Annotated in this window: 49 protein-coding genes, 1 tRNA gene and 1 rRNA gene; 35 read left to right on the top strand and 16 right to left on the bottom strand. The window is 38.9% G+C overall.

Annotated elements, in window-relative coordinates; all coding sequences use genetic code 11:
- Window positions 1–71 precede the first annotated feature (71 nt).
- Window positions 72–2,261: an LTA synthase family protein gene (locus ORH16_RS00255; RefSeq protein ID WP_265455189.1), complete on the bottom strand. Its 2,190-nt coding sequence runs from the start codon at window positions 2,259–2,261 to the stop codon at window positions 72–74.
- Window positions 2,262–2,445: 184 nt separating this feature from the next.
- Here ORH16_RS00255 and ORH16_RS00250 point away from each other — a divergent pair, with 184 nt between their 5' ends.
- Window positions 2,446–3,609 carry a class I SAM-dependent rRNA methyltransferase gene (locus ORH16_RS00250; protein ID WP_265455187.1) on the top strand — a complete coding sequence of 388 codons (1,164 nt, stop codon included), beginning with the start codon at window positions 2,446–2,448 and terminating at the stop codon, window positions 3,607–3,609.
- Between the two features lie 183 nt (window positions 3,610–3,792).
- Here the strand turns inward: ORH16_RS00250 and ORH16_RS00245 are convergent, their stop codons facing one another.
- Complete coding sequence (locus ORH16_RS00245; protein ID WP_265455186.1) at window positions 3,793–4,686, bottom strand: LysR family transcriptional regulator; 894 nt, start codon at window positions 4,684–4,686, stop codon at window positions 3,793–3,795.
- 310 nt (window positions 4,687–4,996) lie between these two features.
- Here ORH16_RS00245 and ORH16_RS00240 point away from each other — a divergent pair, with 310 nt between their 5' ends.
- The 6 genes from ORH16_RS00240 to ORH16_RS00215 all read left to right on the top strand — a co-directional run bounded on the left by ORH16_RS00240 (window position 4,997) and on the right by ORH16_RS00215 (window position 10,610).
- Complete coding sequence (locus ORH16_RS00240) at window positions 4,997–7,045, top strand: NADH:flavin oxidoreductase (RefSeq protein WP_265455184.1); 2,049 nt, start codon at window positions 4,997–4,999, stop codon at window positions 7,043–7,045.
- Window positions 7,046–7,183: 138 nt separating this feature from the next.
- A complete protein-coding gene (gene aroD / locus ORH16_RS00235) occupies window positions 7,184–7,936 on the top strand; it encodes a type I 3-dehydroquinate dehydratase (RefSeq protein ID WP_265455182.1) in 753 nt (250 codons plus the stop codon).
- A 206-nt stretch (window positions 7,937–8,142) separates the two neighbouring features.
- A complete protein-coding gene (locus ORH16_RS00230) occupies window positions 8,143–8,748 on the top strand; it encodes a putative ABC transporter permease (protein ID WP_265455180.1) in 606 nt (201 codons plus the stop codon).
- A gap of 109 nt (window positions 8,749–8,857) precedes the next feature.
- Window positions 8,858–9,628: a type I 3-dehydroquinate dehydratase gene (locus tag ORH16_RS00225; RefSeq protein WP_265455178.1), complete on the top strand. Its 771-nt coding sequence runs from the start codon at window positions 8,858–8,860 to the stop codon at window positions 9,626–9,628.
- Between the two features lie 28 nt (window positions 9,629–9,656).
- The gene (ybaK, locus tag ORH16_RS00220; protein WP_265455176.1) at window positions 9,657–10,148 is read left to right on the top strand and encodes a Cys-tRNA(Pro) deacylase; all 492 of its coding nucleotides are present in this window, start codon (window positions 9,657–9,659) and stop codon (window positions 10,146–10,148) included.
- Between the two features lie 102 nt (window positions 10,149–10,250).
- Window positions 10,251–10,610, top strand: coding sequence for a hypothetical protein (locus tag ORH16_RS00215; protein WP_265455174.1), 360 nt, complete (start codon window positions 10,251–10,253; stop codon window positions 10,608–10,610).
- A gap of 53 nt (window positions 10,611–10,663) precedes the next feature.
- Here ORH16_RS00215 and ORH16_RS00210 read toward each other — a convergent pair whose 3' ends face one another.
- Window positions 10,664–11,929, bottom strand: a complete 1,266-nt coding sequence (locus tag ORH16_RS00210; protein ID WP_265455172.1) for an NAD(P)/FAD-dependent oxidoreductase — start codon at window positions 11,927–11,929, stop codon at window positions 10,664–10,666.
- Between the two features lie 258 nt (window positions 11,930–12,187).
- On the opposite strand from ORH16_RS00210, the gene ORH16_RS00205 reads away from it, so the two are divergent.
- The gene (locus ORH16_RS00205; protein WP_265455170.1) at window positions 12,188–13,534 is read left to right on the top strand and encodes a glucose-6-phosphate isomerase; all 1,347 of its coding nucleotides are present in this window, start codon (window positions 12,188–12,190) and stop codon (window positions 13,532–13,534) included.
- 408 nt (window positions 13,535–13,942) lie between these two features.
- Here ORH16_RS00205 and ORH16_RS00200 read toward each other — a convergent pair whose 3' ends face one another.
- Window positions 13,943–14,545: a TetR/AcrR family transcriptional regulator gene (locus tag ORH16_RS00200; protein ID WP_265455168.1), complete on the bottom strand. Its 603-nt coding sequence runs from the start codon at window positions 14,543–14,545 to the stop codon at window positions 13,943–13,945.
- Between the two features lie 485 nt (window positions 14,546–15,030).
- Here ORH16_RS00200 and ORH16_RS00195 point away from each other — a divergent pair, with 485 nt between their 5' ends.
- Both ORH16_RS00195 and ORH16_RS00190 read left to right on the top strand, forming a co-directional pair.
- Complete coding sequence (locus ORH16_RS00195) at window positions 15,031–15,696, top strand: winged helix-turn-helix domain-containing protein (protein WP_265455167.1); 666 nt, start codon at window positions 15,031–15,033, stop codon at window positions 15,694–15,696.
- Window positions 15,697–15,979: 283 nt separating this feature from the next.
- Window positions 15,980–16,414, top strand: coding sequence for a universal stress protein (locus ORH16_RS00190; RefSeq protein WP_265455165.1), 435 nt, complete (start codon window positions 15,980–15,982; stop codon window positions 16,412–16,414).
- A gap of 782 nt (window positions 16,415–17,196) precedes the next feature.
- Here the strand turns inward: ORH16_RS00190 and ORH16_RS00185 are convergent.
- Both ORH16_RS00185 and ORH16_RS00180 read right to left on the bottom strand, forming a co-directional pair.
- Window positions 17,197–17,598 carry a hypothetical protein gene (locus ORH16_RS00185; RefSeq protein ID WP_265455163.1) on the bottom strand — a complete coding sequence of 134 codons (402 nt, stop codon included), beginning with the start codon at window positions 17,596–17,598 and terminating at the stop codon, window positions 17,197–17,199.
- 108 nt (window positions 17,599–17,706) lie between these two features.
- Entirely contained in the window at window positions 17,707–18,471 is a 765-nt protein-coding gene (locus ORH16_RS00180) for a hypothetical protein (RefSeq protein WP_265455161.1), read from the bottom strand.
- A 383-nt stretch (window positions 18,472–18,854) separates the two neighbouring features.
- Between ORH16_RS00180 and ORH16_RS00175 the strand changes: the two genes are divergently transcribed.
- Complete coding sequence (locus ORH16_RS00175; RefSeq protein WP_265455160.1) at window positions 18,855–19,865, top strand: cobalamin biosynthesis protein; 1,011 nt, start codon at window positions 18,855–18,857, stop codon at window positions 19,863–19,865.
- 209 nt (window positions 19,866–20,074) lie between these two features.
- On the top strand, window positions 20,075–20,305 hold the full coding sequence (locus tag ORH16_RS00170) for a hypothetical protein (protein ID WP_265455158.1): 231 nt from the start codon (window positions 20,075–20,077) through the stop codon (window positions 20,303–20,305).
- Between the two features lie 72 nt (window positions 20,306–20,377).
- Here the strand turns inward: ORH16_RS00170 and ORH16_RS00165 are convergent, their stop codons facing one another.
- Window positions 20,378–22,090 carry a glycerophosphodiester phosphodiesterase gene (locus tag ORH16_RS00165; RefSeq protein WP_265455156.1) on the bottom strand — a complete coding sequence of 571 codons (1,713 nt, stop codon included), beginning with the start codon at window positions 22,088–22,090 and terminating at the stop codon, window positions 20,378–20,380.
- A 76-nt stretch (window positions 22,091–22,166) separates the two neighbouring features.
- Window positions 22,167–22,763: a TVP38/TMEM64 family protein gene (locus ORH16_RS00160; protein ID WP_265455154.1), complete on the bottom strand. Its 597-nt coding sequence runs from the start codon at window positions 22,761–22,763 to the stop codon at window positions 22,167–22,169.
- Window positions 22,764–23,104: 341 nt separating this feature from the next.
- Between ORH16_RS00160 and ORH16_RS00155 the strand changes: the two genes are divergently transcribed.
- The gene (locus ORH16_RS00155) at window positions 23,105–24,454 is read left to right on the top strand and encodes an Nramp family divalent metal transporter (protein WP_265455152.1); all 1,350 of its coding nucleotides are present in this window, start codon (window positions 23,105–23,107) and stop codon (window positions 24,452–24,454) included.
- A gap of 312 nt (window positions 24,455–24,766) precedes the next feature.
- Here the strand turns inward: ORH16_RS00155 and ORH16_RS00150 are convergent, their stop codons facing one another.
- Window positions 24,767–25,228: a threonine/serine exporter family protein gene (locus ORH16_RS00150; RefSeq protein ID WP_265455150.1), complete on the bottom strand. Its 462-nt coding sequence runs from the start codon at window positions 25,226–25,228 to the stop codon at window positions 24,767–24,769.
- Window positions 25,229–25,255: 27 nt separating this feature from the next.
- Entirely contained in the window at window positions 25,256–26,011 is a 756-nt protein-coding gene (locus tag ORH16_RS00145; RefSeq protein WP_265455149.1) for a threonine/serine exporter family protein, read from the bottom strand.
- A 408-nt stretch (window positions 26,012–26,419) separates the two neighbouring features.
- Here ORH16_RS00145 and ORH16_RS00140 point away from each other — a divergent pair.
- The 7 genes from ORH16_RS00140 (at window position 26,420) to ORH16_RS00110 (ending at window position 31,645) form a co-directional block, all read left to right on the top strand.
- Window positions 26,420–26,507 (top strand) — tRNA-Ser (locus ORH16_RS00140).
- 100 nt (window positions 26,508–26,607) lie between these two features.
- A complete protein-coding gene (locus ORH16_RS00135) occupies window positions 26,608–27,453 on the top strand; it encodes a helix-turn-helix transcriptional regulator (RefSeq protein ID WP_265455147.1) in 846 nt (281 codons plus the stop codon).
- 335 nt (window positions 27,454–27,788) lie between these two features.
- The gene (locus tag ORH16_RS00130) at window positions 27,789–28,082 is read left to right on the top strand and encodes a hypothetical protein (protein WP_265455145.1); all 294 of its coding nucleotides are present in this window, start codon (window positions 27,789–27,791) and stop codon (window positions 28,080–28,082) included.
- Between the two features lie 211 nt (window positions 28,083–28,293).
- On the top strand, window positions 28,294–29,166 hold the full coding sequence (locus ORH16_RS00125; RefSeq protein ID WP_265455143.1) for a hypothetical protein: 873 nt from the start codon (window positions 28,294–28,296) through the stop codon (window positions 29,164–29,166).
- Window positions 29,167–29,479: 313 nt separating this feature from the next.
- Window positions 29,480–29,632: a hypothetical protein gene (locus tag ORH16_RS00120; protein WP_265455141.1), complete on the top strand. Its 153-nt coding sequence runs from the start codon at window positions 29,480–29,482 to the stop codon at window positions 29,630–29,632.
- A 60-nt stretch (window positions 29,633–29,692) separates the two neighbouring features.
- Window positions 29,693–29,986 carry a hypothetical protein gene (locus tag ORH16_RS00115; protein ID WP_265455139.1) on the top strand — a complete coding sequence of 98 codons (294 nt, stop codon included), beginning with the start codon at window positions 29,693–29,695 and terminating at the stop codon, window positions 29,984–29,986.
- A 960-nt stretch (window positions 29,987–30,946) separates the two neighbouring features.
- Window positions 30,947–31,645 carry an RraA family protein gene (locus tag ORH16_RS00110; RefSeq protein ID WP_265455137.1) on the top strand — a complete coding sequence of 233 codons (699 nt, stop codon included), beginning with the start codon at window positions 30,947–30,949 and terminating at the stop codon, window positions 31,643–31,645.
- Between the two features lie 63 nt (window positions 31,646–31,708).
- On the opposite strand, the gene ORH16_RS00105 is transcribed toward ORH16_RS00110, so the two are convergent.
- Window positions 31,709–32,518 (bottom strand): Cof-type HAD-IIB family hydrolase, encoded by an 810-nt coding sequence (locus ORH16_RS00105; protein ID WP_265455135.1) that lies wholly within the window; start codon window positions 32,516–32,518, stop codon window positions 31,709–31,711.
- Window positions 32,519–32,743: 225 nt separating this feature from the next.
- On the opposite strand from ORH16_RS00105, the gene ORH16_RS00100 reads away from it, so the two are divergent.
- On the top strand, window positions 32,744–34,180 hold the full coding sequence (locus ORH16_RS00100) for an NCS2 family permease (protein ID WP_265455133.1): 1,437 nt from the start codon (window positions 32,744–32,746) through the stop codon (window positions 34,178–34,180).
- Between the two features lie 60 nt (window positions 34,181–34,240).
- Here ORH16_RS00100 and ORH16_RS00095 read toward each other — a convergent pair whose 3' ends face one another.
- The 3 genes from ORH16_RS00095 to ORH16_RS00085 are packed head-to-tail and all read right to left on the bottom strand — an operon-like array spanning window position 34,241 to window position 38,333.
- Window positions 34,241–35,806 carry a response regulator gene (locus tag ORH16_RS00095; RefSeq protein ID WP_265455131.1) on the bottom strand — a complete coding sequence of 522 codons (1,566 nt, stop codon included), beginning with the start codon at window positions 35,804–35,806 and terminating at the stop codon, window positions 34,241–34,243.
- On the bottom strand, window positions 35,799–37,274 hold the full coding sequence (locus ORH16_RS00090) for a sensor histidine kinase (protein WP_265455130.1): 1,476 nt from the start codon (window positions 37,272–37,274) through the stop codon (window positions 35,799–35,801). The genes ORH16_RS00095 and ORH16_RS00090 overlap by 8 nt, the downstream gene beginning before the upstream one ends.
- Window positions 37,275–37,283: 9 nt before the next feature.
- Complete coding sequence (locus ORH16_RS00085) at window positions 37,284–38,333, bottom strand: ABC transporter substrate-binding protein (protein ID WP_265455129.1); 1,050 nt, start codon at window positions 38,331–38,333, stop codon at window positions 37,284–37,286.
- 230 nt (window positions 38,334–38,563) lie between these two features.
- Between ORH16_RS00085 and chvE the strand changes: the two genes are divergently transcribed.
- The 5 genes from chvE to ORH16_RS00060 all read left to right on the top strand — a co-directional run bounded on the left by chvE (window position 38,564) and on the right by ORH16_RS00060 (window position 44,367).
- A complete protein-coding gene (gene chvE / locus ORH16_RS00080; protein ID WP_416207826.1) occupies window positions 38,564–39,664 on the top strand; it encodes a multiple monosaccharide ABC transporter substrate-binding protein in 1,101 nt (366 codons plus the stop codon).
- 163 nt (window positions 39,665–39,827) lie between these two features.
- Window positions 39,828–41,357 (top strand): multiple monosaccharide ABC transporter ATP-binding protein, encoded by a 1,530-nt coding sequence (gene mmsA / locus ORH16_RS00075; protein ID WP_265455128.1) that lies wholly within the window; start codon window positions 39,828–39,830, stop codon window positions 41,355–41,357.
- On the top strand, window positions 41,358–42,557 hold the full coding sequence (mmsB, locus tag ORH16_RS00070; protein WP_265455127.1) for a multiple monosaccharide ABC transporter permease: 1,200 nt from the start codon (window positions 41,358–41,360) through the stop codon (window positions 42,555–42,557).
- Window positions 42,558–42,569: 12 nt separating this feature from the next.
- Window positions 42,570–42,896 (top strand): PTS sugar transporter subunit IIB, encoded by a 327-nt coding sequence (locus tag ORH16_RS00065; protein ID WP_265455125.1) that lies wholly within the window; start codon window positions 42,570–42,572, stop codon window positions 42,894–42,896.
- A gap of 271 nt (window positions 42,897–43,167) precedes the next feature.
- Entirely contained in the window at window positions 43,168–44,367 is a 1,200-nt protein-coding gene (locus ORH16_RS00060) for a multidrug efflux MFS transporter (protein ID WP_265455123.1), read from the top strand.
- 133 nt (window positions 44,368–44,500) lie between these two features.
- Here ORH16_RS00060 and ORH16_RS00055 read toward each other — a convergent pair whose 3' ends face one another.
- Complete coding sequence (locus ORH16_RS00055; RefSeq protein ID WP_265455122.1) at window positions 44,501–44,686, bottom strand: YjzD family protein; 186 nt, start codon at window positions 44,684–44,686, stop codon at window positions 44,501–44,503.
- A gap of 103 nt (window positions 44,687–44,789) precedes the next feature.
- Between ORH16_RS00055 and dnaE the strand changes: the two genes are divergently transcribed.
- The 3 genes from dnaE (at window position 44,790) to pyk (ending at window position 51,091) form a co-directional block, all read left to right on the top strand.
- Entirely contained in the window at window positions 44,790–48,125 is a 3,336-nt protein-coding gene (gene dnaE, locus ORH16_RS00050) for a DNA polymerase III subunit alpha (RefSeq protein ID WP_265455120.1), read from the top strand.
- Window positions 48,126–48,280: 155 nt separating this feature from the next.
- Window positions 48,281–49,243 carry a 6-phosphofructokinase gene (gene pfkA / locus ORH16_RS00045; protein WP_265455118.1) on the top strand — a complete coding sequence of 321 codons (963 nt, stop codon included), beginning with the start codon at window positions 48,281–48,283 and terminating at the stop codon, window positions 49,241–49,243.
- 63 nt (window positions 49,244–49,306) lie between these two features.
- Window positions 49,307–51,091: a pyruvate kinase gene (gene pyk / locus ORH16_RS00040; protein WP_265455116.1), complete on the top strand. Its 1,785-nt coding sequence runs from the start codon at window positions 49,307–49,309 to the stop codon at window positions 51,089–51,091.
- Window positions 51,092–51,407: 316 nt separating this feature from the next.
- Here the strand turns inward: pyk and ORH16_RS00035 are convergent, their stop codons facing one another.
- Complete coding sequence (locus ORH16_RS00035; RefSeq protein ID WP_265455114.1) at window positions 51,408–52,187, bottom strand: ABC transporter ATP-binding protein; 780 nt, start codon at window positions 52,185–52,187, stop codon at window positions 51,408–51,410.
- A gap of 168 nt (window positions 52,188–52,355) precedes the next feature.
- Here ORH16_RS00035 and ORH16_RS00030 point away from each other — a divergent pair, with 168 nt between their 5' ends.
- From ORH16_RS00030 to ORH16_RS00005, 6 genes are all read left to right on the top strand, one after another.
- Window positions 52,356–52,910, top strand: a complete 555-nt coding sequence (locus ORH16_RS00030) for a YceD family protein (protein WP_265455112.1) — start codon at window positions 52,356–52,358, stop codon at window positions 52,908–52,910.
- Between the two features lie 63 nt (window positions 52,911–52,973).
- Window positions 52,974–53,156: a 50S ribosomal protein L32 gene (gene rpmF / locus ORH16_RS00025; RefSeq protein WP_265455110.1), complete on the top strand. Its 183-nt coding sequence runs from the start codon at window positions 52,974–52,976 to the stop codon at window positions 53,154–53,156.
- A gap of 176 nt (window positions 53,157–53,332) precedes the next feature.
- A complete protein-coding gene (gndA, locus tag ORH16_RS00020) occupies window positions 53,333–54,754 on the top strand; it encodes an NADP-dependent phosphogluconate dehydrogenase (RefSeq protein ID WP_265455108.1) in 1,422 nt (473 codons plus the stop codon).
- Between the two features lie 38 nt (window positions 54,755–54,792).
- Window positions 54,793–55,479: a response regulator transcription factor gene (locus tag ORH16_RS00015; protein WP_265455106.1), complete on the top strand. Its 687-nt coding sequence runs from the start codon at window positions 54,793–54,795 to the stop codon at window positions 55,477–55,479.
- Window positions 55,476–56,948, top strand: a complete 1,473-nt coding sequence (locus ORH16_RS00010) for a sensor histidine kinase (RefSeq protein ID WP_265455104.1) — start codon at window positions 55,476–55,478, stop codon at window positions 56,946–56,948. The genes ORH16_RS00015 and ORH16_RS00010 overlap by 4 nt, the downstream gene beginning before the upstream one ends.
- Before the next feature lie 610 nt (window positions 56,949–57,558).
- Window positions 57,559–57,671 (top strand): 16S ribosomal RNA (locus ORH16_RS00005); the annotation flags it as partial.

The raw sequence follows: 57,671 nt of genomic DNA, 5'->3' as shown, positions 1-57,671 counted from the left end.
AAGGAGAGAAGATATAGCTAACGCCACATTATACAAAAAAACTGCTAAATTTAATTAGCAGTTTTTTATATTTATTCTGTTACTGGCTCTTCGGCTTCATCAACCTGCGAGCTGTCTGTTGTTTCTTCAGCGACTTCAACTGGGTGATAATCTTGATAGGTTTTTGAGTCGTATAAATCACTGGTGGATTCTCCGCCGTTCAAAGAGAGCAGGCTAGTGGAGGCATCGCCTAATTCAGCAGTGATATCTTGCATTTGCTGAACTTGTCTCAAATAACTATAGTCATCAGTATCAATTGGTGTTAAACCGCTGTCTGAATAAAAACGCAACAAATCGCCATTGTTAATTTGATCGGAGATACTCAGCTGCAAATTAACTTTGTTTTGCAAAATTTCCAGCTGGTCTTGAATTGCTGTTTGGGCACTGGTGACAATTCGGCCGTTTTCATTATAATAAGTCAGCCCGTTATAAGACGTGTATTCTGGTGTGATAAAGCTGCCGTTTCTAAAGGCTACTAATTCTTCCCGCTCACGCGAAAATAAATCTTGCCCCAGCATTAAATAATTGCTGGTATCAATCCCCAATAGATGCATTAGGGTTGGCAAGGCGTCAACTTGGCCACTATATGTGTGATTCACATAGCCGCCAGTTTCACCTGGAATATGAATCATGTAAGGTACCCGCTGCATTTGTGCATTGTCAAAATTATTCCAAGAAGAAGATGTCTCCCCAACTAATTCAGCTAAATCTTGATTTCGTGAATTGGAGATACCATAGTGATCCCCATACAAAATAATAATCGAGTTGTCATAGAGTCCGCTGGCTTTCAAATAGTTGAAAAATTCCTCAACAGCTGTGTCTAAGTAATTGGCAGTTGCGAAATAGCCATTAATTGTTTCATCGTCCGTTGTCGCTCGTGGGAAGCCACTTTCCTCTGAACTAATATCAGAATAAGGATAGTGGTTGCTGACGGCTAAAAACTTCGTATAAAAAGGCTGTTGCAATTGTTCTAGATATTGAGCAGATTGTTCAAAAAATGGTTTGTCGTGCAAGCCATACTGGAAGCTATTGTCATCAGTTACATCATAATAATTTTCATCGAAGAAATAATCATAGCCAAAACTCTTATAGGTTTCATTACGGTTCCAGAAGTTGCCGGAGTTGCCATGAAAAACGGCGCTCGTGTAACCAGCTGTCTGGCCTAAAATATCTGGAGCAGCTTGGAAAGTATTGGTGCTGCCAGATTGAGTGAACAAGGAACCTTGGCTTAAGCCGAATAAAGAATTTTCCATTAAAGTTTCCGCATCACTCGTTTTACCAGCGTTGACTTGATGGAAGAAATTATCAAAGCTGTAAGTGCTCTGGTCAGTATACAAGCTATTTAGAAACGGTGTAACCTCGTGGGCAACGCCTTCTTCATCAACTAGACTGTAGTCAATCAAAAACTGCTGAAAGCTTTCTAAATGGACGTAGATAACATTGCGACCTTCAGCGATGCCGAACATACTCTCATCGGGTGCAGCATAGTGTTCATCGACATAATTTTCAACAGCCAGCAAATCATTTTCAGAGGCTTCTGCCTTGATTTGGTTCGTTTGATACGTTTGGACGCCATCATAGACGGTAAAAGCATTAATTCCTAAAAACTTAACAAGGTATTCTCTTGAAAAAGTTCTCGTCAATAAGCCTGGACGTTCCGACTCAGCCAAGTTCAAGTTGCCGGTAAAAACTAAAACAGCAATCGCACTGAAGGCTAAAGAATAACGAGCTTTGACTGGCTTTTCCTGCATTTTTATTTTTTTCGTGGCAAGTGCCAAAATAAAGAATGGAATGTCTAAAATGTAAATCAGGTCATAGGGTCTAAACAAGCGCAGGGCACTTTCGCCTAATCCGCTGGCAACCTTGCCGGCGCCAAGCATCGTGTTAATCGTAATAAAATCGGTGAATTCCCGATAATAAACGGCGTTAGAAAAGAGCAACAGCACCAAAAGGCTGTAAATAGTCATCATAGTGATATAAGAAAGTTTCTTACTGCGGATATAAAGGGCCAGCCCCAGTATTAAAAGTGAAGAAGCAATTGGATTGATGAACAAGATGACATATTGCATCAGGTTTTCAACGCCTAAATTAAATTCCACAAAATAAGCGAAAATTGTCTTGGCCCACAGCAAAATTAGCAGTGTAAAGAACAGGCCTAAACGAGTATTTAAGAATGTTGGTAACCTAAGTTTGCCAAAGATATTCTTGATTTTTTGTGTCATGAGAATCCCCTTTGTAAAATAACTGTAAATTGTCAAATTTGCATATTAATCTTATTCTACTAGCCTTAAAAATCGCTGTCAAATAAATTTGAAAAATTCAAGAAGGAGTTAAGCTTTTTTTACGAAAGACAGGCGAAAATTATTCTGCTATACTGAAAAGCGACAAAGAACGAGGAGTTTTAAAATGAAAATCAAAGTGACACAACAGGCGGCTAAAAAAATTCGCCGCGGCTACCCCTTATTGCGCAATGAAGACTTGGCTACAGCAGCTGAGACAAAAGAATGGGTCAGCTTTGTTGACGACAAGAACAATTTTTTAGGGCAAGGCTATTTAGGACAGCAAAATAAAGGAGCTGGTTGGGTTATTAGTCGTCAGCCAGAACCATTGGATCAGCAATTTTTCAAAAAGGTCTTTTCAAAGGCCAAGGAACTGCGCCACAGTTTTTTTATAAATCCTGAGACCACTGCTTTTCGCCTGTTTAATGGCGAAGGCGATGGTTTAGGTGGGCTGACAGTTGATTGGTATCGAGGCTACGGTGTTTTTTCTTGGTACAATCAAAGTATCTATCAGCATAGCCAAGAGCTGATTGCAGCCTTTCAAGCCGTTTATCCAGAAATGCTCGGGGCTAGCGAGAAAATTCGTTTCCAAAGTGAGCTACCAGAAAGCCGCTGGTTATTTGGTGAAGAACCTGAGGAACCTTTGTTGATCAAAGAAAATGGCATTCAATTTGCTACTTATTTAAATGAAGGCTTAATGACGGGAATCTTTTTGGATCAACGGGAAGTCCGCAATCAATTAGTTGAGGGCTTTGTCAGTGGTCAAACTGTCTTGAACATGTTCAGTTATACGGGTGCTTTTTCAGTTGCCGCGGCTATGGGCGGTGCTTTAGAAACCACCAGCGTTGATTTAGCTAAACGTAGTCGGGAGAAAACCGCTGAACAATTTATGGTAAATCAAATACCACCAGAATCACAAAAAATTATCGTGATGGACACCTTCGAATTTTTTAAATATGCCTTGAGAAAAAAACTGACCTATGATGTGATTATTTTGGACCCGCCAAGTTTTGCCCGTAATAAGAAAAAAACTTTTTCTGTTGCCAAAAACTACGGTGACTTAATTAGCCAGTCGTTAGCAATTTTAAATCCTGGCGGAAAAATTATTGCCTCGACAAATGCAGCCAATGTCAATGCTGTTAAGTTTCAAGGGATGATTGAGGACGCCTTCAGAGAAGAGCAGCGAAGCTTTCAGTTAAAAGATAAGTTCAGTCTGCCCTTTGATTTTCATGTAGCTACTGAGTTTCCAGAAGGGGACTATTTAAAGGTATTATTTTATCAAGTAGATTAATTGCCGTGTTTTGGAAAATTCCTACTATAAAATAGTAGGTTGCTTAAATTTTTTTCCACTGGTTAGAAATTTAATCCATCAATAAAATTATTTATAAATAGAAAAACGAACTAACTTGAAAGCTGGCCTAGTAATTTTTTACTAAGCAAGCCTCCAAGTTAGTTCGTTTTATTTTTCAAGTCGTTAAATTGTATGCAGCTGATTTTGCTGTAGACAAAAATCGTAAAATCGCTGGGCGACTGGCGATAGCGGCGCTCCTTTTCTAGTGGCTAAGTAAATCAGACGGGGTTCCCGTTGATCTAATATTTCGATTTTTTTGACAGGATAGGCGCTAATGGAAGGGATGTCCGGCATTAAACCGATGCCGAAATCGTACCCGATAAAGCCTAGCATACTGTGGTCTTCCTCGACTTCGCAGACAATCTCCGGCTGTAAATGTTGCAAAGCCATCAATTCATCAATGTATGGCCGCAGACCGCTTTCCTGATTGAAATAAATGTAGGGAAAATCGCTGGTTTCTTTAAGATGAATCTGCTTTTTGTCCGCCAAAGGATGATCTTGATTTACCACTAAGACAATTTTCTGTTCAGCAATTGCTTGGTACTGGATGTCCTCAGTCTCATTGATTTTAGAAGCGAGGGCAATATCAATATCAGCCGCCCGGAGTTTTTTGATAATCGTTTGCGAGTTTCCCTGACTAAAATGGAACGTAATTTTTTCATTGCCGGGAATCGATAAAAATTTGCGGGTTAACGAGGGACTTAGTTCAGCCCCCATTGTATAAATGTAACCAAAATCAATTTGGCCGGTATCAGGACTGATTAAGTTGCGCAATTCCTGCTGGCCTTTGTTGATTTCATTCAAAGCTGTGGCAACATAGCTGTAGTAAAATCTGCCATACTTCGTCAAACGAATATTACGACCGACCTTTTCAAAAAGGGCCGCTCCTAATTCCTTTTCCAATTCTGACATCGCATGACTCAAATTGGGTTGCGATGTATTTAATAAGGTTGCCGCTTTAGTCATATGCTCTGTATCGGCTAAGGTGACAAAATACTCCAGTTGCCGTAAATTCATGTAAAGCGCCTCCAATATTCCTTTAAATAATAAGGAATTCTTTCCTGCAGAATATTTTTCCCAAAGATTCAGGAATCTACTTCTTAAAAATAACACATGTTTAGTAAAAAGTCTTTAAAATATCCTTTTATTGCCAATCATTTTCTGAAAATAGTTTAAGCAATCTTTTTCAAAGCGAAATGATAAAAAAAAATCATGGATTTTATCAAAATAAAGCATTAGTATTTATGATTAATCTCCCTTAAAATAATTGTTGTAGTAGTTATGTGAAAAACATAACTTGTTGAAATAGAAGTTAGGAGAATATTCTATGGAAAAATATCAAGCAATTTTTGAACCTCTTACCATTCGTCGCACTACCTTTAAAAATCGAGTAATCATGCCTCCAATGGGTACTAATTTTGCCAATAATGATGGCAGCTTTAATCAAGAACACTTGGCCTATTATGAACAACGGGCCAAAGGTGGCACTGGATTAATCACATTGGAAAATGTTTGCTTCGATTATCCGATGGGGACTAACGGAACAACGCAATTGCGGATGGATAATGATCAGTATCTGCCTGGACTTTATAAATTTAATGAAGCGATGCACGCCTATGGAGCGTTGACTTCTGTACAAATTAATCACGCTGGTGCTTCAGCTTATGCCTTGCGGTTAGAGGGCAAGCAAGCTGTTTCCGCCTCTAATATACCAAGTAAAACGGGTAATCCTGCACCACGTCCATTAACTAAAGAAGAGATTTACGGAATCGTTGACAAATATGCGGAAGCTGCTAATCGGGCCCAAAGAGCTGGCTTTGATTGTGTAGAAATTCACGCAGGTCATTCCTATCTTCTATGCCAATTTTTATCACCTTTGTATAATGATCGGACGGATGAATTTGGTGGTAGTCCTGAAAACCGCGCTCGGTTTACAACTTTAGTGGTAGAAGCTGTGCGGAAGGCGGTTGGACCGTTTATGCCGATTTCAGTCCGCTTTAGTGCAGATGAATTAATTGCGGGTGGCAATTCATTAGAAGATTCATTAGATATTTTAAAATACTTTGCTAACGAAGTCGATATTTTAAATGTTTCCGCTGCATTAAATGATAACCTGCAATACCAAATTGACCGAATGAATTTAAAAGACGGCTGGCGTTCTTATATGGCTAAAGCGGTTAAAGAGCGTTACCCTGATAAAGTCATTGTGACTTCTGGAAATATCCGCAGTCCTAAGCGAGCGGCAGAAATCTTAGAAAATGGCGACGCTGATTTGTTGGCGATGGGCCGCGGCTTAATCGCTGAACCAAACTGGGTTAATAAAGTGGCAGACGGCCAAGAAAATTTATTGCGGAAATGTATTTCCTGTAATATCGGCTGTGCTGATCACCGCATTGGTAAATCAAAACCGATTCGTTGTACAGTTAATCCTGATTTATATTACGAAGATCAATATAAAGAAAAAACCATTGAGAACCCATTGAAAATGGTGGTTGTCGGTGGGGGGACCGCCGGCTTGGAAGCGGCAGCTACTGCAGCAGAAGTGGGTGTCGAAGTAGAACTATTCGAGCAAAAGAGTTATCTAGGCGGTTTGGGCCACGAGATTTCCCGTTTCCCAGATAAAAAACGGATTGACGATTTCATAATTTATTTAGAAAATCGCTGTGCCGTATTGCCGAACCTAACCATTCATTTGAATCATAGTTTTGCTGAAAAAGATCTTGCTAGTCAGCAGCCAGATTTGATTGTCAATGCAACAGGAGCTAAACCTTTATTGCCACCAATTAAAGGGCTGCACGATGTTTTGGCACAATCAAACCGGAAAGTTTTTTCTATCTTTGATATTTTAAATAATATGGAAAACTTCCAAGACTTCACTGATCAAGAAGTGGTTGTGATTGGTGGTGGCGCAGTTGGCTTAGATGTAGTGGAATATTACGCTGAACGCGGCGCCAAAAAAGTCACAATTGTTGAAATGCAAAATCAACTGGGCAAAGACTTAGACTTAATCACCAAGCTTAGTATGATGGAAATTGTGAAGGATTATGGCGTTGTTGCCCATACCGAAACTAAGTTGTTAGAAGTCTGCGACGATCATTTTGTTGTGGAGCTCCCTTCAGGAGAATTGGAAAATCTTTATTTTGACTTAGGTTTTGTTTGTTTGGGAATGCGGGCAGACGCACCACTAATGCCAGAACTTCAGGAATATGCTCAGGCAAATGATGCCAAGCTAGTAAACATTGGTGACAGTAAAGTTGCTCGGCGAATCATGGAAGGAACCAGAGAAGCTCGTGACATTTTAAAAGCAGTCTATGAAAAGGATCGTCAAATTAGCCAACAGATGCTTTTTCAAAATAGTCTATTGACAAAAATTTAAAGAAAAAAACAGCAGGAAGCTCAGAGATGGGCTTTCTTTTTTATTTTCATTATTTTTTATCATATAACCAATAGCATTTACACTTATTAAAATAATATTATTTGTTATAATCAAGGAGAAGAAAGGGGGAGATTCCTGATGAAAGTCGTTGAAATTCACGGTCTCTTAATTGGTGTTGGTCAGCCGAAAATCATTGTTCCCCTACTTGCAGAAAGTGCTACTGAAGTTTTTGCAGATGTCAAAAAGCTAGAAGATTCTGAGTGTGACATCATTGAATGGCGTCTTGATTATTTTACAGCCTCCTTAGATGCTAAACAGATTAACCAAATTGCAAAAGAAATAAAAAAATTGACTACCAAACCTTTGATAATGGCTTTAAGAAGCCAACGAGAGGGTGGAGTCAAGGATTTTTCCGGGCAGGAGTATCTTGATTTCTATTTAGAATTGTTAGAACAGCCGGCCTTTGATTTAATTGATGTCGAAATTTTTATGCCGGAGGTTCCAGTAGAACGAATAGTCGCAAAAGCTCATCAACAACATGTCAGTGTGATTATGTCAAACCATGATTTTCGGCGGACTTCCTCAAAAAAGACATTGATTGCTATGTTGACTTCAATGGCAGAAAAACGGGCGGATATCTGTAAGATTGCCGTCATGCCCCGCAGCAGCCAAGATGTACTAACCTTACTAGCAGCTACCAATGAGGCCAAGAAACTCATTGACTGTCCGCTAATTACGATTGCTTTAGGTAAATTAGGTTTTATCAGTCGCTTTACCGGTGAAATTTTTGGCTCAGCAGCCACTTATGCTGCTGGTAAAAAAATTTCCGATCCAGGTCAAATTGCGGCTGAAAATCTCAAAGAATTGTTAACAAGTGTCTCTTTAATGTGAAAAAACATTATAAAGCAAATGCTTTAGGATAGTTACTCGAGGCTATAGCCTTTACCAACCTTTAGAAAAATCAATTAGAAAAATTTTAGCATTAGTGCCTATGAATTTACAAAAATATTTTCAAATTATTAAACTGAAAATCCAGTCCAACACCTTTCAAGTCTTTTTGACAACCAGTATAATGGTAGAAAAAAGGGTTTGATAAAATGAAAAAGCGAAGTTTGTATGACATACTCTTCATCTTTTTGGTTTGCGGGGTGCTGGGCTGGATTTTTGAAACCTTGGTGGTCTATTTCACCCAAGGAATCATGACCGACCGCGGCTATCTATTTGTGATGGGCCGCCTGCCAGAATATTTGCCTTTTTTGAAGGGTGTACCGCTATTAAAGGACTTGCATTTGGTTTGGGGCCTCCCATTAATTGAAATGTATGGCATCGGGGCGGTGCTGATTTCTTTATTTTTTGACCGTTATAAAAAGCAGCCGGCAAAATTATTTTTTACCAGTATGTTTGGCATGACCTTATTTGAATTGCTATCCAGCTATTTATCCAGTTGGCTGCTTCATAAAACTTATTGGGATTACTCTAAGGATTTTCTGAATTTTCAAGGACGCATTTGCCTGCGTTCCTCGATTGCCTGGGGAGTGCTTTCCTTGGCGATGATTTATTTTATCGATCCATTTTTAGATTTTATTTACGGCGATTTCAAAAAAGAACGCAATTACAAACGGATTATTGTCGTTTTAACCGTCTATGCAATTATTTGTGCCTTGACCAAATATTGGTGGGACCCGACGATTATCAAGAACTAGCAGTAGAAAAAACAGTAGGCAACTGTAAAATATGACCATTTATCCCTCTCGTGCTATACTATTCCTAAGAATATTTTGACAATTTAAAGTGGAAATAGGAGCAGTTGGCATGAAAAGTGTGGTAGTGCGGGATTTAATTTTAACCGATCAAGAGCCGAAAATTTGTGTGGCTATTAAAGGAGACACCCAAGAAGAAATCTTCCGCCAAGCGACGAAGGCCGTAGCAGAGGGGGCTGAATTGCTGGAATGGCGAGGAGACTATTTTAAAGAATATCAGGAGATGACTAGTGTTTTGGCGGTTTTACAGGAGTTGCGCCAAATCGCAGGAAATCTGCCAGTCATCTTTAGTTTTTTAACGCCAGATAATGATGGGATAAACGCAGTCAGTCCGGCCATCCTAAGGGAAATTTATTTAACTGCGGCAGAAAGTGGCTTAGTCGATTTATTAGAATTGCAGCTGATTGTTGCTGAATTAATCGGTCCTTCATTTATGAATTTGTTGCGAGGAACCGAAGCTAAGCTGATTTTAAGTCATTATTATTTAGATGATACACCGGATGATGCGCTAATTTTGTTTCAGTTAAATTTGATGGAACATTTAAAGGCTGATATAGGAAAAATTGTCGCCCATGGCAATAGTCGCCACGATGTGATGAAGATGATGTCAGTTGGATTTCAAGTAGAGCCCTTTGTAGCAATTCCGATTATTTTATTTTCTAGCGGGGATCTAGGACGGTTATCTCAGATTGCTGGTGGCATCAATGGCAGCTGTATAGCTTACAGTAGTGTGGCCTATTATCCTGATAGTGATGAGTATACACTTGAGGAGTTACAGTTAGCGTTGGAATTATTGAAACCTCAGGAGTACAAACGCCGTTAATTAAAAATAAAGAAGGTTGCTATGTTTTATGGCTAAGAAAAAAATTCAAAAGACCAATGCTATTCGCTTAGTGGAACAGCAAAAAATTTCATACACTGAACACGAGTATGCGTGGTCTGAAAGTGATTTAAGTGCTGTCGAAGTGGTGGATCAAGTAAAAGCGCCACCGGAGCAAATTTTTAAAACCTTAGTCGCTGTAGGAAATAAAACAGGACCGATTGTTGCTGTAATTCCCAGCAATCAAGAGTTGGATTTGAAGAAAATCGCCAAGGCTTCCGGTAATAAAAAAGTTGAGATGCTACACTTGCGAGATTTAGAAGCAACGACTGGTTATATTCGTGGCGGTTGTTCGCCGGTGGGCATGAAAAAATTATTGCCCACCTATTTTGATGCCTCGGCGGAAAATTTTGGTACAATCATCGTTTCTGCTGGTCGCCGTGGTCTGCAGATGGAAGTAGCTCCCAAGGAATTAAAAAATTTGGTCAGAGGCTTTTTTGTGGATTTGATTAGTGAAGCATGATAAATCAACCAATATTGCCTAAATGATTCCTCAGATGGTATAATAAGTTATCGAAAGTATAATCAATTATTGTCCGTTGGAGGTTTTGAGGAGGGCTGAAAAATGAATGAAAGAGAGCGTCAAAATAAAGCTGTTGAAAAAGCTGCTGTCCGTAATAGTGAGTACAATCGCATGAGCATCAATGCGACTCGGCTGGCTAATCCGGGGATGCCGGCAACCAATCTTTTACCAGGCGAGGTGCCAGTGGCTGGAAGTTCCGTGATGTTGATTTTAAATGTTGTGGCGGTTGTGTTGGCAATTGCGTTGTTTGGTCTGATTACCTTAGGGGCCCGCTTTATTTTGCCAGAAGACATTTATGGCGGTGTTTTATTTTTAGCTATTAGCTTGATTATCAGCGTAGCAATCGCTTATTTCAGTCGTTTTCCCCTTTGGCGTATCTGGCGGAAAATTCGCAGAAAATAAAACAAATCCAAAAGTCCTAAATGGAGCGATGGCTTCATTTAGGACTTTTTAGTTTAATTTAAATAGGTGTAGCTGGCAATTTCGGCAGCATTTTTTCCAGCTACATGACCCGTGACAAAAGCGGCGGTAATATTGTAGCCACCTGTATAGCCATTGACATCTAACAGTTCGCCTGTCATAAATAGGCCTTGTAACAACTTGCTCTCCATTGTTTTTGGCTGTACTTCTTTTAGCTGAATTCCGCCACCTGTGACAAAGGATTTTTCAAGGGGAAAAGTTTTGACAATTTTGATTGTGAAGCTCTTTAAAAGGGCAACAAAGGCTTCGACTTGTTCAGTTGCTAATTGGTCAGCAATTAAATCAGCTAACGCTAACCTTTCTAGATAAAAAGCGAGTAAGCGCTCAGGGATTAAACCGTGGAGAGCGTTTTTTGCAGTTTTTTTAGATTGCAGAGAAGACTGGACTTGCTGCGTTAATTGGGCTGAGCTGAGAGCTGGAAAACAATCCAGCTCGACTAAAACATCGTCCGCATTTTTTAATTCTTGATTGACAAAGCTAGAGCAACGGAGCGCAGCTGGTCCGGATAAACCAAAGTGAGTGAAGAGTAAATCCATCGTGTGGCTAGTGACTGCCCGCTGTTTTTGATTGAGAACAGACAATTTAACATCCTGTAAAGATAGCCCCTGAAGGGTTTTATCTTTGATGAAACTTTCTTCTGAGACCAAAGGAGACTCAGTTGGGTAAAGTGTTGTAATGGTATGACAAACTTTTTTGGCTAATTGATAGCCATCACCTGTCGCACCGGTTGAAGGATAGGTGCGTCCGCCAGTTGAAAGAATGACACAAGGGGCGGTGAATTCGCCTTTATCGGTTTTAACACCGTAGACTTGACCATCCTTATGAATTAATTTTTCAACTTTCGTTTGAAAGTAGACCGTCACGCCTAAATCCTGAATAGTATTCATCAAAGCCTCCACTACGGTTTTGGAGGAATTCGTAACTGGAAACATTCGACCGTGGTCTTCTTCTTTTAGTGAAACACCGTGGGATTCAAAAAAAGCCATTACATCAAAGTTGTTCCACTGAGAAAAGGCACTAAATAAAAATTTGCCATTTCCGGGAATATGGGCAATTAAGTCCTCCGTCGGCCGGTTATTAGTGACATTGCAGCGGCCACCACCTGTCATCAATAATTTTTTCCCCGCTCGCCGATTTTTTTCAATGAGTAACACGCGAGCACCATTTTCTGCTGCACTGATGGCTGCCATCATCCCGCTGGTGCCAGCACCGACGACAATAACTTCATATTGTTGTTCCAATTTTTTCCTCCTAAAGATGTAATTTATTTTTCTACTAGTGTTTATAATTTTAAAATAAGTTCTGATTTCTATGCTAAGTAGTCTGCTAGTGCTTTGCTTTTTGAAAATTTCTGCTATGAGTGTAACATAATTTTCTTAAGTTTAATAAAAATTGGCTGAAATTTCAAAAAAAGCAGAAGATAGCGGGTATTTACTTGAAATAAATCGAAAAAAAACGTAAAGTAGACAGTGTATAAAATAGCTTTTAGGAGGATTATCATGGCTCACATTAAATTTGATTATTCAAAAGTTGCACCCTTTGTTAACGAGCACGAGCTTGGCTATATGCAAAGCTTAGTCACAGCAGCTGACAAGGATTTGCGCCAAGGAACAGGTGCCGGCAGCGACTATATCGGTTGGGTAGACCTACCAGCAAATTACGATAAGGCTGAATTCGCCCGCATCAAAAAAGCAGCGGAAAAAATTCAATCTGATTCTGAAGTATTGGTTGTGATCGGAATCGGGGGCTCTTATTTAGGGGCCCGGGCAGCAATTGATTTTCTGCAACATACTTTTTATAATTTATTACCAAATGATACCCGCAAAACTCCGCAAATTTTCTTTGCAGGGAACTCCATCAGCTCAACCTATCTAGCTGATTTAATTGAAGTCATCGGTGAACGTGATTTCTCAGTAAACGTTATTTCAAAATCAGGAACAACAACTGAACCAGCAATTGCTTTCAGAGTGTTCAAAGAATTATTAGTTAAAAAATATGGCAAAGAAGAAGCCAATAAACGGATTTATGCAACAACTGACAAAGCCAAAGGTGCTGTGAAGGTTGAAGCAGATGCAGAAGGCTGGGAATCATTTGTAATTCCTGATGATGTCGGCGGTCGTTTCTCTGTTTTAACAGCTGTCGGTCTATTGCCAATTGCTGCCAGCGGTGCAGACATTGATGCCCTAATGCAAGGGGCAGCTGACGCCCGTGAAGCATATTCAAGTGATAAATTAGAAGAAAACGAAGCTTATCAGTATGCGGCTATGCGCAATATCTTATACCGCAAGGGCAAAGTAACCGAATTATTAATCAATTATGAACCAGGCATGCAATATTTTTCAGAATGGTGGAAACAATTATTTGGAGAGTCTGAAGGGAAAGATCAAAAAGGTATTTACCCTTCTAGTGCTAACTTCTCGACTGACTTACATTCGTTAGGTCAATATATTCAAGAAGGCCGCCGCAATATTTTTGAAACAGTGGTTAAAGTTGAAAATGCCCGCAAAAACGTTAAAATTCCATTACAAGATGCTGACTTAGATGGTCTAGGCTATCTTCAAGGCAAAGAAGTTGATTTCGTTAACACTAAAGCTTTTGAAGGAACTCTATTGGCCCACACAGATGGCGATGTGCCAAACCTATTAGTAAAAATTCCAGAAATGGATGCATACACTTTAGGCTACCTAATGTACTTCTTTGAAATCGCAGTTGGTGTATCTGGCTACTTAAACGGCGTTAATCCATTTGACCAACCAGGTGTAGAAGCCTATAAGAAAAACATGTTTGCTTTACTAGGCAAACCAGGCTTTGAAGACTTAGCGAAAGAGTTGAACGAACGCTTATAAGCCAACGTTTTAAGATTAGAAACTATTTAAATTAGATTAAAAGCACTCAATTTGAGTGCTTTTTCTTTTTGCTAAATTTAATGTGTTGGCGGACTAATAAGGGTGAATCCTTGTGTCCACAGAAGCTAATCTCGCCTTACTAGCTGGTTTAAATGATTGCTGGCTTAAAGAAGCATCATCTAAAAATTTTTTTATATTGTTTTATCAATGAAAGCTAGTGGATTAAAGGCATTAAATTTGAGTGACGAATAATTAATCAATTACTTTTCTTAACCAAGAAGTATTTGCTAATGGTTGCCATCAAAGAGTGATTAAGACAATGAGGTTAAAGAAAATGCTATGGCAGCTTTAAGCTGTAATGGATTGATTACAGCTAACTATTGGTACTCTTGAAAAAATTTTCGTCTGTTAAGACAATGTCAAAAGGTGTAACTCTGTGAGTGGAGGAATCAGCATATTCAAAAGAATCTCGACAATCGTTTCTGGGGAGTTATGTAAGCCGGTATAAAACCATTGTTCAATCACCGCATTTACTCCAGCAGCAATAAAGGTCGCATAATAATTTAAAACGTCTTCAGCTATTTTTTTTGAAAAAATAGTGAGCAGAGCTTGGGAAAATTGATTGTAATAGGTCAGGTGTAACAAATCCATAAAATCTACCAAGCTTTTATTTGCCAGCAGAGCACGAATATACTGTTTGTGCTCGCAAAAAAAGCAAAGGAGCTCTAGGGTATTTGGCAAAAGAACTCGCTTCAATTCTTCACTATTGGTTGCATGAGTTTTTTTTAAGATAGCTGTCTGCTTTTGCTGTAAAGAATCAAACTCTCTTAACAATTTTTCAATCAAGGTATCAAGAATGTCTTCTTTATTGCGAAAATTTTTATAAAACGTAACACGGCTAATATTGACTTCTTTTGTAATTTCTGTGATAGAGATCGACTTGAAATTTTTTTTTAGCAGTAGATCAACGAAGCAATCAGTAATGAGCTTCGAGGTTGACTTGTCAGTCACAAGATTCCCTCCTTTATAACACAATAAAATTTACCAATCATTTGGAATGATACATTTTTTTTATCTAGTTTTCAATTTATTTTTTTAAAACATAGGTTATTTTAATATTTTTTGTAATATTTGTTGCCTGTAAAAACGAAAATGATTAATTTGGAATTTTTTATCAAAAAAAATCAAATTCGGCAATTTTACAGATATAGTATTTCTGTTATTTGCCGATTTATCAGGAGTTTTTTTAATCGGATTTTAAAAAAAGGCAAAAATATTTTGTTCATAGTTGAGATGAATCACGAGCTTTACAAATTATAGTCTATTGTAAATTGTACTTTATAAAAAGAAATGTCATAATTCGATGTATATGATAGTTATTTTATTTATTATTTTATATAATTTTCTTTAATAAGAAGATAAATGATGTATTTTGAATAAAAATACTATTTTGATTATTTTTTATAAAAAAAATTGGAGAGAAATGGAGGGGCTTCATGGAGCCTATTGTGATTTTAACGAACAATCCAGCGCAGGAAAGTAATTTAGAAAAAAAATTACGTTTTTTGGGCTATGAGGTATTTTGCTCCGCGCTTTTACTGAAAAAGGGGCCAGAATGTGAGGAACTGTATTCAAATTTTTTCAAGATTGTTATGCTCAGCGAGACGATTGCAGATTATGATGCTCGCCAGTTTTTGGCGTACCTTCCTAAAGATATCGCAGTCTATCGAGTAACAGATAATCTTGAAATAGATGGCAGCTTTCTTTATGAAGATGGTATTCAGGAGTTTAACGATTCTAAAATAGTTTCTGCTCAAATGACAATTGCCGAACTAAGGGAAATTCTTGTAAGTGGGAAGAGAAGCAGCCAACAAAACGGAGCTGGGGTGACGGCTATTGAAGATTTCAAAGCAAAAATGTCGATTACGGAGAATCGACTATTTGATCTGTTGGAGGAAGCAGAAGGGAAAATCCTAACCCGCGATCAAATTTGTTTTGGAATCTGGCAGGAGCCCGCGAATACATCGAGGAAGACTCAGATTTCTCAACTGGTCAGCAAAATACGATTGAAAATGGAAAACGCTGGTTTTGATGGGCAAGCTTTGAAAGTAATCTGGCGAAAAGGGTACTGTTTGCAACAAAATTGGCTTGATGCAAGCTGATTGTGACACAAAGAAAAATAGGGTAGAAAATTAGTCTTTAAAGAGGTATTTTTGTAGCATCATTCTTTAATGAGTTATTTATCAGAATGAATAGACTAGTTTGTTTGGAGCGTTGTTTTAACACAAAAATTCTTTACTTGTTTTAAGATGAGTACACTTCTTCATACCAACTTAAAATTTTGCTTTTTTTATGCTGATTAAAAGGGATGAAAAAGATTTTTCCTTTTAAAAATCAGGAATCACCCTGTAAAATATGGTAAAATTTAAGTGGGAGGTGAACATCATGCTAGATGGGTATCAGAACATTTTAGTCGCTGTAGATGGATCCGAACAAGCCGATAAAGCCTTTGAAGAGTCGCTGGCAATTGCCAAAAATAGCCAAGCCAAATTGTATATTGCTATAATCATCAACGATGCAGATATCTCCAATAGTGCTTATGCCTACACGAAAGTTTTAGATGCAGAAATGGAATTTGCTAAGAACAAGGCTGCTGACAAAATTCGCTTAGCTGAAAGCGAAGGAGTCACGAACACGGTATCAATTGTCGAGTTGGGAAGTCCTAAACAACTCATATCTAGTACGCTTCCAGAGAAACATAATATTGATTTGATTGTAATTGGTGTAACAGGCAAAGGCAGAATTCAAAGAATGCTAGTAGGTTCCACCACCGCGTTTGTTGTCAACCACGCCCCTTGTAACGTGCTAGTAGTGAAATAATACTATTAAAACAAGGCCAAGCAAAATCGCTTGGCCTTTTTGTTTGGTGCTGTTGTCAATTGATGTTGATGAAATGAATAGCTGATGGGCATCAAAAACAAAAGACTTCATTCGTAGGGAAGTAAAAAAATTTGTCGGTAAATTGCAGGCAAAATTGAAAATTCAGCTCAGATGTAAAAAAGCCCAGGTTGTTGGTCGATTTAAAATTTAGTCTAGCAGAAGTAGTTTGAAGGATTGTCCATGAAAAAAGACTAGTAACAACTGTGACATAAAACTTTTCGTCAAGGATGCGCTGAAGCTATTTTTTATGATTGAGGCTGTGACATTAGTTAGAACAAAGCTCAACTTTACGAACGACAGCTAGTGAAAACCACTAGATGGTGTTAATTTGCGATTCGGACTTACTATAGCTCGGGATTTCTTCAGTTAAAAGATTAATGTCACAGGCTCATCGATTTAAGGTTAGGCTATAAAAAGAATTTGGCCAAGCTGACTATAGCAGCAAGAATTAATAAACCGATGGCAATCTTTATTAACTCATCTGCTCGGTTATTATTGTCGTTATTATTATTCAAGGTGTCTTCCTCCTGACTTTGAAAAGCTTTGCTAATGCTTATTATTATAGAGGATTGTCAAAAGCAGTACAATATCAAATTCTGCTTGTGATTTTAAAATGTTCATTCGACAAAAAGGAGCAGGCTTACCTAGTGTATCAGGTGAGTCTGCTCCTTTTTGTCGAATGAATCAGCATTTGATTTTGCTGAAAGCACAATCAAGCGTTACTATTCTTCTTCAAAATGATTGGCAATTAGTTTGATATCATAGCTTGAGCTTTGATTGTCTGCATTTTTAAAAGTGAAGGTAACCTCTGTGTCGCCAAGTTCAGCCATATCGTAATTAATTGTAAAGTCTTCGCCAGCAGTTACCGCCACAGCTTCTTCTTCACCGGCGGCATTATTGAAGGTAATGGTTCCATCTTCATCAGCAGTTCCTTTAATTTCAACCTGCTTTTCTGGATTGGACGTGTAAAAGCCTTTGGTAAACGTCACACCTTGAGTAGCAGCCGAAGTTGAAGTAGTAGTCGTTTCACTTGAAGAGCTACTAGTTGAATCATTTGAAGTACCGCAAGCGCTCAAGACAAAGAAACTTGCACATACTAAAGTAAGTCCCATAATTTTTTTCATTTTCTTACACCTAATTTCTTTTTTTATCATTCTTCCAAATAGCTATTATATCAATAAATCAAGCGAAGAAAAGTTATTTTTAGATTAGAAAATCTTGAGAATAATTGGCTAGTTATACTGACTCAAAATACTTTGCAGTTCAGTTTGTGCAGCGGTGTCTTGTGATTTTTGGAAAACTAGCTGGCTCTCTGGTGAATAGTAGGTATAAAGGTTTCCATCATCGCCAGCGACATAAAAGCCATCGGAAAAGGCCGAGCTCGTTTGGGCTTCATAAACGACACCATTATCCGCTAAAATATATTTCGTAAAAGGCTGTTGGCTATCCGCCACATTTGAAAAACCAACTGCGGTGCTAGGCGAATTCTGTGGGTCATCTACTTCATCGGTAATGCCCGTTACCCCGTTTACCGAATAATACCAGACAATTCCACCAAGGCTGTGTAACGGAAAGGCGTTATAGCCTGGCAGTTCGTTTTCAGATTGCTGTTGCACTTGAATTAAACCATCCGAAGTAACGGCGTACCAATCGCCGATACCGCTGGCACCATGATCAAAATAATTTGAATTGACTGCCATGCCAGCAGTTTTAGCACGACTATCTGCCCAAGTCAAAAAAGTTTCAGTTATAGCCTGCTTTTCAGCTTCAGAATAAACTCTGACTGCAGTGGGGGCTGTCGAAGAATTCGTGCTAGCTTCAGAGCTTACTGTTGTAGAAGTTGTTGTGGAGCTTATTTTAGTAGAGCTGCTAGAAGCTTCTGATTGGCTAATGGTATCAGTAGTTGAGGTGCTTGAGCTAGAGGTAGTTGGCTCATTTTTTTGACAGCCGCTTAGTAACAAAAAAGACAATCCCAAAAAAATCATTTGTTTTTTCATTTTAATCCCGCCTTTATGTTTTTCTCAATTTGATTATAGCACTTAGGCCAAAAGAATCGTTTTTTATTTCTTTTAATTTACAAAAATTACGTCTTTCGTAATGAATAGCGGTGTTTCTTACTATTGGAGTAATCCCAATCATTACACCTTTACTGAGGATACTCTTGAAAAAAATTTTAAAATTGGTTTGCGAAAAAAAATAGAAATAAATGATTCCTTTTTTGTTGTTATTTAAATTTTATAGAATATTTGCTCGCTCTCAGCTAATTTTGCGATTTTTTAAAATAAATAAGTAATTTGTTTTAAAATGAAGCGTTTTCACTTTTCTTGTAAAAAATCTAAGCTATAATAGAGGTAGTAAGGATGGCTGTGGGGGTGGAAAGGTGAAAATTGGCTTAATTGGATTAACTAAAAAGGGCAAAGAATTGGCAAAACAGACGATTGAAAAAATGAATTCAACTATCCAAACTGAATTAATTTTGCCGGAAGAGTTGGCAGATTCGCAAACTTTATTTTTTGTGGAGACAGATTTAAGTAAGGTTTTCACCTCTTTATTGGCTGAGTACGACGGGCTGATTTGCTTTATGTCGACCAGTCATTTCTTAAAGAGGTTTCCCACTCAAGGAAACTGGACAGATTCAAAAAAATTTGTCCTTTTGATAGATGAAGCAGGAAAATTTATTATCAGTTTACTACCTGGTAAGGAAAACTACGGCAATCGTTTGACACGGACCTTAGCGAAAGATTTAGACGCAACGGCGGTGATTACCGGCCAAGAAGAGAACCCAGAATTAGCGACTTTTGCAGGAATCGTCAAAGCTGTTCGTGGCTGGTATTCAAGGGACAAGACTAATCCGGATTATTTAGATCAGCTCTTAAAATCTGATGCCAAAATTGGCTTATTGCAAGAGCAACCGTTTTTACAAGATATTCCACGGCTGACACCAATCACATCTTTCAGCGATTTGGATGATTTTGCGGCTGTATTTTTTATCTCAACGAGGGCAGAAATTGTAACCAATAGAAAAATTATCCCGATTGTTCCTAAACTTTTTTATCTAGGAGTTTCTTATACAAAGATGATATCTGCAGCACAATTGAAGCGGGAATTTTTAAAGTTTTGTCACCAAGAGATGCTTAATCCCTTTAGTATTCGTCAATTGGCCTGTCCACAACAATTGCAAGGAGAAACTGCTTTGATCGATTTGGCAGCTTGGCTGCAAGTTCCATTGATGACCTATTCACAGGAGGTCATTGCTAAAGAATTTCAAAATACAACGTTGACAGAATTGGCAATTGCCAAAAAAGTAGCTCAATTAGCTAGTCGTCAGGAAACAATTTCCACTTCATTCGAAACACAGGAAGTCGCATTTGCTTTGATAAAGCCAACTTAAATTGATTTCATTGTTTTTTTTAAAAATCTTTGAGAAAAAAGTAACAAAACGGTCGTTTTAAAAAAAGAAACAGACTAAAACATTTAAATAACTTAGATAACGTTCATTATGTTAAAAAAATTGAAGTTATATGCTATTAAAATCGTTTACACTATTTATTTTTTTAAAAATGCATGTTATTATAATAATAACAGAAAGGAGAATAAAAAATGACGAATATTGAGATTGGTAACTATGTCTATGGACAGCCGATTGGTTTAAAAGAATCAATTTTGGGAAGAGTTGAGCATGTTTATGATAAAACAGTAGCAGTAAATGTCATGGAGTATGCTCCCCGAGATGAAATCAGATTAATCGATTTACAATTTAAAGTTTTAGTAAGAATCGAAGAAATTGAGAACGTCTCCACCGGAGTTACAGCGTATCAGGTTGCTACATAACTCCCAGGAGTATAAATAAAAGCCCCTAAGAAACTTGCCGAAAAAATCAGCGAGCTTCTTGGGGGCTTCTCTTTAGCTAAAGCCGAGGCTCATAGAGAGGAGTTGCTTGGAATACTGAAGTTGATTTTGATTGAGGGCCTGTTGGGTCACAGGCAAGTTGTCAGTAATAATGCCATCTACATCATAACTTGCCAAACGTTGAATGGCTTTTTGATCATTCAACGTCCAAACAAAAACAGTTTGATTCAACTGATGGGCTCCTTCAATCAAGGATTGAGACACAGTCCGATAATCAATCGCAATAAAATCAGTCGGCAAACTAGGTAGCTGACTAATTGAAAATGGCATGATGTAGCCAATCTTTAATTCAGGGGCTGTTTGTTTTAATTGTGTTACAATCGACAGACGCAAGCTTTGTAAAAGACTGCCTGTTTCTTTTAGCTCTGACAAATATTCAGCTAAAAATAGTTGGACCATTTCTTGCGTATCGGCGGCCTCTGATTTTAGCTCGATTAGTAATTTTTGATTGAGTAAGCGAGCCTGAGCAAAATAATCGGAAAAGCTAGCTAACTGATCTTTTTGCTGCCCCTCGTGTAAGGGCAGCCCAACCAAGTCGGTTAAATTATATTGGGGAATGCTGCCAGTTATACCGGCAAGCGACTGCAAATCGAAATCATGATAGACCACAAATTGTCTATCTTTGGTCATCTGAACATCAATTTCAACATAATCAGGCTTGTCCAAAATGGTTTTATCTAAAGCGGTTAGAGTATTTTGCAGACCATTTTGATTGCTGACACCACGATGGGAAATAATCGTGGGCTGCTGGTTAGTTATCGCTACTGGTAGGTTTTGAAAATTATAAAAATTCCAGCCGATGAAAGGAACTAAGGTAATGATTGCTGTAAAAATTACCGAAGAAAAACTAACGGGTTGTCTGAAGGTAGAATTTTCTTTCAGAGCGTTTACCAGCCATTTAAAAAAGCTAAACAGAAAGAATTCCCAATTTAACACAAACAGATATTGCAAAAGGGTGACTAAAAATCTACCGGTTATAGTTGCGTTCTCGAACCAGATTATCTCGCTGACTTTTTGAATACCCAAACAAACAAGAAATGCAATTAGCAAGATGGCAAAATATCTTAGCAGGGAGAAAAATACGTGAGCGAATATGTATTTTTTTCTTTGAGAGGTTAGCTGCCAACTTTTCGCAAGGGCCATTTTAGGGCTGCTCTGCTCTGTTACCATTAAAGGTAAAGCAAACAGAAAACGAAAGCCTAGAAATAACAAAACCAGATACAAGACAATGAAGCTGCCAATAACTGGGACCCGCTGAATGGAGATGAAATCAAGTAGCGTTGCTGACAATGGCAGTGTTTTTAACATTGTCAAAAAGAAGCCTGTAGCTAGGATTGGCAGGCTGATAAAAACATAGCAGGCTAATAAAATAAATTTACTCCAAAAATGATTCTTTAGGGTGGATAAGGAAAACAACAAATGCTGTTTAGTAGTTTGCAGGGACAATTGACTGTCCTCAGTTGTTGGCAGAATCAAATAGTGGACTGCCAAACCTAGCACCAATAAGAAAACAACTAATAAACTATTGAAAATCAGCCAAAAGATGTCCCCATCTATAGGGGCTTTTGAAAGCTCATTGCCGCTTATCTTTAAAAGTAAAGCCAGTAATGGTAAAATTCCGAATAAAAAAATGTTTAGAAAAAGGCTAGTCTGAAACTTTTGTGTTTCAGGGCGGCTGATTTTTTTTGCATGAGAATTCAGTGACATAAGCAGCTCCTTTGAAACTAAAGTATAAAAAAACTGTGACAAAAAGCCAACTGCGCTTCTGTCACAGATATCTATTTTATCCTAATAAACCTGAAAGCAAGTTTCCGCCATAAATTAAAGCCATGCTGTATAAGAAGATGGAAGCGGGTTTTGCTAAAAGAATAATCCAAGTGAATTTTTTAACCGAGATATTGGTTAAGCCGGCCATTAGACAAAGTGCATCATCCGGTGCAACTGGGAAGAAAATTGCCAGTGTGAATAATTTGTCAAAACGGTTTTGATTATCTAACCAGCTAATGTACTTGTTATAAGTTTTATCGCTGACTAATGACATGACAAAAGGTTTGCCATAGCGTCGTCCTAAAAGGAAAATAATTACGGAGCCAATACAAATGCCAACATAATTATAAATGAAGCCCATCCAAGGACCGAATATTAAGACACCAGCTGCTGTACTAATCCCGCCAGGAATAATCGGGATGACAACCTGCAAAATTTGAATTAAGATAAAAATGACGGGGCCTAAAATCACTGAGTTGCCAACGAGGCCGCGTAAAGCGTTGATGTCCTTAAAGACACCCAAGTGAATAAAATAAAAGGTGATGGCGATACTAAAGCCAATTCCTAAAATTGAAATTAGGTTGATGATTTTTCTCGATGTTGCAACGCTCATAACATCAGCTCCTTTTGGCTACTTTCCTAGTAAAGTTCTTGTTACACTTATTATAGGGAAATAATTTTGACAGCGCCACTACAGAAAACGATTCTTAACGAACAGTTTTGTAAGTTTCCCCGTGACCACTTAACTATGACACCAGTATAACGAAATTTTAATGGGATTTCACCAGACTTAAGTCTGATTTGGACCAATGTGAGAAAACTTATGCTTTTTCTTAAAAAGGGTGTCTGCGTTTACTTTTTTTAAGAAAAGTCCTATAATAAAAAATGAATTTAGGGGTGCCTAAAAAATTAAGTGAAGAGTTGAAATAAAATTTATGTAATGGAGGACTCAGGATGGGAGAAGAAGATATCACAGAAAATTCTGAGATAAAAAGTCTCGAAGAAATTAATAGTACGGTGGAAGTACCGAAGAATGCTTCCTTTTTTAAAACTCTCATGGCCTTCAGTGGACCGGGGGCGTTGGTGGCTGTCGGCTATATGGATCCGGGAAATTGGATTACATCAATTTCTGGAGGCGCCTCTTATCAATATGCCCTATTAAGTGTCATTTTACTTTCCAGTTTGATTGCGATGCTGCTACAAAGCATGGCAGCCAAATTAGGGATTGTCACCGGCATGGATTTAGCCCAAGCAACTCGCCAGCACACAAGTAAGGCCGGGGGCTTTGCCTTATGGATTATTAGTGAGCTGGCCATCATGGCAACCGATATTGCCGAAGTTATCGGTGGTGCAGTGGCCCTGCAATTATTATTTGGTTTTCCGCTGTTAATCGGGGTTTTGATTACAACCTTTGACGTCTTTCTTCTATTATTATTGACTAAGCTTGGATTTAGAAAAGTCGAAATTGTTGTGGCCTTATTAATATCGGTGATTTTTTTCGTTTTTGCCTATGAAGTTATTTTGGCTGATCCCAATTGGAGTCAGGTGCTGGAAGGATTTATTCCAGTTCCTGAAATTGCTACCAATCGCAGTATGTTGTTTCTGGCATTAGGAATCGTTGGGGCTACTGTGATGCCCCATAATTTATACTTGCATTCTTCCATTTCCCAAAGTCGTAAAATTGATCGCAACGATAAAGGCGAAGTCAAAAAAGCAATTAAATTTACGATTTGGGATTCGAATATTCAATTAACGATTGCTTTTGTTGTCAACTGTCTACTGTTAGTTTTGGGTGGTGCTTTATTCTTTGGCACTAACAGTGATTTGGGTCGTTTCGTTGATTTATATGATGCTCTCAAAGATAGTTCAATTGTTGGCCCGATTGCTAGTCCTCTGTTGTCGACATTGTTTGCCGTGGCTTTACTGGCTTCTGGTCAAAATTCTACGATTACCGGCACGCTCTCTGGGCAAATTGTCATGGAAGGGTTCATACATTTAAAATTGCCAATGTGGTTACGGCGGTTAATCACTCGTTTGATTGCAATTTTTCCCGTAATTGTCTGCGTGATTTTATATGGCGGCAGCGAAAATGCAGTAGAGGATTTACTCTTATACACGCAAGTCTTTTTGAGTGTTGCTCTGCCATTTTCGATTATTCCATTGACGATTTTTACAAGCGACAAGCAGCTGATGGGCCCATTTGCTAATCGACCAATCGTAAAATATGCTGCGTGGGTGGTAACGATTGTTTTGACCATTTTAAATATCTTTTTAATTTATACAACATTTGCTGGTGTGAATTAAAATTTGACCTACTAGTAAACAAAATAAAAAATCCAAGCTGGCTGGTAATTTTACCATGAGGCCTTTGAAACCTCAGGTAAATCCAAGCTAGTTTGGATTTTTTTGCATGTATAAATGTTCAAACAAGTGACTAAGAATCCCGTTTGTTTTTATCGGCCCAGCTTTTGGTAATCTTCGGCAGCACCGATGCATTCCAGCCCAATAGAACAAAAGCTCCTAACAGCAAAATAATCGTAAGAATATCTTTCATTGTCAAAAACCTCCTGACTGCTTTCCTTTATTATACAAAAAAATAGCGAAAAAAGCTCTTGACTAAGGCTTTTTCCGCTTTATTTGATAAGGATTTTTCAAAAGAAATTTAGCTAGTTTTTCGACTAAGTTGGTCACCATAAAGCCAATCGCAATGGCGCCAGCTGTGATAATCACAATCAAAATGTTTTGCAGGCCAGCTTCATAATTTCCCTGCATAATTTGGCGCACCGCTTGATAGGCGGGGCCACCGGGAACTAGCGGCACCAAGCTAGGTATATTGAAAATAATCAAGGGCATTTTGTACCTGCGGGAGAGAAAGACACTGATAATCCCCACAGACAAGGCGCCTAAAAAATTAGCGCCTCCCAGACCTAAACCCATTTCATTAGAAAAATGAAAGAGGACCCAACCAATCCCACCGGTAACACCGCAGGCAAGCAAAGCTCTTCTTGGGATATTGGTAATGATTCCAAAGGCCATCGTGGCCAGACCGCTAAAGAAAAAATTTAAAAGAATTGTCATGGTTGCTCCTCTATCTAAAAAAATACGTTAGCCTAATAATTTAATCACCAAATAAATACCTGTCCCAATCGCTCCCGCTGTAAAAATCGCCTCCGTTCCACGAGCCATCCCACTAATTAAATGCCCCGCCAGAATATCACGAAAGGAATTTGTAATGGCGACACCGGGCACCAAAGGCATCAGACTACCAATCATCACGGTATCGACATCCGCAATAATTCCCAAACGGAAGCCAATAAAAGACAAGCTGCCAATCACTAAGGCCGCTACTAATTCGTTTAAAAAACGAATTTCTAACCAGTAAATGCCATAGAGGGAGACAGTATAGCCAATGCCCCCGATTAGAAAAGCAGGAATAAAATCCGACCAAACGCCACCAAATAAAATTAAGAGCGTGCAACTGATTACCCCGGCAGCCAAAATTCGCCACCAAGCAGGAAAAGTCGGTGTTTCATGATCAATTTTTTTTAACTCTTGATGGAGTGTCAGCAAGTCGATTGTTCCCACTGCAAATTCGCGGGAGAGTTGATTCACCGCCACGACTTTTTCTAAATTAATCGTGCGGTCTTTAATCTGTTCCAACTGACTGTAATTACTACTTTTTAAGCTCATAAAAAGTCCCGTTGCCGTGACATAACTGGAATTTTCCGGTTCACCAGCATTTGTGGCAATCCGTTGCATCGTGTCCTCCACCCGATAAGCCTCCGAGCCTGACTCAGTCATTATTCTACCGGCTAAAAGGCAGGTCCGTAGTATTAAATTTTGCATTTGCGCCTCTGTCATGGCTTAATCCACCTTTTTAAATATGAAATTTTTGTCAAAAATGAGTGAACAAAAATCTCTTGTGCTTCCCAAGAATAGCCTGAAACCGCCGCTTCCGTCAAATCATTTTTCGTTGAAATATGAATTTTTTTAGACAGCTGTTTTTCTTAAGCTTGGTTTAAGTCCAAAATCCTAAGATAAAGCCATCAAATAAAGGAGGCGGTTTTCATGATTAAGAAATGGATTCAGATAATTTTTAACTATGACGAGTTTTTAAAAGAGGCCTCAGATGAAACCATGACAACCATTAGATAAAGTGAATAGTGGCCGCTACTTCGTTTTTAGAGGTAGCGGCTTTTTTAATGTCTTTCTCCTGTATAAAGATTTCTACTTGACAAAATTCCAAAAAAAGCGAAAAATAGTCTTTGCGGAAGGTTGGCAGAGTGGTAATGCAGCGGACTCGAAATCCGCCGAACCGGCTTATACCGGTGCGCAGGTTCAAATCCTGTACCTTCCTTAATTATTCTAAACTTTAGAAAGTTGTTTTAGTTCCTCTTTATGAGGCAATTTTCTAAAGTTTTTTAGAATTCTGCAGAAGCAAGTGAAGGGAGAACCACTTGAAGATTAACGGTAAGATTATTTCGACCCGCAGAAAAGAATTGGGTTTGACCCAGCAAGAGTTAGCTGAGGGCATTTGTAATCAGGCAACAATCAGTGTGCTGGAAACAAAAAATGCCTGCGATAGCATGAAAATTCTCGGGGAAATTTGTCAAAGACTAAAGTTGACCTTTGATGATGTCTTAGAGAAAAGCTTTGATGAAAAATTACGGGCGCTTTTAGCTAAAGTGATTGACCTTACTTCAGAATTTAAATTTCAGGAGGCCTATCAGCTACTAGAAGGTATCTCGGATGTTGAAGAGATTGAAAATAGTGATTTAAAGGCTGAGGTTTATTACAATTTTGGCAATATAAATCTCGTTGGCTTTCATGAAATTGATAAGGCCCTGTACTATTTTTATGAAGTATCAACTATGAATGTGACGCAAGTCATGATAAAAAGTCTGGCCATTAACAGTATTGGTGTCTGCTACGCTCAAAAAGGCGAGTGGGAGTTTGCCAGAGGTCACTTTGATAAATCTCTTCAGCTGATTGAAGAAAATCCGGATTTTGTCACAAAGAATGTCAGCAAAATTTTTTATAATGTCGCAAAATTTTACTCAAGTCTTGGGGATTTTTCCCGCGCTGTTGCGTTGTGTGACCAAGGGCTTGAGCTATATAAACAATTCAAATCTACCAGTTATTTAGATTTTTTATATTACGAAAAAGCCTTTAATCTGCAGCATCTAGATGAAGAGAAAGCCAAAAAGTATTTTGCTTTGTCTGCTGGCATAGCAGAATTTAATGATAACCAGTTTATTATCGACACGATTAACTCAGGTCAAGTTAATCATTTAGAAGGTTAGACTATCATAAAGAATATTTCTATACACACGAATTCATTTGTCGGAAGGGCAATTGAGTTCGTGTTTTTTTGCTATGAATATAGACACAATCCAGACATAACTTTTTGAATTATGTTTTCAATAATATTTATTCTTGATTTATATTGTCATTGACAATAATTAAGCTGCTTGTTTTAATTAAATTGTATTCAAAAACTTGCAATTTTTTTATTTATATAAAATTTTAATTGGTGATTATTGTAATTTGAAATCTGAAATTTTTGAGAATAATTTCTTTTTCAAAGGTAATAATAAAAAGTTTCTTGTTGCAATGGAAAGAGCAGTGGGGAGGATTTATGAAGTCAACAAATGAAAGCATGGTGGAGTCGAGTAAGAAAAAGAGTAATTTGAGTCTATTTCTAAAACGACAAACCATTCCGTTACTATTACTTTTTTTGACAGTTTTTGCCATCATCGGGATAACCTATTTTGCAATGCATTCACCAGAAGAAGCCGGCAAAATAGCACAAAAAATGGAGGGCGAGTTTGATTATTATATAGATGATCAAAATAATGTCATTCAAGGAAAACCACCATTTGTTCTGATAGTTGATCTGTCTCAGGCTAATGAGGTTCAGACTTTGCCTTAAAGTGGGGGATGTGGGAGGTACTGAATAAAATTCTCACTGTTGAAATGTTAAGAATTAATTGTAATTGAGTTGAAGTTGAGTGGATGAAGGAATTTGTGTCAATCAAGGCAGACTTGATTGTGGCAGAAACAGATTATTTTTTTTGGCAACTTTCATTACATCGATTAATAACTTAATTAAAGATATTCTATGGATGCAATAGATTTATTACATGGACACTAAAAGAGTTTCTTTAGAATACAAATTTAGAAGGGACGGATTAAGATTTATGTGTAATGATGAACATGAAATTAATTGTCCAGATAATTTTGCAATTCGTAAATTTCTATGGGAGGATTACTTCCATGATAGTAGAATTATGAATTTAGAAATAGAAAAATCAAATAATAAAGTTATATTGACTCTGGAATCAAATACAGATTTAAATGATGATTTTGAAAAACTCAAACTAAATAATAAAGAGTTTTGGGAGTATGTCAGCGTTAATATTGCTGAATATACATATGACCTGGTATTTATAGGGGTAAAACATGTTCAGATAGAAAGAAGTATAGAAAGTAACGATTATATAGAAGGACGTTTTAAAAATACTGCACTAGTAAACAGATTAAAACAAAACAGCAAAGAAAAGCTCTACCACTTTCGGATAAAAGTTACTGATGGATTTATAGATATTATTTTTTCAGATTTCAGTATTAGAAGAATGAAAGGAAAAGTATCTTATGAAATCTTAGATTCATCCCCTCAGCATGTAGAGAAGTCGTTCAATCAGCTAGAAATGGTTAAATCAGCAAAACAGGGTGATGATTTTGAGCGTTATGAAGCCATGAAAGGGTTGTATGAAACTGGGTATGTAGATTTATTAAATATTGCTAGGTGCAATATGATTTTAACCGATGATTTTGAGGAGTCTTGCTTGTATGCTTGTTTCTTGATTGGATTATTAGGAAATCAAGATGATCTTAGTAATCTTCTGACTGTATATCATCAGCTTGATTTGCTTTACAAACGTCCGCAGTATCTTAAAAAAAGAGCTATTCTTGATGCAATCGAGAAAGTCCAAGATAGAGACAAAGAAAGATAGTCTATTTGAGGTAGATTAAATAAAACTGTTTGTTACAAGGTATGAACTGAATCTATTCAAAAAATACAGATTAAATCTATAGTATCTTGAAAAGATGATTTTACAAGCGATTGAGCATATTGAAAAATCAAACTGATATTGTGAAAAAGGAGTGGAGGCTGATTGGTTGGGAACATCTACACTAAATCCAAAAACAATTGTTGGAACATCTTGAAGAAACCAGTGGACTAAGGGTGTAGCGAATCCTGTAGAAGTACTTTGGAAAGGTAATACAGGCCGAATTAAGCCTAGTACATTAAATGAGCAACTGGCTATGTATGAAGTACAATTTAACCCGTTAAAGAATGCTACAAAATTGCCAATTAAGATGAAAGATACAAGATGGCGTTTTGAAGGTGGTTGGGTAAAAATGCAAAATGACGTAAGATTATCGAATGGAGAGACAATATCAATTCATTATGCTTAGAATAAGATAACAGGATTGTTTGATGATAAATTTTAAATAATTAATAATGAAAGGAAAATTATGAATAATATTAAACTTATAAAAATGTGGGAAGATGACAGTCTGTTAGAGTTAAAGGTAGAGGCAATGTCAGAATATATTTGTGTTAATCAACTTTGTTATATTCAAGATACAGATTTAAAAGAAAATGGTATGAAAATCAAAGAATTATCCTACAATTTCAATGGTTCTTGTTATGTTGAATTTGGTAAAAAAGAGGGAAACTTCACTCCTGCTTTTTCACTAGAGTTTTTTGCTTCAGATAAGAGTGGAAAAATAAAAATAGAAGTTGATATGGAAATAACTGAAAAATGAAGAAAGGAAACATAGATGCTGTTTTTATATGGATAGTGAAATAGGGCTTGTTGAGCAATTTGGAACAAAATTAATGCAAATGGCTACCCAAAGTACATTAGAAGAATTAAGTTTAAATAAGTAAAATAAAAAAGGCACTATACCACTCGACGAGAATCGAGAAAAGGTAGAGTATAAACTCACTAATCAAGTTGCCAATAGCTAAGTTTGTTAAAGGTGATGGAATATAAAACGGCATTTTTAACATAAGATTGGCAATCAAATGATTAAAAGTTGGTATAAATATATAAGCTCACTAATCAATTTAGCAATAGCAAAATAGCTAATAAAACGGAAGAAACTGTTGAATTAACATCAGGTGTTAAATAGTTTTTGATAGCAGTGTTGCTAATGAATATAATTATGAAAAAGATAGGATATTCTGATTATCCTGAAGCTCTAAGAAACGTTATTTTGAGAGTATTCATGGATTTTTAAAACAAAATAATTAATTTTATCAATTAATCTTTATTAGAAGAATAAGGTTAAAGCTCAAGTAATTCTTCGAAAGAATATTTAGCTAACTTTTTGAATAAAACATTTTTTGCTTGCTGCTCACTTGAAATAATTGCATTAACAACTAAAAACCACTGGTTAGTTCTTGAAACTGGTGATGGTCAAGTTTCAAATTTAAGTGATTTTGCGAATAAACAGGATTTTTACCAGCGGTTGCTCAAGGCAATCAGCTTTTCATAATTATTGTACTAAACCTGTTCTTTTCGCCAAACTAAGCGCTTTTCTCTGCAAAATCAGCGGAGAAAGCGTTTTTTTGTGCTAAACTAAATAAGTCTTACTAGTAGTTATGGCTGAGTCAAAATCGTAAACTAGTTTCAATTTATATGACTTACCTTGAAAATCCCGAAGAATTTAAAGTTAAAAAAATTACCATAACAAATCATGTATAAGAAAAGAGGGCAAAACATGTCAGTTGGAAATCGGATTTATCTAAAGAGAAAGTTACCAGAAAAAAATTTAGTGGCAAGGTTTGAAAAACTGCCGGCAGCTAATGTGGCCGATTGTATGAGTCGCAGTTTTACCTTTAGTCCAGAATTAAAGTTAATGAGCTCCCCAGTGAAAAAAATGTGCGGTGTCGCTTTAACGGTTAAAACCCATGCGGGAGATAATCTAATGGTCAGCCAAGCATTGGAAATGGCGCAAGAGGGGGATGTTGTGGTCATTGCCAATGAGGGGCATCGCCAGCGGGCTATGCTGGGTGAAATTATTTACCGCTATTTGGCGGACTTTAAAAAGGTTGCCGGTATCGTTATTGACGGGCCGATTCGTGATATTGATGTGATTGCCGATGAGAAGTGTCCAATTTATGCAACTGGTACGACACCGGCCGGTCCATATAAGTCAGGACCAGGGGAAATCAATACTCCAATTTCCCTTGGACATGTTGTGGTGATGCCAGGAGATATTGTTTTAGGTGATCAAGATGGTTTACTGGTAATTCCTCAAGGAGATGCGCAAAACTTGATTGAAAAGGCAGAGGAAAATGCTGCTAGTGATGCCGCAAAAGTTGCAGCAGCTAAAGCCGGAAAAATAGACCACAGTTGGCTAAAAAAAGCGTTAACTGATGGCCAAGTTGAAATGATTGATGAGATTTATCCTGGATAATCGAGACAAAATAAAAATGCGCTGAAAGTGAGCTGTCGCGGCTCAACCTTCGGCGCATTTTTTTTAGTTTAATTCTAAATATTTTTCTAGATAATCTGCCAAACCGTCTTCGCCGTTGGTTTTTTCGGTGACATCGTTGGCAACAGCCTTAACTTGGTCAGTACCATTGGCCATAGCAACGCCCCAGCCGGCATAATCTAGCATTTCTACATCATTGTGTTCATCACCAAAAGCGATGATGTCCTCTTGTTGAAAGCCTAATAAATCGGCAACATGGGAAACTCCTTTGGCTTTTTGAATACCTTTCGCTACCACTTCTAAAATCGGATTTGGTCCGCCCCAAGTATTGACCTCTACATAATCGCCATAATCTTTGACTAACTGCTCAGAAACACTGAGGCTGTCAGGATTGTTGACCCGCAGCAATAAAGAATTTGGATTGGTGGTCATGTTCTTTGCGGATAAAATATTTTTTTCACTGGCTTTTTCTGAGGCAAAGAAGTTGCCATCAAAATTATCTAACGTGTCAATGTAGAAACTATTTTTATTTTCGGCAGCCACAAAATCTAAGTTCAGCTGTTGCTTTTGGGCTAAAATTTCAAAGGCAATGTCTCGATTGATTAAGGTTTCCAGCTCACCAGACCAAACTTGATGGGGCAGGTGAATGAGGGCGCCGTTAAAATTTATCATTGGTGATGTTAATTTAAGCTGGGAATAAATATGTTCAGACATCCGGTAAGGTCGACCGGTAGCAATGGTTACTGTGTGACCTGCTCGTTTGGCTTTTTCTAAAACAGCCGCTGTGCGGGGAGAAACTTGTGAATCTGTATTTAAAGTTGTGCCGTCAAGGTCAATCGCAATTAATTTTTTCATGAAAAACTCCTCATTTCTGAATCTATACGTTGTTCTAGTCTAGCACAGATTGGCTTGTGAAAAAAGTTATCTGCTAAAGTTTGAACAATTCAGTTTCAATAAAACACGAACATTAAAAACTTATTGAGAAGTTTTTGTATGGAAAACATTGCTATTTTTGCGGAAAGATTTTATAATCATGGCTTGTGATAGGGTAATATTTAACTTTAAGGAGGAAATCATCACATGGAAAAGTTCTTTAAATTGAAGGAGAACAAGACGACCGTTTCGCGGGAATTTGTGGCAGGTGTTACGACATTCTTTGCTATGAGCTATATTTTATTTGTGAATCCGAGCATTTTGTCGCAAACGGGGATGCCATTCCAAGCGGTCTTTTTAGCAACGATTATTGCGTCAGTCATTGGAACGCTGGTTATGGGGCTGTTTGCTAATGTTCCATATGCACAGGCACCGGGGATGGGGCTGAATGCCTTTTTCACTTACACAGTTGTTTTTGCGCTAGGTTACACCTGGCAACAGGCGTTAGCGATGGTTTTCATTTGTGGACTTATTAATATTTTTATTACTGTAACCAAGATTCGTAAATTAATCATTCATGCAATTCCTGAAAGCCTGCAACACGCAATTGGTGGTGGGATTGGGATTTTTGTCGCCTATGTGGGGATTAAAAATGCCGGCTTGCTTTCTTTTACCGTTGATTCAGCTTCTGTTGATTCAGCAACTATTTCTGGCGACTCCATCGTCAGCGCAACCGTCAACGGTGGAATTGTTCCAGCTTTGGCAAATTTCAATAATCCGGCAATTATCTTGGCGGTTATCGGTCTTGCACTGATGGCAATTTTAGTCGTGTTAAATGTCCGCGGCGGTATTCTAATCGGGATTGTGGCGATTACGATTTTAGGAATTTTAATGGGTGTGGTGGACTTGAGTGCCATCAACTGGACGGAAAATTCTTTAGGAAGTTCAATTTCTGAATTGGGCACGGTTTTTGGGGCAGCATTTAGTTCCGATGGAATGGGCTCACTTTTCTCTGATGCTAGTAAATTGCCTCAGGTAATTATGACAATCATTGCCTTTAGTTTATCTGATACTTTTGATACTATCGGGACCTTTATTGGAACTGGTCGTCGGACGGGCATCTTTTCTAAAGAAGATGAAGAAGCCTTGGAAGACAGTAAAGGCTTCAAAACGAAAATGGATAAAGCCTTGTTTGCCGACGCAATTGCTACTTCAGTTGGTGCAATTTTCGGTACATCTAATACCACAACCTATGTGGAATCAGCTGCCGGAATTGGTGCCGGTGGCCGAACTGGTTTGACTTCAGTTGTTGTAGCTGCTTTATTTGCGATTGCCAGCTTCTTTTCACCGTTGATTTCAATCGTGCCGAATCAAGCGACAGCACCAGCTTTGATTATGGTTGGGGTCATGATGATGGCTTCCTTTAAAGATATTGATTGGACTGATTTAGAAGATGCAGTACCTGCTTTCTTTGCTTCAATCTTTATGGGCTTGTGTTACAGCATTTCCTACGGAATTGCGGCCGGCTTCATTTTTTACACAATCATCAAAGTTGCCAAAGGTAAATTTAATGAAGTTTCTCCAATTTTATGGGTAGTGGATTTACTATTTATCGCTAACTTTATCATCTTAGCTGTTTTATAAAACGAAATAAAGGCCGCTAGCGGAAGACTTTCCAGTCTGTTGCTAGAGGCCTTTTTATTTTTAACTGGCTAAATTTGATTGTCGGTAATCCTTTGGTGACATCTCAACTTTTTTCTTGAAGAGAAAACTAAAATAATTTGGATCATTATAGCCAATTTCAAAGGCGATATCGGATAGCCGCAAATCGGTGGTCAACAGCAGTTGCTTGGCCTTTTCAATCCGTTGATTGGTCAAGTATTCGATAAAGGTTGAGCCAGTGGATTGAGAAAAAATCGTACTAAAATGGGCAGCGCTGAGGTTGACAACTTCTGCCACTGATTTTAATGAGATATTGGGATCCGCAAAATTTTCCTTAATATAGTTTAGGGCTTGTTGAATAACACTTTGATATTTTTGCATCATTGGATTGCCTTTTTTCGCCAACAATTGCGGCAGTAAATTGGCTAAAACTCCTTGAAAGGCTTGCTGATTATTGGGCGCAGTGGTCAACAGTTCAATATTATCCAACTCGATATCAATCTCATCAGGGTCAATGTTTTCATTGCGGTAAATCAGACCTTTGAGCTCTATCAAAATGAAAAAACGAAACATTCGGGTCCGCTCGACTGTCTCTTGATCTTGAGACAGCTCGGCAATGAAATTTGGAATTTCTTTTTCCGTCAGATCAGCTAGACGTTGACTCAAATCAATCTTAAAAGGATTGGTGGGGGAGAGCTCACCTTCTTTTAGATTATCTTCATAGCTCATGATTTTTTCCACTCGAATCAGTCCGTAACTATCCAGCATATCCTTAGCTTTACGATAAGAACGGGGCAGGTCAGAAATTCGTTCGACAATGGGACCTGTGGCCACCACCAGATTGTCGCTGCCGACTTCTAATTCATTGATTAAAGTTTGCGCCACTTGATAGCTTTTTTCTAGAATAGTCTTTTCATTGGAATCAAAAATTAGTAATTTGATAAAACGGCTGGAAAGGCTGGAGAAAAAAATCTGTGGGTCAGTCTGATAAAGAAAATTTAGTTTTTCGGCATACTGTGTGTAATCTCCTAAGAAATGTTCGTCTCGATTGCTAATCAGCATGACATTAATTTTCTTGCCGACTAAACTTTTTTGAAAAGGCTCAATCTGCTTGACGACATCAGAAATTGCAATGGTTCCTGACAGCAAATTATTTAAAAGTAAATTTTTTTGAGACTCAATTTTGATGACACTATCTGTTGAAGGCCCCTCCAGTTGCTTTTTTTGCTGGTCCAAATTTTTAACAGCTTTGGACAAGGCTTCTTCTAATTCACCGCTTTTAATCGGCTTTAATAAATAATCATCCGCCTGTACTTGAATGGCGGTTTTAGCATACTCAAAATCGTCAAAGCCGCTGATAAAGATTAAGCGAACGTAAGGCAAAAGCTTGCGGGCTTCCTTGGCAAAGGTCAAGCCGTCCATAAAGGGCATTTTGATATCCGTCAAAATAATATCCGGCCGCAAATCTAAAATCGAGGATAATGCGAGTTCACCATCTGCCGCTTCATCGAGATATTCGATTGGCAGTTTTTTGGCCAAGTCGTTGACTTGTTGTCTGAGACTTTCACGAATCAAATGCTCGTCTTCCACAATAAAGACCTTATACATGATTTTCCTCCTTGTTTAAGCTGGCTGTCATTGAAGTGGCAGTCTCTTGGGAATGTTTTTTAGGAATTGCGATGTAAATACTGGTGCCCGTTTGGTAGACACTTTCAATTTTGAAGCTGGCCTCGCCATTATAATTCAGCATAATTCGCTGGTAGACATTGTGCAGGCCGTAGCCGTTTTCGGATTCTCCAAGTAAACCTTCATTTAAGTTATCAGTGATTTCCTGTAACTTTTCTGGCGTCATGCCAATGCCGTTATCTCTGACGACAATTTGCCAAGCAGTTGTCGTGGCAGTAACAGAAATTTCAATCAAGCCCCTTCTGCGAACAAATTTAGTCCCGTGGTACACCGCATTTTCCACCAGTGGCTGTAAAATCATTTTCAAAATTTCTTCCTCTTTTAATTCCTCAGGGTAGCTAATTGTATAGTTCAGCATGGCACCATAGCGAATCTGGAGGATTTTTAAATAATCCTCCACATGGCGAATTTCCTGTTCTAAAGAAATCCAGTCCTTGCCTTTGCTTAAAGAAATCCGGAAAAAATCGGAGAGGGCATAGGTCATTTCAATCGCCTGTGGGTAATCGCCGGCCTCAATTAAAGAAACGATGGCATCTAAACTGTTATAGATAAAATGTGGAGTTATCTGTGCCTGTAAGACACGGATTTCACTTTGGGCCAGATGATACTGCTTCAAAGCATTTTCCTCCAGCAACTGGGTTAAATCCTCCGCCATTTTATTCAAACTGTAAGTCAGGTTTTTCATTTCAATTGTATCGGGAATCTCTGCCCGGAAATTTAACTCGCCGTTGGACAATTTTTTTGACAGCTCGACTAAGTTTTTTAAAGGGTCTTCAACTTTTTTTCGTAAAAAACGGCTATTGCGACGAATAAAATAGAAAATGACTAATAAGATGACGCCTTGGGCTAAGGATAAAAAGAAAACTGAGCGAATCAGTTCTTGATTAGTCTGACTGGCCAAGTCGATTTCTAGTCGAACAAAGCGGTCGAGAAAATCAATGACGCTATCAACAACCGCCTCAGCGTTACTGAGGATGGCTTCGCCTTCTTCGTAGCTCTCATCGTTTTCAACACTCGTCACCAATTGATTTTGATAATCCTCTAAATTGCTGAGGGTCCGTAAGGCAACATCTAAACGATTTAACTCGGAATTGCTTTGGACATTTTCTTGAATATGGTAAATATCCTCCCGCACCTCGTCAATCACATTATTCGCCTGAAAATCTTCGATACTAATTTGTCCATAAGCCAAATCGTACATACTTTCCAAAGCCCGGTCCCGCATGGTTTCGCTAACGGCATTGGCCTCTTGAATATTGCCGATGGTTTGCTGATAGATAAAAATTTGCCGCGTATAAAAAATCACACTAATCAACAGCGGAATAATGGCGATGGCAATCATGACGATATTGGTTTTGCGAAAAATATCTTTGATACTGCTATCCTTCATGACAATCACCTAATAATTGCGGGGGGGAATTTGGCTAAAATCCATATCATCGGAAAAAACCGTTTCATGCACATAAATTTCCTTGGGCAAATCCGTTTTGCCTTCTAAAAACCGCTTAATGGCGTTCCGGACATAAATGCCTTGATTCGGATTACATTCCACCACACAATTGACCTCTCCCGCCTTTAATTTATCTATCATATTTTTTTGGGCATCAATGGAAACGATAATAATATCTTTTCCTGGTGTAACACCGGCTGCCCCTAAAGCCTCCATCGCCCCAAGAGTCATCTCATCGCTTTGACTAAAGAGAACATCAATCTGGCTGATATCCTTCTGTGCGATATAGTCAGCCATCGCTTCTTTGCCTTTACGGCGAATAAAATCGCCGCTGATACTATCGACGACTTGAATCGTTTGCTGATTGTCTTGATAATTGCGCTGAATAGTTTCGGAGAAGCCTTCGCTTCTGAGAATAGTTGGGGACGCATTTACGTTGCCGGTCAATTCGAGGACCTTGATTTCATTGTATTCCTGATTGCGAAAATAATTGCTGACATATAACCCAGCCCGATTACCCTCGGCTTTAAAGCTCGGACCAATGTGGGTGACCATTAGTTCTTTGCCGGCACCTTCTTCAAGAGCCAGCTCAGCACTTTTTTTTAGGGTTTCTTGGCTGACTTCAATGCTGCGGTCAACAACAAAAACGGGAATATCGGCTTTTTGTGCTTCTAGTAAAATATCATCCCAACCAGATTCTTGCAGAGGAGAGAGGACGATAATGTCGACATTATAGGAAATAAAACTGCGGATATCTTGAATTTGTTGTTCCAAGCTGAGATAGGCATTGCGGTATAGCACCTCATAGCCTTCTTTTTCCAGCTCGGTTTGAACCGATTCAGTGTGTTGTTTGCGCCAATTGCTTTCAGTTCCTAATTGAGAGAAACCGATTACAATTCTAGGAGTACTCGCATCTGTTTCGCTATCAGCTGTGGTGGTAGTAGTGGAACACCCGTTTAAAAATAAAAAGAAAAATAACAAAACCACTAATTTTTTCAATTTAAATCATCTCCTCTGATTGGACTTATTATAACAGATTTTTATAGGTTTATTTTCCTATTTCAGGGCAATCAAAAGAAATCCAAGTTTTTCCAAAAATAAATCAAGTTTTTTTTCGCAATTTTGAAATGTCGAAAAAAAAATAAAGATTTTCCCAAAAAAACTCAATGTAAGCGGTTCAAAAATAACCTATACTAAGTCCGTAAAGAAAATTATTTGGAGGGATCAAGATGAAGTTCAATATGAAAAAGGCAGCAGCAGTAGTTGCAACATTAGCTTTAGGGGTTTTATTGGTAGGTTGCGGTTCTAGCGGCGGATCAGATTCCGGCGGTAGCGGCGACAAAGGCTATGTCGGTATTGCCATGCCAACAAAATCAGCAGAACGTTGGATTGAAGATGGCAACAACATGGTGGATCAATTAGAAGAGCTTGGTTACAAAACAGATTTACAATACGGGGAAGATAAAGTTGAAAACCAAGTAGCTCAAATTGAAAACATGATTACGAAAGGCGTAGACACATTGGTTATTGCTTCCATCGATGGTTCAGCTTTAACCGACGTATTAGAAAAAGCCCACAATGAAGATATCACGGTTATTGCTTATGACCGCTTGTTAATGAATTCAGAATATGTAGATTACTACGCTACCTTTGATAACTTTAGCGTAGGGGTATTACAAGCTTCTTATATTGAAGACAAATTAGATTTAGAAAATGGCACGGGTCCATTCAATATTGAATTATTTGGTGGTTCGCCAGATGACAACAACGCTTTAATCAACTACAACGGTGTAATGTCAGTTTTCCAACCATACTTTGACAGTGGCCAACTCGTTTGCCAATCTGGACAAACGGACTTCAACCAAATTGCAACCCTGCGTTGGGATGGTTCAACTGCCCAAGCTCGGATGGATAATTTATTAAGTGCAAACTATACAGATAAAGAATTAAATGCCGTCTTGTCACCATATGATCCAATCAGTTTGGGAATTATTTCTTCCTTAAAAGGGGTTGGCTATGGTTCAGCAGATCAACCATTACCAGTTATTACTGGTCAAGATGCAACGATTGCCGGTGTGAAATCTATTATCGCTGGTGAACAAACCCAAACAATTTTTAAAGATACTCGGGTACTAGCAGAAAATACTATCGACATGATTGAGGCTTTGGCTAATGACGAGGAAGTACCAGTCAATGATACTGAAACTTATGACAATGGTGTGAGAGTGGTACCAACTTACTTGGCAACACCAGTTTCTGTAGACAAAGATAACTACGTTGCAGAATTGATTGACACTGGTTACTACACTGAAGCAGATTTGAGCAACTAATTATAGAGTAGAAACTGAGAATGGAAGTTAATAAGCTCCATTCTTAGAAAAAATAGTTGTAAATTTGCGCCGAGGACCTACTGGACCGTAGGCGCAAATTTACTTTAAGAGATGTGAAATTAAAACCAAAGTTTCAAGGTACTTGATAGAGAGGGTGAAATCAATGTCAGATTATATCCTGGAGATGAATAATATCGTCAAGGAGTTCTCTGGAGTGAGGGCCTTAAGTAATGTCAATCTGAAAATTGAACGGGGAGAAATTCATGCATTGTGCGGCGAAAATGGCGCCGGCAAATCAACGTTGATGAATGTGTTAAGCGGATTGTATCCTTACGGCAGTTATGAAGGCGACATTATTTATGAAGGCGAAGTCTGTAAGTTTAAAGATTTAAGAGATAGTGAAGAAAAAGGGATTGTGATTATTCATCAGGAATTAGCTTTAAGCCCTTATTTATCCATTAAAGAAAATATTTTTCTCGGCAACGAACAAGCCAAACACGGCGTTATCGATTGGGAATTAACGGAAAAGAAAACCGAAAATCTTTTAAAGACTGTCGGACTTAAAATTAATCCGAATATTTTAGTTTCTCAAATCGGTGTGGGTCAACAGCAATTGGTTGAAATTGCCAAGGCTTTTTCTAAATCTGTACGTCTGTTGATTTTAGATGAACCAACGGCCGCCCTTAATGAGGAGGAAAGTGCCAATCTACTTGGCTTAATTAAAGAATTTAAAAATCAGGGAATTACTTCAATTATTATTTCTCACAAGCTTAATGAAATCGTTAGTGTCGCTGACCGCATTACCATTTTGCGGGATGGGGAAACGATTGAAACATTGGAAAATTCAATGATTTCTGAAGAACGCATCATCAAAGGCATGGTTGGTCGTGATTTGACGAATCGCTATCCTGAGCGGCATCCGAATATCGGCGAAGTCTTTTTTGAAGTCAAAGACTGGACAGTCCATCATCCAATTGATAGCTCGCGGGTGATCAATAAAGACATCAATTTCCATATTCGCAAAGGTGAAATTGTCGGTATTGCCGGCTTGATGGGAGCTGGTCGGACAGAGTTTGCCATGAGTGTTTTTGGTCATTCATACGGTAGCAATATTTCAGGGCAAGTGATTAAAGATGGCCAAGAAATTTCGGTTAAAGATGTGCCGGCCGCCGTTAAAAACGGCCTAGCCTATGTGTCAGAAGACCGCAAAGCACTCGGTTTAAACCTTTTGATGGACATTCGTGAAAATACGACGATTGCCAGTCTCGGGAAAATTAGTCATGGTGGTGTCATCGACAAAGAAAAGGAAATTGTCGATGCTGAGGAATATCGCAAGCGGATGCATACCAAAGCCAGCTCGATTTTCCAAAAAGTAAGTAGTCTCAGTGGCGGGAACCAACAAAAAGTTGTCTTGTCAAAATGGCTGATGACGGAACCGGATATCCTGTTTCTTGATGAACCGACCCGGGGAATTGACGTGGGGGCCAAGTATGAAATTTATACCATCATTGAGGAAATGGCAGCTGCCGGTAAAGGAATTTGTATTATTTCTTCTGAGCTGCCGGAAATTTTAGGGATGTGTGATCGGATTTACACCATGAATGAAGGCCGCATGACCGGTGAAGTGATGCGGGTGGATGCGAATCAAGAAATGCTGATGAATCTTATGACTTTGGAAGAGAGTGTGGTTTAAATGGAATCAACTGATAAATTGAAAGAAAAAAAAGGTAGCTCCTTAAAAGACAAAGCCTTAGAAATTTTTAGTAAATATAGCATGGTCATTATTCTCATTGTCCTCTTAATTGCTTTTCAAGTAATGACAGAAGGAATCTTTTGGCGGCCGTTAAATATTACCAACTTGGTTTTGCAAAATAGCCATATCTTAGTTTTGGCAGCTGGTATGTTGTTAGTCGTTCTCTTAGGGCACGTTGACTTATCTGTCGGGTCCGTGATGGCTTTTGTCGGTGCAATGGCCGGCTTAATGATGGTTAATAATAACATGAGCCCATGGATTGCCGTACCTGCTTGTTTATTGCTTGGAGCAGCAATTGGTGCTTGGCAAGGTTTCTGGGTTGCTTACGTTGGGATTCCCGCGTTTATCGTTACTCTATCAGGACTTTTAATGTTCCGTGGTTTAACACAAGTTGTTTTAGGTGGTCAGTCCTTAGCACCGTTTCCAACATCCTTCCAAAAAATTTCGACAGGTTATCTGCCAGACATTATGGGAGGAGAACATATTCACTTCCTTTCCATGATTATTGGCTTTATTATCACAGCTATTTTAATTTTTAATCAATGGCGGGCACGGGAACGCCGCCGCAAAAATGAATTTGAAGTAGAATCTATGACGACTTTCCTTTTAAAAGCTGGCTTTACAGCTGTTGTTTTCTTAGGTGTCTCTTATATCTTTGCCTCTTATCAAGGCTATCCAGTTATCTTGATTTTACTGGGCGTTATCGTTGCTGTTTATGGATTTTTAACTAATAAAACCGTAGCTGGTCGTCAGATTTATGCAACCGGGGGCAATAAAAAAGCCGCAGAGCTTTCCGGGATTAAGACGAAAAAAATTACGTTCTTAGTCTTTGTCAACATGAGCATGATGGCCGCTTTAGCAGGTTTGATTTTAGCAGCCCGCTTGAACGCTGCCACACCTCAAGCCGGTCAATCCATGGAATTAGATGCGATGGCTGCCGTTTACTTCGGTGGTGCTTCTACCTCTGGTGGTATCGGAACGATTATGGGGGCAATCGTCGGTGGTTTAGTAATGGGTGTCTTAAATAATGGGATGTCAATTCTTGGTGTTGGTGTCGATTGGCAACAAGCCATTAAAGGTTTGATTCTCCTCTTGGCAGTTGTCTTAGATATTTACAACAAGAAACGGAAAATTTCTTAAGGAGGCAAAAGTATGGTCGATCCAAATGCAAAAACCATCCTGCTGATTTGTACAGCCGGAATCACTTCTGGTCTGCTGGTAAAAAATATGCAGACAGCAGCCGATGAACAACGGTTAAATCTACACATCTATTCGGCACCGGCAATTATCGCCGAACAGATTATTCAAAACCAAAAGGTCGATGTCTTAATGATTGGACCGCAATCAGAATATGAAATTGCCCGCTTAAAAGATTTTCTGAACTACAAAGCCGTTCCTTATAAGCTTATCAAAAAAGATGATTATGAAACATTGGACGGTGAGGCTGTCTTAAAAGATGGCTTAACCCTTTTAAACTAGTTTCCTCCAAGATTTATTTTGTTTTTTCATAAAAGGCAGACGCTTTTCATTTTAGCTAGGAAAAGCTGCAGTTGAAAAGCAGCTGCCGCCCCCTCTGAAGTCTATAGGACAGGCAAAAGGATTCACCGGTCAATGAAGAATCGGCTGGACACCTTTTGCTATGTCCTATAGTTTTCTCAATTGGAGAAATCCCGTCGGAAATTTTGAAAATATTCTTACTTTTTGCTGAAAAAGGAGTATAGTAGAAATGAAAGGGTGGTAAAGAGGTATTATGAAGATTAATTGGCGGAAGAATTTATTGATTTCTTGGATTGGCTGTTTTTTCACAGGGGCAAGTTTTAGTCTGGTAATGCCCTTTATTCCTGTTTATATTGAACAATTACATACACCGGCGGACCAAGTCGAGTTATTTTCTGGTCTGGCAATTTCAGTTACCGCTTTTGCGGCCGCTATTTTCTCACCAATCTGGGGTAATTTAGCTGACCGGCGGGGTCGTAAAATGATGATGATTCGGGCGGCTGCCGGTATGACCGTTTCCATGGGGGCCTTAGCTTTTGTACCAGATGTTTATTGGCTATTAGCCATGCGATTTTTGACAGGAGTTTTATCTGGCTATATTCCAAATGCAACCGCCATGATTGCCTCTCAAGCTCCCAAAGAAAAAAGCGGCTGGGCACTGGGAACTTTGTCAACTGGTGCAGTTGCGGGTTCATTAATCGGGCCTTCTTTAGGTGGCGCTTTAGCCCAATGGTTTGGCATGAGCAATGTCTTTATTATCACAGGAGTGGTGTTAGCCATCACCACGTTACTGACAGTCTTCTTAGTGAAGGAAGATTTCCAGCCGCTGCCAAAGGGCGAGATGATGTCCTCCAAGGAATTATTTGCCAAGATTGATCGTAAATCAATCTTAATCGGCCTGTTTATCACCACCTTGATTTTACAATTAGGGGTCACGAGTATTACACCGATTTTGACTCTCTATATTCGCCAATTAAGCGGTGATATGAACAATATTTTATTTGTCAGCGGGCTGATTGTTTCGATTGCCGGTGTATCGGCGATGATTTCGTCACCTATTTTAGGGCGCTTAGGCGATCGTTACGGCAGCCACCGGGTTTTATTAGGCGGCTTGATTTTGTCCTTCTTATGCTTTGTGCCGATGGCCTTTGTAACCTCGCCGTTTCAATTGGGGGCTCTGCGCTTTTTACTAGGCTTTTCCACCGGCGCATTGATGCCTTCTATTAACACCTTAATCGGCAAAATCACCCCCTTTGAAGGAGTCAGCCGGATTTATAGCTACAATACAATGTTCAATAATTTTGGTCAGGTCTTAGGTCCATTAGTAGGCTCAACAGTTGCTTCAACCTTAGGCTACGCTAGTGTTTTTCTTGTGACCAGTGCTTTTGTTTTAATGAATATCTTCTTGTCCCTGTTTAATTTTAGAGGATTATTGAAACGAAATTTTGATTAAGTATCAAAATGAAGAATAATAAAAAACCAGCTACATGTTGCAAACAGCTGTTAGCTAAGCGCTCTATGGCTCTATGTCAGAGGCTTAGCTAATAACAGTGAATCATTGCATGTAACTGGTTTTTCGATTATATTTAAGATTGATTTGAAGATGTGTGGGGTTTGGCTCCGTAACGAATTAAAATAATGATAACACCGGCAATCAGTGAAACAATTGTCGAAATTTTAAAATCAAAGGCAGTGGCCGCTAAAGAGCTGGCAATATAACTAATCACTTGGCCTAAGATAAAAGCCCAAAATAAGGTAACTACATAACGCATGACCTGCACCTCTTTTCTCACGATTAGTTTAGCACAATCTATAAAATAAAGTAAAGAAAACTCTCTAGATAAACTTAGAAATTTTCATGAAAGGATGACGAGAATGCTGCCTCAGTTAAATACGACTACCAGCTTCACCTTATTGCAAAGCACTTTAAAAATAAAGTCATTGGTTGAAACTGCCAAAGCTCGCGGCTATCAGGCTCTGGCCATTGCTGACCATAACGTTTTGACGGCGGTGGTGGAATTTTTCCAAGTCTGCCAGAAAAATCAGCTAAAGCCAGTGATTGGCCTGCGCTTGGATTATCAGATTCCCGATCGTGATGGCGTCTTTCAACTGGTAGTCTATGCCAAAAATGTAGCTGGTTATCAGCAGCTCCTGCAACTTTCTACCTATAATATGACCCATGACAAACCATTATTCCTTGAGGAACAAGGGGAAAACTTCAGCGAGCTAGTCGGGATTTTACCGGCGGACAATGAACTACGGACAGATGATCGGTTCAACGAAGCCTCAGCCAGCCGGCTCTCTTTTTTACAACAGCTGTTTAGCGACAAGCAATTTTATTTTGCTGTGGAAGTGCCTGATTTAGAAACTGAAAATACTTGGCTAGCCGAGCTTCAAAGGCAAGGCTTGCCGCTAATCGCTTTTCCTAGTGTTCGCTATCTAAATGCCAATGAGAGCTTTGCCGTCAAAGTGATGCAGCACATCAATGACGGAACGACTTTGGAGGAAAACCTGAATGATGGGTTTCGGGATATCCGCGGTACAGAATTTTTACGGGATGCCGCTGAAATCACCGAACTCTATCAACGTTTAGGATTTGCTGAGGCGGTTATCGCTGCTGAAAATTTAGTGGCTATGTGCCAGTTTGAATTGCCGCTCCATCAAAAATTACTGCCCCATTATCAATTGCCACAGGGGGAAACTGCTGCTAGCTATCTAGCAAAGTTGTGTCAACAAGCTCTAACCAAGCGTGTGCCCGCTGAAGATAGTCGTTATACCGAACGTCTAAATTACGAATTAGGAATCATTCACTCCATGGGCTTTGACGATTACTTTTTGATTGTTTGGGATGTCATGGCCTTTGCCCATCAAAATAAAATTGTGACCGGGGCAGGGCGGGGCTCGGCTGCCGGCTCACTGGTGGCTTATCTATTAGAAATTACCGATGTAGATCCGATTCAATATGACTTATTGTTTGAACGATTCTTGAATCCCGAACGTTATACCATGCCGGATATTGATTTGGATATCCCTGATAATAAGCGGGATGAAATCTTGCAATACGTGCAAGAAAAATATGGTCACTTTCATATGGCGCAGATTGCGACTTTCGGGACCATGGCGGCAAAAATGGTCTTGCGGGATGTGGCTCGGGTCTTTGGGTTGTCCCAAAGCGAAGCCAATCGCTGGAGTCAAGCGGTGCCAAACCGCTTGAAAATTACGTTGCCGCTTGCCCTTGAAGATTCAAACAAGCTGCAAACTTTAGCTGGTCAATCAGAAAAATATCAACTGCTCTTAGAAACCGCTATGCAGTTAGAAGGTCTGCCACGACATGTTTCAACCCACGCAGCAGGCGTTGTTATCAGCGATCAAAACTTAGTCGAGCTGGTGCCTCTGCAAACGGGTTCCGATAATATCTTATTAACGCAATTTACCATGAATGATGTGGAAGCCATTGGCCTGTTAAAAATGGATTTTCTAGGCTTACGCAATCTTTCTATTATTGATGACACCTTGAAGGGCATCAAAAAAGGGTATGGGATTGAATTTGACTATAAACAAATTCCCTTAGATGATTTACCGACAATTGAGCTCTTTCAAAAAGGGGCTACTAGCGGAATTTTTCAATTTGAATCAGCAGGTATTCGCAATGTTCTGAGGCGTCTGGAGCCTAATGGGATTGAAGATATTGCCGCCGTCAATGCTCTTTATCGTCCAGGTCCTATGCAAAATATTGACACCTTTATTCGCCGGAAAAAAGGCCAAGAGCCGATTCGTTATCCCGATGATAGCCTAGCAGAAATTTTAGGTAATACCTATGGTGTCATGGTCTATCAGGAACAGGTCATGCAGGTGGCTTCAAAAATGGCGGGCTTTTCACTGGGACAAGCCGATATTTTACGGCGGGCCATCAGCAAGAAGAAAAAAGATGTCTTAGATGAACAGCGGCATCTCTTTGTCAGTGGTGCCTTAAAGCAAGGTTACTCTGAAGCAAAAGCCAACGAAGTCTATGATTATATCGAACGCTTCGCTAATTACGGCTTTAACCGTTCCCACGCTTTTGCCTATTCCTTTGTCGGCTTTCAAATGGCCTATTTGAAGGTCCATTATCCGGCACCTTTTTACGGCGCACTATTGCATTCGGTGCGGCATAATCCAGCAAAAATTAAAGAATACGTCAGTGAGGCCCGCAAAAATGGCGTGGAATTAATCCCTCCTTCAATCAATCAAAGCAGTTACAGCTTTAAAATTATTGATCAAGGGAAAATTTTATTTGGCTTAAGTGGCTTAAAGGGACTACGTCGCGACTTTATTTTAGAAATTTTAGAAGAACGGCGGGCGGCAGGACGCTATACTAGCTTTGACCAATTTTTAATTCGCACCCATAATAAATGGCTCAAGCTGGAAAATCTACGGCCATTAGTGGCAATTGGTGTGTTTGATGAAATTGAGCCCAACCGCAAGCAATTAATGAACAATTTAGAAAGTAAAATCCAAAATACGATATATAGCGGCGGTAGTCTAGATTTATTAGGTATCATGGAATTAAAGGAGGCCGAACTTCCAGATTATACCTTGGCTGAGCGTCTTAACTTGGAGGAAGAATATTTAGGTATCTATCTTTCTGGGCATCCGACAGAAGGCTTTCATAAATTACGCAAAGCGAAAAAAGTTCAAAGCATCACTGATAGTCTAGCGGGTCAAAAAAATCGTGTCCTGTATTATTTGCGGGATTTACGGGAGATTCGCACCAAAAAAGGCGAGTTGATGGCTTTTCTTGAAGGCAATGATAGCTCAGGCGAAATTAGCGTAACTATTTTCCCCCAATTGTATCGTAAGGTCATGGGTATTTTAGAGGTCAATCAGGTCTACTATCTTGAGGGCAAGGTTGAAGAGAGCAGCTATAATCAAGAGCTTCAGTTATTAGCGGAAACCATTCAGCCGGCTAGTCAAATGGAGGGGCAGATTGCAGATCAAACTGCCTATCTCAAAGTCATTCCTGAAAATGACACAAAGGAATTTCTGCAAAAACTACAGGGGATTTTAAAGCGCCACAGCGGGCATATTCCGGTGATTGTCTTCTTTTCCGGCAGTGGGCGCAAAATTCAGTTGGCAGAAGCTTTTTGGGTAGATGATAGCCGAGAAGCAGCCGAACAATTGAAGTATCTTCTTGGAAATGAAAATGTAGTTTTCAAAAATATCACAAATTAGAAGTAAAGTATTTTCATTTTTTTCAACTTTTTAGGGGTTAACCAAGACTTTTCCTAATAGATTATGGTAAAATGGGTCTCGTGGAAAAATCAAATTTTCAAAAACTCAGAAACTGGTTTTCAGTCTGAGAAGTAAACTAATGAGGTGACATATAAATGAAGCGCATTGGAATCTTAACAAGCGGTGGCGATGCACCGGGAATGAATGCGGCAATTCGTGCCGTGGTGCGTAAAGGTATTTATGAAGGATTAGAAGTTTATGGCATTAACTATGGCTATGCTGGGTTAGTTGCTGGAGATATTCGTAAACTGGATGTTGCTGATGTCGGTGATATCATTCAGCGGGGTGGGACCGTGCTTTATTCTGCCCGCTATCCAGAATTTGCCACTGAAGAAGGCCAATTAAAAGGCATCGAGCAATTAAAGAAATTCGGAATTGAAGGTTTAGTAGTTGTTGGCGGTGATGGGTCTTATCATGGCGCAATGGCCTTGACTAAACACGGCTATCCAGCAATTGGTATCCCTGGAACAATCGACAACGATATTCCTGGAACTGATTTTACCATTGGTTTTGATACAGCCATCAATACAGTTTTAGAATCTGTTGATAGAATTCGTGATACAGCGACTTCCCACGTCCGGACCTTCGTCATTGAAGTGATGGGTCGGGATGCCGGCGATATTGCATTGTGGTCAGGTGTGGCCGGTGGGGCTGATGAAATTATTATTCCTGAACATGACTTTGACATGGCAGAAGTTGCTAAAAGTATTCAAAGTGGCCGAGAACGTGGTAAAAAACATTGCCTCATCATTTTGGCGGAAGGTGTTATGGGGGGCAATCAATTTGCTGAAGAATTATCAGCTTATGGCGATTTCCATACCCGTGTATCAATCTTAGGTCACGTTGTTCGTGGTGGTTCGCCATCAGCACGAGATAGAGTTTTAGCCAGTAAATTCGGCGCCTATGCTGTTGATTTGTTAATGGCAGGTAAGGGTGGCTTATGTGTAGGCATGCTTGAAAACAAAGTCGTGGCAGCCGATATTATTGATACTTTAGAAAACAACAAGCATAAACCTGATTTGTCTTTATTCGATTTAAATAAACGTATTTCTTTCTAACGTTAAATTGCTCTTGAAAGAATGCATTTAAAATAAAAAAATATAGAGGAGCGTTTTTCTGTAATGAAAAAGACTAAAATTGTCAGCACGTTAGGACCAGCCAGTAACACTGTAGAAATTATTTCTCAATTGATTGAATCTGGAGCCAATGTATTTCGTTTCAACTTCTCCCATGGAGACCATGAAGAACAATTAGGTCGGATGGAAATGGTTCGCCAAGCTGAAAAAGCAATTGGCAAAGATGTTGCCATCTTGTTAGATACTAAAGGTGCTGAAATTCGGACTACCGTTCAAGACACAACTGAAGCGGATTACGGTCGTGCTGGCTATATTCAATTTACAGCTGGTGACAAAACTCGTATTTCAATGGACCCTGAATTAAAAGGGAAAAAAGAAAAAATCGCTGTCACATATCCTGGTTTATTTGACGATGTGCATGTGGGCGGTCACGTATTATTTGATGACGGCTTGATTGACATGCAAATTCTTGAAAAAGATGCTGTTAACCGTGAATTAGTTGTTGAAGTGAAAAACACTGGTATGCTAGGCTCAAGAAAAGGGGTCAACGCACCAGGTGTTTCAATCAGCTTACCAGGTATCACTGAAAAAGATGCGGATGATATCCGTTTTGGTTTAGACAACGATATCGACTTTATCGCAGCAAGCTTTGTTCGTAAAGCACAAGACGTATTAGATATTCGTGAAATTATCGAAGAAAAAAATATGAATCACGTGCAAATCTTCTCTAAAATTGAATCACAAGAAGGTATCGATAATATCGATGAAATCATCAAGGTTTCTGATGGTATCATGGTCGCTCGTGGTGACATGGGTGTCGAAATTGCAGCTGAATTAGTGCCATTGGCTCAAAAACGTATTATCAAAAAATGTAACCTTGCTGGTAAATCTGTTATCACAGCAACACAAATGTTAGAATCAATGCAAGAAAATCCTCGTCCAACCCGCGCTGAAGCGTCTGACGTTGCCAATGCGGTCTTTGATGGAACAGATGCAACCATGTTATCTGGTGAATCTGCCAATGGGGATTACCCAGTTGAAGCAGTTGCGACAATGGCTAGAATTGACGAAGAAGCTGAACAAGCTTTATCGGAAATGGGTACTTTCCAAATCAATCAATTCGATAAAACCGATGTAACTGAAACAATTGGTTTATCAGTGGCTCGTGCTGCGAAAAACTTAGGTGTTAAAACAATCGTTGCAGCGACTGAATCTGGTTATACTGCGAAAATGATTTCAAAATATCGCCCAGAAGCTGATATTTTAGCGGTTACCTTTGATGAAAGAACCAAACGTGGTTTGATGTTAAACTGGGGTGTCTTCCCAACCGTTGCTGAAAAACCAACAACAACTGATGAAATGTTTGACTTAGCAGCTAAAAAAGCCGTTGATTTAGGCTTTGCTGAAGAAGGCGACTTAATCTTAATCACAGCCGGTGTACCAGTTGGTGAACGTGGCACTACTAACGTTATGAAAATCCAATTAATCGGTTCTAAATTATTAGATGCTCAAGGTGTTGGTGAAAAAGCAGTTGTTGCCAATGCAGTGATTGCGAACTCTGCTGAAGAAGCAAATGGTAAAGCGAAGGATGGAATGGTCTTAGTTGTTCCAACAACTGATAAAGACTACATGCCAGCTATCGACAAAGCAGCAGCTTTGGTTGTTGAAGAAGGCGGCTTAACAAGCCATGCAGCAGTAGTCGGAATTGCCAAAAACATTCCGGTTATCGTTGGCGCACAAGATGCCCGCAATCTGATTGCGGATGGTGAATTAATCACCGTTGACCCTCGTCGTGGAATTGTCTACCGTGGTCAAACAACAGCTATCTAAAAGATAATCTCTTTAGAGGTTGTGACATTGGTCAAAAACAGAAACGGACTTAACGGACACGATCTTGTAAGAAAGATTAAATAGTGTCAATTTGCGATGAGAACCTATTGGACTACAGTCGCAAACAAAGTATGGTATGGGTTTCCATCTGTTAAAGAGACTAATGTCACCACCTCTTTTCTCATTAAAAACTAGAATAATGCAATGTAAAAGGACCAGCAAAAGTTAGACAAAAAATCTAACTTTTGCTGGTCCTTTTATGTAATCCACACGAGTAATTGCATTTTTTATTCTCATTTTTTGTTGCAGGACCAATTTATCCCGGTAAAACCATCAGCCGTTCAGGTGTAATCTCTTGAAAACGAATCGGCTTTTGATAAAATTCCGATAGATTTTCCTTTGTAAATAAGGATTTTCTTTGACCTTGAGCAAAAATTTGACCATCCCGAATCATCAAAAGATGATCAAAGGTCGGCAAAAGTTCCTCCGTGTGATGGGTGACAAACAATAGAGCTGGTGAATTTTTTTCAGCAGCTAAGCGGTCAATGCGGGCTAACAGTTCTTCTCTAGCAAAGAGATCTAGTCCGTTGCAGGGCTCGTCTAAAATTAACAGCTCTGGGTCTGCCATTAAAGCTCGGCTAATTAAGACAATTTGCCGCTCACCTTGAGACAATAGCTTATAAGGACGCCCGATTAATCGCTTTGCATCAAAGGAAAGTAAAATATTTTTAGCCCGCTCCATGTCTTCAACAGAATATTTTTGATAGATACCAATACTGGCAAATTTTCCAGACAACACAATTCTTTCAGCAGTTTCGGATTCATGAATCCGATATTGCAATGCAGTCGAAACCCAGCCAATCCGTTTTTGCAGCTCTGGAATTGACGTGTGGCCAAAGACTTCGCCTAAAACCTGCAAACGACCCTTAGAGGGCCAGAGGCTGCCGGTGATTAGCTGCAGCAGCAAAGTTTTGCCGGCACCGTTCAGCCCTAAAATACCGCAGTTTTCCTTTTCTCGCACCTGCCAATTAATCTCTGATAGTAATTTTTTCTGCTCCCGAATCAGTGAAACATTTTCAAATGAAATGATTTCCATAGTAAACACCTTCTTTTCTATAGCATTACTATAAAATATCTCAAACAATTTGCCTACTCTTTTTAACAAAAAGTGACAAAAAGTCAAAATGAAAAGGTGTCAAGAAAATTTCATTGACAAAGGTTTTTAAGCCCTGTATAATAGCTTTTGTTGCGTAGAGGTGAGAAGATGAAATGGTCATTATTAGAACTTCGGAAATATCAGGAAGCTCCTTTAGCATTTTCCGAAACTCTTGATTTAAAGCAAAATTTAATCAAACGTGATGGCTCCATTTTAGATTTGGAACCAGTTGTTGTGGAAGGAATTTTAACTGTCGACAAAGCCGCCTATATTATTCATTATCGGGTGCAGACAAGTATCACAATACCTTCGACACGTTCTTTGGAACCAGTAGTCTTGCCAATGGACTTTACGGTGGATGAGGTATTCATGACACCAGAACAGTACAATCGGCGAGAGGATTTGATTCCTGAAGAAGAGATTATTATCTTAGACAAGGATTCAATTGATTTAGATGAATCAATTGAAGACAATCTACTCTTGGCAATTCCCACACGGGTTTTGACGGAGGCGGAGGAGCATGCGGACAAATTACCTGAGGGTGATGGGTGGCAAGTGATGTCTGAAGAGGATTATCTTTTACAACAAGAACAAGCAGCAGATCAGCTTGATCCTCGTCTAGCTAAACTTTCAGAATTATTCTCTGACGATGATTCGAAATAAACGCTAGATTGGAATAAATTTGCAGGATTTTTCTGCAAAAATTTATAAAGGAGGTGTTTGTCAATGGCAGTACCAGCTCGTAAAACTTCTAAAGCGAAAAAAGCAAAACGTCGTACTCATTACAAATTAACCATTAACGGTTTAAACGAATGTCCTAATTGTGGTGAAATGAAGAAAAGCCATCATGTATGCTCAAATTGTGGCTACTATGACGGAAAAGACGTTATGACTAAAGAAGAAGCATAAGACATTTTTGAAATGTCGAAAACCCCGAGACTAACCATGGAGTCTCGGGGTTTTCTTATGACGAATGTTATTTAGTTTTTTTCACAAACAAATACTATTTTGTTTCAATTATTAATTTCTTAGGATATAATGAGAGGGATTAGGGAGAATTCCCATTTTTTTTAGGAGGTACCAAAATGACAAAACAACAAATCGGTGTTGTCGGCATGGCCGTCATGGGTAAAAACCTAGCACTGAACATCGAAAGCCGCGGCTACTCTGTCGCTATCTATAACCGGACGGGTTCTAAAACTGAAGAAGTGATTGCCGAACATCCGGATAAAAATCTGCACGCTGCTTTTACTGTAGAAGAGTTCGTGAATTCATTAGAAACACCTCGCCGTATTTTATTAATGGTCAAAGCTGGCGCAGGAACAGACGCTACCATCCAATCACTATTGCCTCACTTAGATAAAGGGGACGTTTTAATCGATGGTGGGAACACGTACTTCAAAGACACGATTCGTCGTAATGAAGAGTTAGCTAATTCTGGCATCAACTTTATCGGCACTGGTGTTTCTGGTGGTGAAAAAGGCGCTCTAGAAGGCCCTTCTATTATGCCTGGCGGCCAAAAGGAAGCTTACGAATTAGTGGCACCAATTTTGGAAGAAATTTCGGCTAAAGCTGAAGATGGTGCACCATGTGTGACGTATATCGGCGCAAACGGTGCTGGTCATTATGTCAAAATGGTTCATAATGGGATCGAATACGGCGACATGCAATTGATTGCCGAGTCGTATGATTTAATGCAAAACATCCTTGGCTTATCTGTTTCAGAAATGGCAGATATTTTCAGCGAATGGAACAAAGGCGAATTGGATTCTTACCTTATTGAAATTACTGCTGACATTTTAACTCGTAAAGATGATGAAGGCACTGGCAAACCAATTGTGGACGTTATTTTAGATGCTGCAGGGAATAAAGGGACTGGTAAATGGACTAGCCAAGATGCATTAGACTTAGGTGTTCCGCTATCGTTAATTACGGAATCCGTTTTTGCCCGCTATATTTCAGCCTATAAAGAAGAACGGGTAGAAGCCAGCAAAGTCTTGCCGAAACCAGCGCCATATAATTACGCTGGTGACAAAACAGAATTGATTGAAAAAATTCGTGAAGCCTTGTACTTTAGCAAAATCATGAGCTATGCCCAAGGATTTGCGCAATTACGTGTCGCATCTAAAGAATACGATTGGGACTTGCCATTTGGCGAAATTGCAAAAATTTGGCGTGCTGGTTGTATTATCCGGGCCCGCTTCTTGCAACGCATTACAGATGCCTATGACAAAGATGCGGATTTGAAAAACTTATTGTTGGATGACTATTTCATGGAAATTACCGCGAAATATCAACAAGCTGTTAGAGATGTTGTGGCGATTGCCGTTCAAGCAGGAATCCCTGCACCAACTTTCTCAGCAGCGATTGCTTATTTTGACTCTTATCGGGCAGAACGTTTACCGGCTAACTTAATCCAAGCACAACGGGATTACTTTGGTGCACACACCTATGAACGGACAGACAAAGAAGGCATTTATCACTATAGCTGGTACCACGAAGAATAATTCGCAGAAGAGAATGTTAGCGAAGAAAGGAAAATTGAATGAGTAGTATTCTAGTCATTGAAGATGAAAAGAACTTGGCTCGCTTTGTTGAATTGGAGTTAAAGCATGAAGGCTACACGACGGAAGTTCATTACAATGGACGGACTGGCTTAGAGGCTGCCCTTGAGGAAGAATGGGATGCCATTTTGCTGGATTTAATGTTACCTGAATTAAACGGCTTAGAAGTTTGCCGACGGGTACGTCAGGTGAAAAATACACCCATTATTATGATGACCGCTCGTGATTCAGTAATTGACCGGGTTTCTGGTTTAGATCACGGTGCAGATGATTATATCGTAAAGCCTTTTGCTATTGAAGAGCTGTTAGCCCGCCTAAGAGCTTTGTTGCGCCGAATTGATATTGAAGGCGATAAAAATATCGCCAAACAAACGACGTTAACCTACCGTGATTTGACGATTGAAAAGGAAAATCGAGTGGTGCGTCGTGGTGAAGAGATTATCGAATTGACGAAACGTGAGTATGAACTACTATTAACCTTAATGGAAAACATTAATGTTGTTTTAGCTCGAGATGTTTTATTAAACAAAGTCTGGGGTTATGAAACAGAAGTTGAGACAAACGTTGTCGATGTTTATATTCGTTACCTCAGAAATAAAATTGACGTTCCCGGAGAAGAAAGCTATATCCAAACTGTACGGGGAACAGGCTATGTGATGCGTTCATGATAAATAAAAAACAAGTAGAACTGAAGGGGCCCTCTTTGACTGTCAAGTGGGCCTTGGCAAGTTCTTTCTTTATATTCGTTGTTTTTACAATTTTTGCTGTTATTACGTACCAACGAACGGTCAGCCTGATGGCGTCAAGGGAGCAGGCCAACGCTAAAACAACAATGACTGATACAGTAGCTCGTCTAGCTCAAGCTGATCAAGAATTATCGACAAGCTCTGTTGTGACCTATCTATTTAACTCAGTCGATGAGGTAACCGATAATTCCAATGATCAAACTGTTTATGGAATTGATGGGTTATATAGTGAATTAGGTCAGGAAGACTTGAATCTGACAATATTTAATTTGTCAGAGGACCCGATTTTCCAAACCCAAGCAGCCACGCAAGATTTTGCCGGAACAGACGTCAAAGAAGCGGATATCACCACCATCAGTAACGAAACTGGCCTGCTTTCAGTTGAACCGATACGTTCCGTCACTACCAATCAAGTGGTAGGCTATGCCCAAATTTTTTATAGCCTCAGTAGCTTTTACGAAATTCGTGAACGTCTATTGCTGACGCTAGTCGTCTTAGAAATAATTTCATTAATTTTATCTAGCTTTTTAGGATTTTTGTTGTCTAGTTACTTTTTGAAACCCTTAAAAGTCCTCAGAAATACGATGGAAATTATCCGTAATGATCCAGAATCCGATGCCCGCATGCCTGAAATCAAGACAAATGACGAACTTGCCGATATCTCAGAGAATTTCAATGAAATGTTAGACCGCATGAAACTCTATATTGAAAGCCAAAAACAATTTGTAGAGGATGTTTCCCATGAACTCAGGACACCAGTGGCAGTCATCGAAGGCCATTTAAGTATGTTAAACCGTTGGGGGAAAGATGATCCAGAAATTCTGCATGAATCAATTCTAGCCAGCCTTCAAGAAATTAGTCGGATGAAGACCCTCGTTCAGGAAATGCTCGATTTATCTCGAGCACAGCAATCGGAAATTCTTTACAAAAACGAAACTTCAAAAGCTAAAGAAGTTATCTACCAAGTTTACAATAATTTCAAAATCTTATATCCAGAATTCACCTTTACTTTAGATGATGATTTACATGAAGAAGTCGATGTTAAAATCTATCGCAATCATTTTGAACAGTTGATCATCATTATTTTAGATAATGCTGTCAAATATTCAACGAATCGTAAAGAAGTGCATATTTCAATTTCTCGTAATAGCAATGCCTTTGAGTTAGCTATTCAAGATTTTGGTGAAGGAATCACAGAAGAGGACTTAAAGAAAATCTTCAACCGTTTTTACCGAGTGGATAAAGCTCGAGCTCGAACTAAGGGTGGAAACGGGTTAGGTTTATCAATCGCCAAACAACTTGTTGAGAATTATAAGGGGACAATTTCAGTTGATAGCTCTGTAGGTCACGGTACAATTTTCAGAATTACGTTACCGCTTGTCGTAAAATAACAGATCTCTAAAGAGGATTCAGAGTAGTATCTTTGAATTCTCTTTTTTATTTGTAAAATATTGAAGTTTTCGAGGAGAGTTTTTGACTTCTTTTAGTTCAATTTCCGAACAATTTCAAAAGAATTAAAGAGAGTGTTCTGATAATGAAAAAAATAGCAAAAAGCGTGATTTATCTCTTGCATTCTTGCTGTAAGATTGGTATATTTTATCTTGTCCTTGTGAAAGAAATAATTCGTTTAAGAAATTTCAAATTTCTTGTTGACGAATCTGAAAAGGCATGATAGACTAACAAAGTCGCTTGAGGATGAGGAGTTTAAGATAACAAAACTTCTGAAAAATTCACAAGCCAGCAACGAAGCTTTTCTAAAAAAACTTTTTGGAAAGTTGTTGACAATCAGCTACAAAGCTGATAAGATATAAAAGTTGCTGAAACAACAGATTCACTTCTTTTTAAGAAGCTGAATTGCAACATGTAGACCTTTGAAAACTGAACAAAGCAAACGAACCAATGTGTAGGGCGTCCTTGATAGTCAAGGACAAAATAAACATTGCAAGCAAAAGCTAGCAAACAATTAATGAGCTAACAGTCGCAAGACTGTGCAAACACTTTTATTATGAGAGTTTGATCCTGGCTCAGGACGAACGCTGGCGGCGTGCCTAATACATGCAAGTCGAACGCTTTTTCTTTCACCGGAGCTTGCTCCACCGAAAGAAAAGGAGTGG

The sequence above is a fragment of the Enterococcus sp. HY326 genome (assembly GCF_026157065.1).
Taxonomy (GTDB): Bacteria; Bacillota; Bacilli; order Lactobacillales; family Enterococcaceae; genus HY326.
This window is presented reverse-complemented; position numbering and strand designations above follow the sequence as displayed.

What these genes read in the sequence shown, in the direction of transcription:
- ORH16_RS00255 (WP_265455189.1), bottom strand. Translation starts at nt 2,261, where the DNA reads ATGACACAAAAAATCAAGAATATCTTTGGCAAACTTAGGTTACCAACA.
- ORH16_RS00250 (WP_265455187.1), top strand. Translation starts at nt 2,446, where the DNA reads ATGAAAATCAAAGTGACACAACAGGCGGCTAAAAAAATTCGCCGCGGC.
- ORH16_RS00245 (WP_265455186.1), bottom strand. Translation starts at nt 4,686, where the DNA reads ATGAATTTACGGCAACTGGAGTATTTTGTCACCTTAGCCGATACAGAG.
- ORH16_RS00240 (WP_265455184.1), top strand. Translation starts at nt 4,997, where the DNA reads ATGGAAAAATATCAAGCAATTTTTGAACCTCTTACCATTCGTCGCACT.
- aroD (WP_265455182.1), top strand. Translation starts at nt 7,184, where the DNA reads ATGAAAGTCGTTGAAATTCACGGTCTCTTAATTGGTGTTGGTCAGCCG.
- ORH16_RS00230 (WP_265455180.1), top strand. Translation starts at nt 8,143, where the DNA reads ATGAAAAAGCGAAGTTTGTATGACATACTCTTCATCTTTTTGGTTTGC.
- ORH16_RS00225 (WP_265455178.1), top strand. Translation starts at nt 8,858, where the DNA reads ATGAAAAGTGTGGTAGTGCGGGATTTAATTTTAACCGATCAAGAGCCG.
- ybaK (WP_265455176.1), top strand. Translation starts at nt 9,657, where the DNA reads ATGGCTAAGAAAAAAATTCAAAAGACCAATGCTATTCGCTTAGTGGAA.
- ORH16_RS00215 (WP_265455174.1), top strand. Translation starts at nt 10,251, where the DNA reads ATGAATGAAAGAGAGCGTCAAAATAAAGCTGTTGAAAAAGCTGCTGTC.
- ORH16_RS00205 (WP_265455170.1), top strand. Translation starts at nt 12,188, where the DNA reads ATGGCTCACATTAAATTTGATTATTCAAAAGTTGCACCCTTTGTTAAC.
- ORH16_RS00195 (WP_265455167.1), top strand. Translation starts at nt 15,031, where the DNA reads ATGGAGCCTATTGTGATTTTAACGAACAATCCAGCGCAGGAAAGTAAT.
- ORH16_RS00190 (WP_265455165.1), top strand. Translation starts at nt 15,980, where the DNA reads ATGCTAGATGGGTATCAGAACATTTTAGTCGCTGTAGATGGATCCGAA.
- ORH16_RS00185 (WP_265455163.1), bottom strand. Translation starts at nt 17,598, where the DNA reads ATGAAAAAAATTATGGGACTTACTTTAGTATGTGCAAGTTTCTTTGTC.
- ORH16_RS00180 (WP_265455161.1), bottom strand. Translation starts at nt 18,471, where the DNA reads ATGAAAAAACAAATGATTTTTTTGGGATTGTCTTTTTTGTTACTAAGC.
- ORH16_RS00170 (WP_265455158.1), top strand. Translation starts at nt 20,075, where the DNA reads ATGACGAATATTGAGATTGGTAACTATGTCTATGGACAGCCGATTGGT.
- ORH16_RS00165 (WP_265455156.1), bottom strand. Translation starts at nt 22,090, where the DNA reads ATGTCACTGAATTCTCATGCAAAAAAAATCAGCCGCCCTGAAACACAA.
- ORH16_RS00160 (WP_265455154.1), bottom strand. Translation starts at nt 22,763, where the DNA reads ATGAGCGTTGCAACATCGAGAAAAATCATCAACCTAATTTCAATTTTA.
- ORH16_RS00155 (WP_265455152.1), top strand. Translation starts at nt 23,105, where the DNA reads ATGGGAGAAGAAGATATCACAGAAAATTCTGAGATAAAAAGTCTCGAA.
- ORH16_RS00150 (WP_265455150.1), bottom strand. Translation starts at nt 25,228, where the DNA reads ATGACAATTCTTTTAAATTTTTTCTTTAGCGGTCTGGCCACGATGGCC.
- ORH16_RS00145 (WP_265455149.1), bottom strand. Translation starts at nt 26,011, where the DNA reads ATGACAGAGGCGCAAATGCAAAATTTAATACTACGGACCTGCCTTTTA.
- ORH16_RS00130 (WP_265455145.1), top strand. Translation starts at nt 27,789, where the DNA reads ATGAAGTCAACAAATGAAAGCATGGTGGAGTCGAGTAAGAAAAAGAGT.
- ORH16_RS00125 (WP_265455143.1), top strand. Translation starts at nt 28,294, where the DNA reads ATGGACACTAAAAGAGTTTCTTTAGAATACAAATTTAGAAGGGACGGA.
- ORH16_RS00120 (WP_265455141.1), top strand. Translation starts at nt 29,480, where the DNA reads ATGTATGAAGTACAATTTAACCCGTTAAAGAATGCTACAAAATTGCCA.
- ORH16_RS00115 (WP_265455139.1), top strand. Translation starts at nt 29,693, where the DNA reads ATGAATAATATTAAACTTATAAAAATGTGGGAAGATGACAGTCTGTTA.
- ORH16_RS00110 (WP_265455137.1), top strand. Translation starts at nt 30,947, where the DNA reads ATGTCAGTTGGAAATCGGATTTATCTAAAGAGAAAGTTACCAGAAAAA.
- ORH16_RS00105 (WP_265455135.1), bottom strand. Translation starts at nt 32,518, where the DNA reads ATGAAAAAATTAATTGCGATTGACCTTGACGGCACAACTTTAAATACA.
- ORH16_RS00100 (WP_265455133.1), top strand. Translation starts at nt 32,744, where the DNA reads ATGGAAAAGTTCTTTAAATTGAAGGAGAACAAGACGACCGTTTCGCGG.
- ORH16_RS00095 (WP_265455131.1), bottom strand. Translation starts at nt 35,806, where the DNA reads ATGTATAAGGTCTTTATTGTGGAAGACGAGCATTTGATTCGTGAAAGT.
- ORH16_RS00090 (WP_265455130.1), bottom strand. Translation starts at nt 37,274, where the DNA reads ATGAAGGATAGCAGTATCAAAGATATTTTTCGCAAAACCAATATCGTC.
- chvE (WP_416207826.1), top strand. Translation starts at nt 38,564, where the DNA reads ATGAAGTTCAATATGAAAAAGGCAGCAGCAGTAGTTGCAACATTAGCT.
- mmsA (WP_265455128.1), top strand. Translation starts at nt 39,828, where the DNA reads ATGTCAGATTATATCCTGGAGATGAATAATATCGTCAAGGAGTTCTCT.
- mmsB (WP_265455127.1), top strand. Translation starts at nt 41,358, where the DNA reads ATGGAATCAACTGATAAATTGAAAGAAAAAAAAGGTAGCTCCTTAAAA.
- ORH16_RS00065 (WP_265455125.1), top strand. Translation starts at nt 42,570, where the DNA reads ATGGTCGATCCAAATGCAAAAACCATCCTGCTGATTTGTACAGCCGGA.
- ORH16_RS00060 (WP_265455123.1), top strand. Translation starts at nt 43,168, where the DNA reads ATGAAGATTAATTGGCGGAAGAATTTATTGATTTCTTGGATTGGCTGT.
- ORH16_RS00055 (WP_265455122.1), bottom strand. Translation starts at nt 44,686, where the DNA reads ATGCGTTATGTAGTTACCTTATTTTGGGCTTTTATCTTAGGCCAAGTG.
- dnaE (WP_265455120.1), top strand. Translation starts at nt 44,790, where the DNA reads ATGCTGCCTCAGTTAAATACGACTACCAGCTTCACCTTATTGCAAAGC.
- pfkA (WP_265455118.1), top strand. Translation starts at nt 48,281, where the DNA reads ATGAAGCGCATTGGAATCTTAACAAGCGGTGGCGATGCACCGGGAATG.
- pyk (WP_265455116.1), top strand. Translation starts at nt 49,307, where the DNA reads ATGAAAAAGACTAAAATTGTCAGCACGTTAGGACCAGCCAGTAACACT.
- ORH16_RS00035 (WP_265455114.1), bottom strand. Translation starts at nt 52,187, where the DNA reads ATGGAAATCATTTCATTTGAAAATGTTTCACTGATTCGGGAGCAGAAA.
- ORH16_RS00030 (WP_265455112.1), top strand. Translation starts at nt 52,356, where the DNA reads ATGAAATGGTCATTATTAGAACTTCGGAAATATCAGGAAGCTCCTTTA.
- rpmF (WP_265455110.1), top strand. Translation starts at nt 52,974, where the DNA reads ATGGCAGTACCAGCTCGTAAAACTTCTAAAGCGAAAAAAGCAAAACGT.
- gndA (WP_265455108.1), top strand. Translation starts at nt 53,333, where the DNA reads ATGACAAAACAACAAATCGGTGTTGTCGGCATGGCCGTCATGGGTAAA.
- ORH16_RS00015 (WP_265455106.1), top strand. Translation starts at nt 54,793, where the DNA reads ATGAGTAGTATTCTAGTCATTGAAGATGAAAAGAACTTGGCTCGCTTT.
- ORH16_RS00010 (WP_265455104.1), top strand. Translation starts at nt 55,476, where the DNA reads ATGATAAATAAAAAACAAGTAGAACTGAAGGGGCCCTCTTTGACTGTC.